Raw genomic sequence first — 55,739 nt, 5'->3', positions numbered from 1 at the left:
GTATTGCACGAGCACGACGGAGTTCGGTTCCGATCGGACGTAGACGAGGTCGGCGCCGGTCTTCGGTTCCTCGGGCTGGAAGTTGATATTCTTCACGAGCAACTGCCGGGCGCCCGAACGGAACAGGAACCATCCGTTGAACGCATGGCCAGCAGCGTCCCAGTCCAAAAATCCTGCGGTGTCTGCGGTGATCGAGTCGTTCTCTCGGGGCGACCTGGTCGGCCGCAGCACGCTGGCGACTGACTCCAACTGCGATGCGAGGGGAGTCGGTGGCGGCGGGGTCCGTACCGGTTCCAAACTCCGCCAAGCAGGGTCGAAGAGTCGCAGTGCGGTTTGGCTCGCGTCGCGTTGAGCGAGTCGGTCCAGCGGAACCTGCCTGCGCCGCGGAAACGGCGGAAGGTTGGCGAAGATCTGGTCGATCCCGGGGACGCTTCGGCGCAGTGCATCAACGATCACCTGAAAACTCTTCGACGGTATAACCCGCGACTCCTCTTCTTCGAACATGCGCTGCACAACATTCCTCATCCTTGACGCCGCCAATTCCACGATGGTGGCCAAGGGCACCGGCTCAGGGAGGGCGATCCGGTCTGTCAGCTTGACTACCGCTGAGCCAGCCCAACCGCGCCGCGTCTGTGTGGTGCAATTGCCGACGCCGACGGCACTCATCTCACCGGCAACGGAAGCAATCAGCAGTACCTGCGCTCGCGTGTGAGAGCGCCAATGGGTGCTGTTGACGTTGAGATACATGGGTGGCCCACCAGCCCGCCGCGCCCGTGCGTCCAGAAGACGATCGAGCCGACCTCCCCGGCGGTCCTGGATCTCGTCTTCCCAGTCAGCGCCTTCGGCGAGCTCCTCTGGGGAGCCCGGCATCGGCCGCCACGACTGGTCTGCGTCGCGGCCAAATCGGACTAGGCGCCCCTCGTGTGCAGAGAGAAATAGCAGTCCCATGCAAGCATTCTGACGTCTGAGGCGCGAAGTGTAGGCGCTTTTCCGTTCAAGGCGGGGGACACGGTCTCCTGCAGAGTGGCAGCATCGAACTGAGAAGGACGTGCTATCCGCCGGTGTCGTCGCTTACCGTGGGCCTCTACGTCGCTCAAGGAAGTTGGTGTTTCTGCCGGCTGACGGGTGCTTGCTGGCCTAGGGTTCGTGGCGGGACCAACTCGGGAGCGAGAAGCAATGCGAATTCGCCGGATCGACATCGAGAACTTCCGCGGCATCAAGTCCGCGTCGTGGCGTTTACCGGCGGACCGTCGGTTCTTCGCGCTCATCGGGCCCGGGGACGCCACCAAGACCACCGTCCTCACTGCCATCGAGCGAGCCCTTCACGACCGCGCTGGCCTCAGCGTCTTGGACACCGACTTCTTCGGTGCGACCGTCGATGAGGCATTGCGAATCCGTGTAGCAGTGGGTGACCTCCCCGACGACCTGCTTGCCATTGATGCCTTCGGTGGGTTCTTGTCTGGTATCGACCAGAATGGCGAGTGGACCCACGACCCGGCCGACGAGTCCGAGCGTTGCATCATCGTGGAGCTCCTCGTTGAGGCCGACTTGGACCCGATCTGGCAGTCCTACCGGCCACCGCTCAAGGGCATGGACGATGAGGACCCGTACCCCATCCGCGCCCGGCACCGGACCAAGATGACCGCATATCGGATCGATGACCGCGTGGACGCTCACCTGCGGTGGTCGAGAACTTCTTCGCTCGGCAAGCTGACCGTGAGCCGCGACGACACTCGCGCCACCCTGACCCACGCCGGCCGCAAGGCACGCGAAGCCGCCGCGGAAGCCGTCACGGACTCCCTGAAGGAGCTCGCACAAGAGGTACAGACCCAGGTCCAGGCGATCGGCACCACGAGGTTTGGCGATCTGCGGCCAGGCCTGGACACGTCGCTGAGCAACACCCAGGGGAACCTGGCGCTCTTCGACGGCGCCGTCCCCCTGACCAACTTCGGGCTTGGGACCAGGCGCCTGACTGGCGCTGCGACCCAGCAGCTCGCGAACCAAGGAACCGCCACCCTGCTGGTCGACGAAGTCGAGCACGGCCTAGAGCCGCACCGGCTCGTCCACCTTCTGCGACACCTGCGAACCAGCGACGCGTTCTCCCAGGTTTTCGTGACCACGCATTCGCCAACAGCGCTGATGCACCTCGAGCCGGAGGACCTGGTCATGGTCCGCTCTTCCGGCGGACTAACCGATCTGAAACCGCTCGACGAACCCGCCGAGCTCCGCCCCCTGCTCAAGGCCTGCCCCGAGGCGTTCCTGGCTCGGCGCGTCGTCATCAACGAGGGCAAGACTGAGTACGGGGTAGTCCTCGAGCACCTGGAGGAGTGGGACGCAGACACGGAGTCGGACGCGGTGCCATCGGCCGCGTTGGGCGTGGTCGCAGTCGAGGGGAACGGCGGAACCGGCTCGGCGAACCGCGCAGCCCAGTTCCTGAATCTCGGCTACGACGTCGTGCTGTTTGTTGATAGCGACGACGAGAATGCCAATAACCTTGCCGACCAAGTCGCAGCTGACGGAGCCTCAGTCATTCGGTGGGAGGGTTGCCACAGTATTGAGACAGCTGTGTGCGCGGAACTGACCGAGGCGGGGCTGACCGCCTTCATCGAGGCCGCGATCGAAGTCGCAGATGACCCTGAATCCGCGCTCACGGTCTACGCGAATGCGCTTGTGGCCAATGGTGCGCCCGACAGCTCAGCGGGTGCCGAAACGCTGGATGTGAGCACCTGGGCCGCGACCGGGCTCGATCTGCACCAGGCGCGCGACATCGTAGGCAAAACCGCCAAGGGGAAGAAGAATGTGAGGGGATGGTTCAAGCGGGTCGACAAGGGCCGTCGGCTGGGCCGGTTCATCCTCGACTCGACGGACCTCGAAGGTGGAGAGGTGGAGTCAAAGATCGGCGCGCTCCGCGGGGCCATCTACGCACCCGCGGAGGCCGCAAAGAAGACAGTTGTTAGCGAGCAGACGACGGCCAGCTTGGAGGAGCCCGCCGGCACCGAAGGACAAGCCGGGGACCAAGCCGCTGGCCCGCCTGACGAAGATTCCGCTACCCAGGAGCCCTAGGTGCCTGACAAACTCCCGGAGGCGCTTCAAACGGACGCCGCCGGGTTCATCGAAGCGCTACCAGCCTCGGTCGTCCTACCGGCCGGGACAGGCAAGACTCATCTTCTCGCGGCTACCGCAAGCAGAATTGCCGCCGCCGACGGGCGCGCTCTCGTGCTCACCCACACCAACGCGGGCGTCTCTGCAATCAACAGCCGCCTGAAGCGGTTCGGCTTGTCCGGAGGCGACGCTCACGTTGCCACCATCACCAGCCTCGCGTTCCGCCTCGCTCGCGCCTACCCGGTACTCGGAGGACTAATGGTTCCGAAGGTGATGGTCCCGGCTGACTCTCCCGTCTACGTCCGCGCGGCCACCAAAGTTGTCGCCGCGGAGCACATTAAGGCAGTCCTCGCCGCCACCTACACGCACGTCCTTATCGACGAGTACCAAGACTGCAACGTCGGCCAGCACCAACTCGTACTCGCTCTCCGCGACGCGGTCGGCCAGGTGGGCGTCCTCGGCGACCACCTCCAGGCAATATTCGGTTTCAGTGACCCTCTCCCTAATTGGGACGACGTCATCGCCGACTTTCCCAAGCACGCCGACATCGACCCGCAACCACACAGGTGGAGGGGATACAACGAGGATCTGGGAGGGTGGCTCCTCCGGGTTCGCGAGCGCCTCAAGCCCGGCGCCACCCTCAACCTGGCTAGCGGCAACTACCCTGACCGAGTCACTTATACCAACATCGCGGGCAACCATGCAGGACTGACCGCCGCCGCTACGTCCCTGCTCAACAAACCCGCGGACGAGACCGTCCTCATCATCGCCGCGAACGACGGCATCGCCCGCTATCTCGCCGGTGAACTCAAAGGTACCTACACGGTCATGGAGGAGATCGAGGGCAAATTCATGGCGAAGTGGCTCGACAAACTCGAGCAGACCGAGCCGGCTGACTACGCGTCCTGGCTGTTCGAGTTCACGAAGAAATGTCACTGCGGCCACGGCGCCTTGGAGCCCAAGCCGGTCGGGAAGAGGTACGTCGATCGGAAGACCGGCGCAGACCTGCTCAGCGCGAAGCGGGAACCAGTTCGCGTCACCATCGAGGCGCTCGACAAGCTCGTGAACAACCCCACCCTGACCGAGCTCGCGGCCGCGATGGATGTCATCCCCACCACTGGTGCGCTTCGGCTCCACTCCCACGAAGCCTGGTACGACGTGAAGACAGCGATTCGCGGGGCGATTGGTCACGGCGACGACAAGAAAGTCCTTCGCGAGGAGCTAGCCAAAGCTCGTGACGTACTGCGCCACACCGGACGACGTGAACGCCGCCGCATCATCTCCCGGACCTTGCTCGTCAAGGGTCTCGAGTACGACCACGTCCTCATCGCCGACATCGGCAAGCACCTCGAGGTCAACGACCTATACGTAGCCCTGACCAGAGCCAGAAGGTCCATCCACATTCTCGGCACAACAGACACCATTACCTTGGTCGAGTCGCCGAGGTAGCGGAAGCGGAGTTGGGTTACGAGGTTGAGACACGCAGCCCTAGGACCCGTCGAAGCCAGTACATCCGTTCCCGCATCTCTCTGGGAGAAGCAACCGGTCCCCGGTCGGGTCGACTCGTCCCGGCGCATCGACTCGCCGGGGCGACCGAACCCTCTCTCGATGCGGGGGTTCGATGCTGCAGGGGAGCGCGTTGCTGAAGCAGCTCAGAACCTCCGCGGTCCCGGGTACGACCCACCGCGGTACCACCTCGCGACAGTTTCCTCTTGGTCCGCGGTCAGCTCGCCCCACGGCACCCGCTCATCTCCGACGACTACCTCGTGCGGCAGCCGCGCCACGGGTACGGCCTCGTACGTCGTGCGCAGCGCCGCGGCCCCAATGACACGCTCGGCCGTTCCGTCGACACACGACCCGATGGAGACGTGCCTGTCAGCCCGACACCGCTCTTCGGCCAGTGCCGCGACCATCTCCGCCGCGGGCCCGAACCAGTTCCACTCTGCCTGCGCCCCGTAGTTCGCTCCGACTCTGTCGTCATCGTCCGCCTCCGGCATGTGGGACAGCTCAGTGCCCGCCAACGGCAGCATCCAGGCGAGGTAGCGGCGTATGAAGTCGTCGGCAGCCGCAGTATCGGAGCCCAGGTTGCGCAACGCAGGGACGAGGAGCTCGCGGCGAATGAGCGGTCGGCTGTCCGCCGCCCACAGCGTCATCACCAGCCGGGCCGCGGGGTCGTCGAGCTCCGCGGGGTCGAATGGTGCGGGGCGTTGACCGAAGGGTGAGAGAGCCGCCGTCATCGCCCCCGCCCACGGCTCGAGGAAGTCGAGCGCCGCGGCCTGCAGGACCGGATCTATCGGCGAGTCGACGCTGCTGACCGCGAGGAGCAGGACTCGTGCTCGCCGGCGATCGTCCGCCCATCCGCCGTCGCCAGGCACAGCCGCGGTCGTCGAGGTAAGGCCCGCTGCAAGCCGATCGAGGTCGGCCGCCGACCACCTGGACTCGCTCAGTAGATCGCGCACGCGGTCCACCTCGCCTGGCGCTGAGGCCTCATCGATCTCCGTCGGCCACCACACCCCGGCAGGGTCGTCGGCGAGTGCAGCAATGACGGTCTCGCTCGGTCCACGCTCCTCGCCGCGCAGCACAACCGCGAGGATGCCCGCGACTGCGACGAGGACGGTCACGACGACCGCACCCCGCCGCAACGCCGTCACGACGGGTTCCGCCGTTCCATCGCCTCGACCTCTGCCGACACCAGCCGGTCGGCCATCGCAGCCCAGTCAGGCGACCCCATGCTGGCGTGCGCACGCCAGACGTCGAACTGCTCCTGCGTCATCTCCACCATCGGGACTCGAACACCACCGTCCCGGAGCTCCTCCGGAATCCGCTCCAGCGGCAGGCTCTCGTACACCGCGTTGTTGATGACCAGCGCGTTCTGCATTCCCAGCGCGGCGCCGTACGACCGGCTGTCCCACGCCGTCTGCGCCGAGGTGTCGATGGGCGCGGGCCCCTCGAACACCTCGGCCACCGACCAGTCCACTCCGGCGTTGACGACGTCACCGAGCACGCCGGACAGGGGGCCCGCCAGCCCGTAGCGCTCCGTCGCGACGCCGACCGCCTCGCCAGCAGCCACCGTGAGCGCGTAGCCCGTGCCGTACTCCAACGCCTCGAAGAAGCTACGGTCGTTGGCTGCGGCGTCGCTGGCCTCCTGCTCCGAGACGGCCGCGTCGACGTACCCGCTCGCGAGGTTCCCGCGGATGAGCCCGAGCTGGTCCACGTACGTGCCGCGGGCCTGTTCGATCCGGTTGCTCCACTCCAGCGCGTCCAGGCGCTCGGCGCCGTCGAGCGTGGTCAGGAGGCCGGTCTCTGCGTAGGACCGCGCCTGCTGGTCCAGCAGCGCCCCTGCATCTGGCTCCGCCCCGATCGCCGGCAGCAGGTTGTCGAGCGCGTCGGCGGCGAGGTCGGCGCGGCCCCACGGCGGGTCGTACCACCCCGGGTAGGCCTGCGCGCTGGCCACGTCGGCCGACGCGCCGTACGCCCCGAACACGTCGTTGACGTGCGTCGCCAGCACCGCGGCGTACCCCTCCGCCAACGGCGCCGTCAGCGACCCCACGTGGTCGACGTCGCTGCCCGCGACGCCGACGATCGCCTCGGCGGCGCGGGTGCCGGGGGAGCGGGGGTCGTCGCCAGGGCCGGGCGCGTAACCGGCGTCGGGCGTGACCGCCGCAGCCAACGTGTCGCGCAGCGCCTCGTGGCCCACCAGCGAGCCGCTGCTCTCGTCGGGCCACGCGCGGTCCTTGAGGAGGTAGGCGAGCTCGGAGGAGTCGTACGTCGCGAAGTCCCTTCCCGCGCCCTCCGGCGGCGCCAGGTCGAGGACGAACGTCGCCGCCGCCTCCGGCGTGTGGGCCATCCCGTCGAGCACGCCGACCAGGGGATCGGCGCCGGTACCGCGGCCGTCGCCGTAGTCCGTCCGCCACGTGCTGCCGTCCGCGGACCACGGGTGCGGCTCGCCGCCGTTGGCCGCGAGCACCGCGCGCTCGTGGTCGAGGATCGCGCCCCCGGCCGCGGTGAGCAGGTGCGGCGCGTGGCCCTCCCCGGCGAGCAGCGGGCCGAGCACCTGGAGCCCGTTCACGCCGGCGCTGCCGTCGGGTGCGCCGTAGGTCGTCGCCCCGGCGTGCGCGACCAAGCGGTCGGCCCAGGCAGGATCGAGCGCGTCGCCGCGGGCCAGCAGCGCGCGCATGGCGCTCTGGTGCGCGACCACCGGGTCGCCGGCGGTGACGTCGCCGAGGCTGGTGCTCCACGGCTGGGCGGTGAGCTGCGCGTCGAGGAAGCCCTCGGGCCCCAGCTGCTCGAGCACGCCGGCGGCGATGCCCGGGTCGGCGGCGAAGGCGGCGGTCGCGCCCGCGATCCGCAGCACGCGCTCGCCGTCGGCCTCGGTCACCGGCTCGGCGCCGAGCTGGGCGACCGCCAGGTTCTCGCTCGCCAGCCGGGCCGTGATTGCCTCGCGTTGGGGGGTGGTGAGGAACTCGGCGTACGGCGCGACCGCACCCGGGTCGGCCAGGGCCAGCTCCAGCAGCTCGGGCGTGGTGAGCGCGCGCAGCTCGGGCGGCAGGGCGGCGCGCGGTGCGGACTGGGCGGTCGTGTCGACCTCGCCGCTGGCCACCGTCGAGAGCGCGGCGGCCAGGGCGGCGTCGGCGTCCCGGGCCGCCGCGATCGCGTCGGTGATCTGCGTGGTCAGCTCGGTGATCGCCGGGCGCTCGAGCGGCGCGAGGAGGTCACCGTCGCTCGTGGGCGGCGGTGTGCAGGTCACGGCGTCCCCGAGGATGACGACGCTCCATCCGCGGCCGCGGACCGCGGCGAGGGCGGTGTCGATGTCCCGTAGCGCGCGCTGGATCGTGGCGGCGGCTTCGTCGAGCGCCGCGACCACGACGGTCACCTCGGCGACGTGGTCGAGGTAGTCGGCGTCGAGCACCCGGAACTGCGCCCGCGCGGCCTCCGCCGCCGCGCCCTGCCAGTTCCGCGGTGGCCGCGCCGCCTCGACGTCGCTGTCAAGCGCGGCGAGCTGAGTCCGCGCGGCGGCCAGGGCGTCGGCCGCGGCAGCCAGCACGTCAGGGCGCCAGCCCAGCACGGCGCTCACAGCGGTGTCCGCGCGTCGTAGCGACCGACCTGCACCAGGTCGGTCTCCTGCACCGTCACCGAGGCCTCCACCAGGCCGGCGCCGTAGGTCGTCATGCCGGTCGCCAGCGCCGTACGCGTCGCCTCCCAGCGCGCCGCGACCGCGGCGACGGCGGCCGGGGTCTGGCCGAGACCGAGCGCCCCCGCGACCCCGACGAGGGCGTCGGGCGTGGTGATGGTGGCGAGGCGCTCGCCGGTCGTGGCGGCGCACGCGCCGGCCGTGGTGACGGCGTCGACGTCGAGCTCGAGCATGTCGGTGTCCCCCCGAGAGTGTGTGTCGTGGACGTACGGCGTCAGCGCAGGACCGCGGGCCCGCTGGGCTGGTCGTCAAGCCAGTCGCCGTCGCCGGGGTAGTGCACGCGGTCGGTGTCGCGGTCGCGGTCGGTGCGGCGGCCGCGTCGTCCGCCGGCGGCGTTGCTCGCGGAGTGCCCGGCCGCGAGCGGTCCCGAGCCACGCGTTCCGCCGGTGCCCGCCGGCCGGGCCGCGCTGTTGGCCGTCCGGCTCGCGTTGGACGTCGCCGTCGCCGGGGCGCCGAGGACGCCCGGTCGAGGAGTGGACCGGTCGGTGGTGCGGGTGGCCGAGCTCGCCGAGCCGACCGGTCCGGTGGCTCCTCGCGCCGCCAGGCCGCCGAGGGCCCGGCGCGCGGCGACGACGGCACCGGCGCCGAGCGCCGCGGCACCCGCAGCGGCGCCGATGCCCGTCGCGAGGCCACCGCCGAGAGGGAAGTCGGCTCCGGCCGCAGCCCCGGCGTCACCGTCGCTGACAGGCGCTGGGCTTGCGAGCACGAGGCCGTGCGGCTGGCTCGCTGCCGGATCTCCTGGGTGCGGCAACGCGTCCCGCGACCCCTCGACGTGAGCAGCCGCAGGAACGACCGCCCCCGCACCGCCGGCCGGCACCGTTCTGCCTCCGGAGCCGGGGGCGTCGTGTTGCGACGTACCTCCGTCACCTCCGCCGTCCCGGCCCGACTCGGCATTGATCGCCGCGAACGTGTCCCGCGAGGCGGCCAGCTCGGCGGTCAGCGTGGCGAGGATCTGTGCCATCCGGGCCTCGCGAGCGGCGAGCGCCTGCTCGTGCGCCTGCCGCGCTTGGCTGTCGGCCAAAGCCGTCGCGATGCGCTCCTCCGGCGGCGTACCGGCGGGGACGGGCGTCGCGCGGGGAGCGGGGGCGGGCTCGCCTTCACCGCGGTACGCCGCCCGGGCCGCGAACAGCGCCCAGCCAGCGGTGGCCTCGGCGTCAGCGCCCGTGGTGAGCGCCTCGACGCGTGCCGCGAGGTCGGCGGCGGCACGCTCGATGGAGGCCACCATGGCGCTGGCGGGGGTGGCGCCGAGGACGGTGCCGCCGCGCACGTCGCTGACGACGGGACCCAGCTCGGTGCGGGTGTCGTCGACCTCCTGCCCGACCCCCGACCAGTGGGTGTCGCGCACGGCGGCGAGACCTCCCAGCGCGGCGAACGGCCCCGCGGCAGCGAGCGCGGTCGGGTCGGTGTCGTCCGCGCCCTGCAAGGCCTCGAGCAGGGCGCGCTCGTTCGGGCCCATCAGAAGACCTCGCGGGCGCTCCGCCCGACCCGGTCGGCCACGGTGCTCAGGGTGATCAGCACCTCGTGCAGCAGGTCGCTGGCGTGCTCGTCGGTCGTGCGTACGTCGTCGGCCGCGGCGTCGAAGGCGGCCAGGACCTCGTCGAGGTACTGCACCACCGACCGCAGCTTCGCCTCCTGCGTGCGCAGGGCACCCGATCGCTGTGCCGCTGCCTCGATGCCGACCGCGGAGCTGCCGAAGCTGCGGCCGGGTATGGCGGCGATGCCGTCGGCGCACTGGGCCAGCCGCTCCGTGAGCCGGCCGATGGCGGCGCGGACGAGTGCAGCACGCTCGTCGTCGAGAACTACCTCTGTCATGGAACTCCCCCCGGAACCCCGGGCTCCCCCCGATGAGAGCCCTGCCGTCGTCCTCTCCGCGGGGACGACACGTCAAACATATGTGTGGTAACAATTTTCTGGCAATGCTCGTCAGGGAGGTGGGGGCGCATGCGGGGTACGACGCGGGCCGCGACCGTCGCACTCGTCGCGCTGCTCGGGGCGGGCGGCTGCAGCGACGACCCTCCGGGGGACTCCCGCACCGTCGGACCCGGGGCATCGTCCGAGGCGCCGAAGGAGTCCTCGACAGCGCCGACGGAGCTGCCCACCATCGACCCGATCTCCGTCGAGATGGGACCGGCCTGTCGCCAGGAGGCGGTGGTGGAAGGGGCCCAGCCCTATCCGGGCGACGTCGAGCAGCTGCAGGCGTTCATGGCGATCGAGGACCTGGAGGTGCCCGACCAGGCGCCGGAGCTCCGCGGGTTCTACACGCCGATCGGCCTCGACCGACCCTGGGCGCTGCCGTCCGACGTCACCGAGTGGGACGACCTCAACGCGCTGATCTGCGTCGACGTGGTGCCGGGGTCGGAGTACGTGCGGCTCGAGTGCGCCGACCAGATCGAGGGCCGCGCCACCACGTGGGAGGTCTGGGGCTCGCAGCTGCAGATCCGCGTCATCGACCCCACGACGGCCGAGCTGGTCGCGGAGGACGAGCCGTTCGACTCCGACACCCTGCTGCCGCACCTGCCGTGCGGTGACCCGCCGTTCGACATCGAGCCGGGCGGCCACGGCTACATGGCCGACCTGCCGCCCGGCTTCGTCATCACGCGCGAGCGCGTCGACGGGTTCATCCGCACGCTCTCGTAGGGGCTCCGTTCACGGTCGAGGACCGCTCGACGTCGTCCGATCATCCTGCTTCTGCTCCTGCGCCGGACCGGTGGCCGAGGTACGCGTAGTGCAGGACGGCGACCGCGATGACCGCGACCACTCCCACGGTGGTCGCCCCTAGGGATGGACCCGAAGCTGGCAGAGGGAACGAGGGCTGCAGGGCTTGCGCGAAGAGGGCGGCGAAGTAGGTCGCCGCGGCGGTGATGCTGCCCGTGGTCCTTCCGAAGAAGGTGACGCCGGTATGCGCCGCTGCACCGAAGACCGCGGTCGAGACGGCGGCGCCTTGCATCACGCCGAGCTCGACGGTGTCGTGCACCCGGTGGGCCAGTAGGCACAGGCAACCCAGGATCGCGAGCGGCACCACCGCGGACACGGCGGCCACCAAGCGCACCAGTGGCCGCTGCGACCGTTGCTCCCACGAGTGCAGACGGGGGAACGCCAGTGCCGGAACGACGCACGCGGACATCACGCAGAGAACCTCGGGAACGGTGACGAGTCTCGGTTCGAGACCGGTCGCCACGCGCAGCAGGTAGGCCACGTCTCCCCAGGCCACGACTGCGACGGCAACCCCGGCCAGCCATGCCGCGACCGTCCCGTATGCCCGCGATCGCAGCGTGGTGATCACGGGCCGGGCCGCCGCGGGTGGCGCCTCAGTGCCGGCCAAACGACGTTCCTCGGCATCCGCGAAGAGCCGAGAGGTCCCGCTCGATCGCCGACGCCGGGTCGGGCGTGCGGCGAAGCGCGTCGTACTCCTCGGAGGCGTCAGGCACCTGCAGCAACGGCTGGGGGTCGAAACCGGCCTCCTCCATCATCCAGGCGGCGGCCGCACTGCTGGTCGCGAAGCCCTGGGACTCGTAGTCCCCGAGCCCGATGCACGTCCCGAGCCCGGACGCGTCGGTGGCGAGGTCGCCGATCGCGGTCTGCAGCCAATCGGTCTCCTGTGCCTGGAGGTGGAGGACGTAGTCGGCCTCGCCCGCGGGAACTGTGACGGAGGCGTCGTAGACGACGCCCGGCGGCAGGATCTGCGGGCCGACCCCCGTTGCCAGGGCGTCGACCGCGCCAGCCAAGGGGGCCAGCATGACGTCGCGCGCGGGGTGGACGCACACCTCTGGTCCAACGGTGTCGGCGCAGACAGGCGCGGCAGTGTCCCCTTCGACCAGGGCGCCGCCGTACGAGCGCCCCAGCAGGAAGACGAGGGCCACGGGCAGGACGGCGACGACCACAGCCGCCGCCGGGGCCCGCAGGTCCGAGACGGTCCGCATGCGGAGCCAGGCGGAGGTGGCGATCCCGAGACTGACGGCCGCGCCGAGGAAGAACGCGGTGCGGCCCAGGGAGAGGTCGGTCGGAACCACCAAGCCGCTGACGACGTCGAACTGGAAGACAGGGGCGAAGGCTCCGGTCGAGAAGAGGAGAACGTACGCCGCCGCTGCGGCAACCGGCACTGCGGCGTACGTGGGCAGCACGCAGCCCAGGAGGACACCCAGCGCCGCGTAGGCGAGGAGCGCCGCGTAGCCGGACGCGATGGCCGCCGCGTCCAGCGATCCCCACGTGGCGCTCGAGATCGTGCTCCAGACTGCCGGAAGCAGACCGAGCGTCAGGCCCACGGCGCTCGTCGCCGCGACGAAACCGATGGTCGCGACCGCGAGCTGGGTCCCACGTCGCGGCGAACCGAGGGGTGCGTGCACCTCGCGGGGTCCGGCGAACGTCGAGGGCGCGAAGGCGGCGACAGCGGCGACGAGGATGCCCACGGTCAGCATCGACTGCCGGAACTCGGCAGACACCGCAGCGAGATCGCCGTAGGCCCAGTCGGCGAGCGGTCGGCTGTGCACGAAGGAGAGGGCGGCGGACCCCACCATCCCGACCACCCCCACCTGCCAGCGTGCCGGCGGGAAGAGTGGCGATGCCTGCTCAGCCATCACTGCCCTCGACCAGGCGCCGGTAGCCGCTCTCGAGGTCGGACTCCAGGTCGCGACGTCCGGCCTCCCCGTGGGCCGCCAGCTCGCTGGTCGTCCCGTCGAAGGCGACCCGTCCCGCCGCCAGGATGACGACACGCCCGGCCGTCACGCGCACGTCCTCCAGCAGGTGGGTGGCCAGGATGACGCACCGGTCACGGGCAACACGGGCGAGGTAGTCGCGGAGGTTTGCTCGCTGCGAGGGGTCGAGGCCGACCGTCGGCTCGTCGAGCAGCAGGGTCGACGGCTGGTGGGCAATGGCGCAGGCCAACCCCAGTCGCTGCCTCTCGCCTCCCGAGAGGGTCCGGACCTTGGAGTTCCTCTTCTCAGCCAGGTCCACCGTGTGCAGGGCTTCGACGCTCGCAGAACGTGCCGCCTTGCGTCCGAGTCCGTTGCACCACGCGGCGTACGTCGCGACCTCGTCGACCGACAGGGTCGATGCCGTGCTGAAGGTCTGGGGGAGGTAGCCGACCTTGCTGACGCCGTGGTTCCAGTCCAGCGGCCGCACGGGACGAATCTCCCGACCGCCGACCTCGATGCGGCCGTCGAACCGCTTGACGCCGACGATGCTGTTGAGCAGCGTCGTCTTTCCCGCGCCGTTCGGACCCAGGAGGGCGCAGACGCCGGCGCCCACGCTGAACGAGACGCCGGACAATGCGAGGGTCGACCCGTAGCCCGCGCTGACGCCCTCGATGCTGATCAGGGCCGCACCGCGCATGTTGTCCCCCTGGGAGTGGCCGGGTGACCAGATTCCATCTGGCTTCTGCACTTGTCAATATGGTCTTTCTCTAGCGAGATCGCCGGCTACTGGCTGGCCGGTAGCGTGCCGAGATGGCCCACTTCGTGCTCGACGTCAACGAGACGCTCTCCGACATGACGCCCCTCGGGACGGTGCTGAGCGAGCACGGCGCGCCCGCCGAGCTGGCGCGCACGTGGTTCGCCTCGGTGCTGCGCGACGGTTTCGCGCTCTCGATCCGCGGCCGCGCGCCGGGCTTCCTCGCGCTCGGTAGGGAGGTGCTCACGCACCTCCTCGCCGACGTCGACGGTCTCGACGCTCCGCCGTCGGCGGTCGTCGACGACGTCCTCGGTGCCCTGGGCAGTCTCGCGGTGCACCCCGACGTCGCGCCCGGCATCACCGCCCTGACCGACGCCGGGCACACGGTCAGCCTCTTCACGAACGGCGCCGCCGCCTCGGCCTCGGGGCTCGTGGAGCGGGCCGGGATCCGCGACCGCATCAGCCACGTCCTGAGCGTGGAGGACCTGTCGGTGTGGAAGCCGCACCCCGCGGCTTACGCCCACGCCGTCGACCGGATCGGCACACTGGCGGGGGAGCTGACGATGGTGGCGGTGCATCCGTGGGACCTCGACGGTGCTGCGTCGGCGGGCATGCGGACGGTGTGGATCGATCGGGGCGGGCGCGCCTGGCCCTCGTCGTTCCGGGCGCCCGACGCGCGCGCCACGAGCTTCACGGCGCTGGCGGCGGGCGGGTAGCGGACGCCTCGAGGGCGCACGGGCGTGGGGCAAGGTTGACTGTGTCGTTGACGTTCTGATCCGACGATCGCCATGATGCTTGCGGGCTGGATCAACGAGCGACGGGGGAGTCGGCAGTGATCTCGGTGGAGGACCTGACGGTCGCGTACGGCGACGTCACGCCGCTCGACGGCCTGACCGTCGAGCTCGGGCCGGATCCGACGGCCGTCGTGGGGCCGAGCGGAAGCGGCAAGTCCACGCTCCTGCGGGTCATCGCCGGGCTGCAGCGACCGTCATCGGGTCTCGTCGAGATCGACGGCACGCCACCGCGGCAGGCGTCGTGGCGCAGCGGCGGGGATCCCCGGGTCGCGCTCGTCCACCAGGACTACCGGCTGGTCCCCTTCCTCACCGTCGAGGAGAACCTCCGGCTCGCCGCTGAGGTGCGCGGGGAGGACCTCGGCGATGACGAGGTGGGGGAGCGGCTCGCCGCCGTCCGTCTCGAGCACCTCGACCGCGACCGCCTGCCGGGGACGCTGTCGGGCGGGGAGGAGCAGCGTCTCGCCATCGCGCGGGCGCTCGGGCCGGGCGTCAGCGTGTTGCTCGCCGACGAGCCGACAGGAGCGCTCGACGCCGAGAACACCGCGGTCGTCGCCGACCTCTTGGTCAGTCTCGGCGCCACACGGGGCGTCCAGGTCATCCTCGCGACCCACGACGCGAGCGTCGCCGAGCGCGCCGCCGTGGTCTTCCGGGTCGACCAGGGCCGGCTGGTCCGCGGGTGAGGCGCAGCCCGCGTCGCACGCCGCTCACACGCTGGCGGACCGCTCGCCGGCTCGTCGCGTTCCGGTGGCGCACGCTCCTCCTACTTTTCCTCACCGCCGGCGTTCTCACGTTCGCGGCGGTCGGGGTGCTCGCCGTACGCGACTCCTCGGCGCGGGCGGCGACGGACGCGGCGCTGGCCGACCAGGGGAATCGTGCGTATGCCCTGCAGGCGTCGAGCGACGAGGCGTCCGCGCGGCTGGCCGCCGACGACCGCGTCGCGGGTGTGGCCGAGCAGCGCGCGCAGGTCCGTCATGCCGGGGCAGAGGTGAGTGCGGACCTCCGCGTGACGACCGGTTCGTCGCTGCATCTCGGCGTGCTGACGGACGGCCGGTTCCCGACCGATTCCTCGGGGCTCACCCTGTCGACGTACGCCGCGGAGCTCCTGGACGCGGAACCGGGCGACGTCGTGCGGGTCGTCGACCCGACCGAGCCGACGGCGTTCGAGGACCTCGTGCTCACCGGGATCACGATCGACCCGTCCGACCGCGAGGACCTCACGGTGACGCGGGTCGACCCCGACCTGCCAGCGTCCGAGGTGGCGGCGTGGTTCACCGACACGGATCCGTACGGTGCCCTCGGCCTCGGCGCGCAGATCGATGCGGGCAAGATCGGCTACCGGTCGACCGCGAGCGTGGCGGAGGAGGCGGCGGCGTCCACCCCGGTGGCCTTCGCGGACGCGGCCTATGCGGAACCCGGTCTGGCGCTGCTCGTTCTCGTCGTGCTGGGCGGCATCGTCGTCGCCGCGGTGCCGACGACGCGTGCGGACCGCGAGGGGTTGCGCGCGGCCGGATGGTCGGCCGGGCGGGTGTGGCGGCTCTACCGGGGTGTCCTGGTGATGACGACCCTCTCCGGGGTCGCCGTCGGAACCGCGGCCGTCAGCCTGCTCCTCCTGGTGGCGCGGGAGCCGGTGTCGGCCGTCCTCGGCGAGCAGTGGCAGGGGATCGACGTGCCGTGGGTCTGGGTCGTCGTGCTCGCGGGTCTCTGCGTCGTGGCGGTCTGGAGCGGCCGCCTGCTGGGCGGTGCGGCGCGGTCGTTGGGCTCTCTCGCCGGCAGCTCGACCCCGACGCCCCGACGCGTCACCGGTTTCTCGCTGCTCCTGCTCCTCGGCGGCACGACAGTCCTCGCCGTTGCCGGGATCGCGAGCCGCAGCGATCCCCCGGGACAGCTCACCCTCCTCGCTCCGCTCGGCGCGGCGGTGGTGGCAGCAGCCCTGCCCGGGATCGTCCTCCCGCTGGTGCTCGCGCGGGTGCCACCCGCCACCCGCACTCTCTCGCGGCGGGTCACTGGCGGGTTGCACGTCGTCACCGCGGTGGTCGGTGTCGTCTGCGTCCTCGTTGGGTCACGCACTGCGCAGACCACGCACGACACCGTCGTGTTCGAGACGACCTCGTCCGCGCCCCAACCTGCCGGATCCCTCGTCGTGTCGCCGGTCCCGCAGGGCGCCGCGGACGAGCTGGCGAGCGCGTACGCCGCGGCCGGCGGCCGCACGCTCGAGCGCTTCCGGCTGGTCGAGGAGTCTCCGACGTCGATGGTGCGGGTGACCGGGCCGGCTCTCCTGGCCTGCATGGAGGAGGCGGGCACCAGGGACCCCGACGCCGTCGACCCGCTCTGCTTCCGCCAGGACACCTACGCGCCGGTCAACACGGTCGCGATCGGATCGGCCGACCTCGAACGACCGGCCGCCGACCCCGGGCTGCTCGACGACGTGTCCGAGGTCGGGCTGCTGCGCTTCGCCGGTGCCGAGGCCACGCCGGCGGGGACGGTCGAGGCCGATCCCGAGGACGGTCTCGGCGGCAACCTGCCGGGACTGGTGCTCCCGCCGGACGATCCACTGCTCGGTGAGCTGGGCCTCCGCGCGGCCGATGCCGAGATGGTGGGTGCTCGTGGACCACGGCACCCTGTCGCCGGAGAGCCGGGCGGAGCTCCGGGCGACCGTCTCCCGGCTCGCACCGACGGCGCAGGTGATCGACGCGTCGGGCAGCAGTGACTACGAGCGCAGTCGTGGCGTCGCTGCGGCGACGAGCCTCGTGGCCGGCGCGCTGGCCCTCGGTCTCGTGCTGCTCGTGGGCCTGTCGGTCGCCACCAGCAACGGCCTGGCCCGCGGTCAGCTCGTCGCCCTTGGCGCGAGCGGGCGCCGCCGCTGGGCTCTCGCCGTCCTGTGGGTCACCGGGACCGGAGCCTGCCTCCTCCTGACCCTGCCGCTCGCATTCCTCGCGGCTTGGCTGACGAGCATCGACGTGGACGCGTCGTACGGCGCGGCGTGGGCCCTGACCGCGCCGCTGGCCGCGCTCGCGTTGCCTGCGGTCGTGGTCGCGCTGGTGCGGGTGCCGGCGGGGAGCGGGGAGTGAGTCGGTGACGGTTGCCCGCCCCCTAACGTCGATGGACGGCGTCCTCAGATCGCGCATCGTGAGTGGCGGCGACGACCGGATCCAAGAGTTGGGACCGCCCGCATGAGGCGCGAGTTCAACCTCCTCTGGACGGCGACCGGCCTCTCGAACCTCGGCGACGGCGTACGCGCGGTCGTCATGCCGCTGCTCGCTGCGTCGCTGACGTCGAACCCGCTCCTCATCGCAATGGTGGCCGTCGTGGAGCGGGTCGCGTGGCTGGCCGCGGCGCTACCCGGCGGTGACCTGGCCGATCGGGTGGACCGGCGGACGGTCCGGGTCGTCCTGGACGTCGTGCGCGGCGTCGTCGTGGCGGTGCTCGTGCTGCTCCTGGCCATCGACCAGCTGTCGCTCGCGCTCCTCGTCGCGATCGCTGCGATCCTGGCGGCTGCCGAGTCGGTGGTGGACTCGTCGTCGATGGCGATCATCCCCGCGACGGTGGATCAGTCCGACCTGGAACGCGCCGGTTCGAGGCTGATGGGCACCGAGCTGGTCGTCGGTTCGATGCTGGGACCTGCCCTGGGAGGACTGCTCTTCGGAGTCGCCGTCACGGCCGCCTTCGGGATCAATGCCGTGACCTTCCTCGCCGCCGCGCTCGTCATGGCACTCAACCCGGGCGCGAGCAACCGCCCGGTGCGCGACCCCGGATCTCCCGGCATGCCCCAACGGGTCCGCGAAGGCATGGCGTGGTTGCTCCGCACGGGCGAGCTCCGCGCCCTCGCCCTGATGTCGACGGCGCTCGGTGCCGCATCGATGGTGTGGACCGCGGTCTTCGTGCTCTACGCGACCGACACCCTCGGGCTCTCGGCACTCGGCTTCAGTGTCCTCGCGATCGTCGCCTCGCTCGGCGGTGTCGCCGGATCGCTCGTAGCGCCTGCACTCGCGAAGCTGCCCCTGCGCTGGACGCTCTTCGCAGCGGTGATGATCTCTGCTGCTGCCCTCGGCGGTTTGGCCGTGACCCGCTCGCCCTGGGTGGCGGCCGTCCTGGTCGCGGTCAGCAACGGAGGCGTGCTCGTCTGGAACGTGTTGACCGTGGCCAAGCGTCAACGACTGGTGCCCGACGCAGTGCTCGGTCGGGTCTCTGCCGGCTACCGGTTCCTGGTCCAGCTCGGCATGCCGCTCGGGGCACTGGCCGGCGGCGGGGTCGCGAAGGCGTACGGACTGCCTGCCGCGTTCGTCGTCGCCGGCGTCATGACGGCGGTCGCCGGAGCCGCTGTTCCGTTCGTCCTGCGCAACGGGGCTGAGGTCGCGTCCGAGGCCCCTCAGTAGTAGTCCCGCACGTGCACCTGCCGCCCGCCGAACCACGCGTCGAGCACCCCGTCGTGCTCGCGCGGCCCCTCCAGCACACCCAGCATCCGCAGGTTCGCGCACGACTGCGCCCCGGCCTGCAGCAGCGACAACCCGTTGACGGTCAACCGCGGCGCCTCGACCCCGGACACGCGCCGTACCGTCGCGACCCCGGACGAGACCGCCAGCTCCCACGTCCCGTCCACCAGCCCCAGCACGTCCCCGGCCACCTCGAACACGGCCGTCCCGTCCACGGGATAGGTCCGCGGCAGCAGCGCCCCGGGCACGTCGAGCACCCGCACCATGTAGGGGTGCGACTTCACGCGCTGCCACGCCAGTGACGGCAGCACGAGGCGCGCCGCGTCCGGGTCGGACGTCTCCAGCCGCACCGACCCGTTGACCGACGAGAACGACGCGACCACCTTCCACAGCGCGCGGGCGGCGTCGCCCGTGAGCGCGACCAGGTCGTCGACCTGGAGGGACTTGTCCGCGCCGTACCCGGCCTCCCGCTCCCACGCGACGTACCCGACCACCCGCCACCCCCCGTCCGGGGCCCGCTCCTCGGCGAGCGTCACGCCCTCGGCGGGGCCGCGCTCCTTGGGCTTCGCGAAGAGCGGGCCGCGGCGGGTGAGAGGGCCGTTCTGCTCGCGGGCCCAGAGGTCGTACGTCGCGGCGATCGCCGGCTCGTCGGCGGGGGTCGCGCGGCGGACGCGCACGGACGGCGCCGGCCGCACCCCGGCCAGGTCGGCGAGCGGCACCTGCACGGTGTCGAGCGCGGTCACGACCTCGTAGCCGAACTTGCGGTAGATGCCCGGCGCCGTCGGGAACAGCCCCGACATCGCGTCACCCCGGTCGGCCGCCTCGCGCAGCGACGACGCGAAGAGCTCCGTCAGCAGCCCGGCGCCGCGGTGCTCGGCGGCCACGACCACGCCGCCGAAGCCGCAGGTCGGGATCGCGGCGCCGCCCCACCACGAGGCGTAGGCGTGGGTGCGCACGCGGGCGACCATCCGGGGGTCACCGGCGTCCTCGGCCGCGTCCTCGAACGTCGCCCACACCGACACCCCGTCGGGCCACGCGCCCGGCTCGGGCATCGGTGGCCGGGGGAGGTGCGCCGGGTAGGGCCCGAACGCCTCGACCCCCAGGGCGAGCGACTGGTCGAGCACCGCCTGCGAGTCGTCGGGACCGAGCCGGCGGGTGTGGAGGGCCATGGGAGGAACCTACGGCTGGTGCACGTCCTCGATCGACTCGGTTTCGGTCGCGACGTCGGGGGTGACGGCCTCCTCCTCGAGGCGCGTGAGCACGTGGTCGACGTAGTCGCGCGCCGCCAGGAAGATGTCGACCTCGTGGCCGGCCTGCTCGGAGAGGTACCACCGGTGCTCCAGCACCTCGTGGAACACCTCCGCCGGCTCGCGCTTGCCACGGCTGTCCGGCGGGATCATGGCCGAGAGCGGCTCGTAGACCTCGGTCATCCACCGGTGCGCCACCAGCGAGCGGTCGGCACCGCCGAGGCCGTGGTGGGCCGTGAAGGCTGCGATGTCGTTGAGCAGGCGCCGCGCCTGGGCGTCCTCCACGTTGAGCCCCGTCAGGGCGCGCAGCTCGCGGCAGTGGTGGCCGGCCTCGACGACCCGGGGCTGGATCTGCACCCGGTCGCCGTCGTAGTCCGTCACGATGTCGAGCTCCTCGACGTCGAAGCCGAGCTCGTTGAGCCGGTCGATGCGCCGCTCGATCCGCCACATCTCGTCGGTCGAGAACTCCTCGGTGCCGGTGAGCTCGGCCCAGAGGGCCTCGTACCGCTCCTGCACCATCCGCACGACCCCGTGGATGTCGACGTCGGCGGCGAGCGACCCGGCCGCCTGCAGGTCGAGCAGCTCGGCGAACACGTTCTGGCAGCCCACCTCGACGTCGTACGCCCGCAGGTTGTCCGAGAGGGGATTGCGCCACTCGCCGGTCTCGGCGTCGACGAGGTACGCCGCGAACCCGCCCGCCGCGCGCCGGAAGAGCACGTTGGAGAGCGACACGTCGCCCCAGTAGAAGTCCGCGAGGTGCAGCCGCGCCAGCAGCACGACCAGCGCGTCGACGAGCGACGGCACGTAGTCCGTGCCGGAGGCGCGCGCGAACAGGCTGCGGTAGGGGAGCGAGAAGCGGAGGTGCTCCGTGAGCAGGGCGGCCGGCAGCTCTTCCCCGTCGGCGGTGGTGCGCCCGGTGACCACCCCCTGCGGTACGACGGCGGGGAGCCCCGCGCGCTGCAGGTCGCGCAGCGTGCGGTGCTCGCGGAACGCCATCGGCTCGACGGTCTCCTTGACCGCCACGATCGGCCCCGGGCCGCGCTTGCCGGGCAGCTGCACGATGCGGACCACGTGGCGCGACAGGCCGCGGGGGAGCGGGACCACGTGCTCGGTCCACTCCTCGAGCGGGGTCGTCCAGGGCAGGGCGAGGAGCGCCGGGTCGGGCCGGCTCGCGACGATGCGAAGTGCCATGGGTTCCTCCGCGCCCGACCCTAGAACATCCGGGGCCGATCAGCCCTCTACGATGCCCGTGCTGCTCGCTCGCCGACGCGGCATGCCGCCTTGGCGCAACTGGTAGCGCAGCGCCCTTGTAATGCGAAGGTTGCGGGTTCGAGTCCCGCAGGCGGCCCTCCTCCTCGTCGTGCCGGCCCTCGGTCGGGCCTCCGCGTCAGCGGATCTCGCCCTGGACCTCGCTGTGCGGCACCGTCGGGATCGTGCCGAGCCGACCCTTGCTGAAGTCCTCGTACGCCTGCAGCACCTCGGCGCGCGTGTTCATGACGAACGGGCCCATCCAGGCGATCGGCTCGCGGATCGGCTGCCCGCCGAGCACGACGACCTCGAGCGCCTCGTGGCGCGACTCCTGCGCGCGGTCGGCGCCGACGGTGACCGTCTCGCCGTGACCGAGCACGGCGAGCTGACCGGTGCGGAGCGGGCGGCGCTTGCTCCCGACGTACCCGTTGCCCGACATCACGTAGACCAGCGCGTTGAAGTCCGTGCGCCAGGGGAGCACGAGCTCGGCGCCCGGCGTGACGGTCGCGTGCACCATCGCCATGGGGGTGTGGGTGCTGCCCGGGCCGCGGATGCCGTCGACCTCGCCGGCGATGACGCGGATGAGCGCGCCGGCGTCGGGGGAGGTGCCGAGGCCGACCTCGCTGGAGCGGAGGTCCTGGTAGTGCGGCGGCAGCCACTTGGCGGCCTTGGGCAGGTTCACCCACAGCTGCAGGCCGTGGAAGACGCCGCCCTGGGTGACGAGCCACTCCGGCGGGGCCTCGATGTGGAGCAGGCCGGAGCCCGCGGTCATCCACTGCGTGTCGCCGTCGGTGATGGAACCGCCGCCGCCGTGGCTGTCCTGGTGGTCCATGACGCCGTCGATCATGTAGGTCACGGTCTCGAAGCCGCGGTGCGGGTGCCAGGGGGTGCCCTTCGGCTCGCCCGGTGCGTACTCCACCTCGCCCATCTGGTCGAGGTGGATGAACGGGTCGAGCTGGCGGGCGTCGACGCCGGCGAAGGCGCGGCGCACGGGGAAGCCCTCGCCCTCGTAGCCCTGCGGGGCGGTGGTCACGCTGACGACCGCGCGGTCCTCGGCTCCGGGGAGCGCCGCGACGGTGCGGGGGAGGACGGTCCAGTCGGGCACGTTCACAGCAGGCATCGGGGGCTCCTCGGCTCGGGTGATCTAGTTGAACATTGAACTAGATGCGAGCGCAAGATGTTCCCGGCTCCGAGTCGTGGCCCCAGAGGGCTGTTTTTCGGAGCGCTGGGGCCACGACTCGGGAGGGGTGCGGGGTGCCTCAGCGCAGCTGACGCGCCTGGAACCGCTCGGGCGGGTTGGCGATCGAGGCCTGGGCGCCGATGAGCTGGATCTCCCGCGTACCGGCCGCGATCGTCGCCTCCAGCACGCTGAAGACGCTCGACGTGGTGCGCTCGAGGGCCACCTGGGGCGAGCGCGTCGTGAGCAGGTGCGCCAGGTAGAGCGCCGAGGTGAGGTCGCCGCAGCCGTTGGGCGCGATGGGGAGCTGGGGGGTCTGCACGGCCCACGCGCCGTCGTCGGAGACGGCGAGCACCTCGAGGGTGCCGGCCGGGGTCTCGTCCGTGATGACGCTGGTGACCAGCACGTCGCGGGGCCCGCGGTCGCGGACGGCGTCGACGGCGTCGAGCACCTCGGCCTCGGTACGCGTGGTGCGGTCCGCGAGGAAGTCGAGCTCGAAGTGGTTCGGCGTCAGGATGTCGGCGTGGGGCACGACGTGGTCGCGCATGTACTCCGGGATGCCGGGCCGCACGAACATCCCGCGGCCGACGTCGCCCATGACGGGGTCGCAGCAGTAGACCGCGGCCGGGTTGAGCTCCTTGACGCGGGCGACGGCGTCGAGGACGACGGCGCCGACGTCCTCCGCGCCCTGGTAACCCGAGAGCACGGCGTCGGCGGTCGCCAGCACGCTGACCGGCTTCCCGTCGGTGCCCGTGACCTCCCGCTCACCGATGCCGGTGATGACGTCCGCGACGTCGCTCGGGGCGAGGAGGGGACCCCGCCACGCGCCGTACCCCGTGTGGTTGGAGAAGTGCACCGTCACCACGGGCCACACCTCGTGACCGAGGCGCTGGAGGGGGAACGTGGCGGCGGAGTTGCCGACGTGGCCGTAGGCGACCGACGACTGGATCGACAGGATCTTCACGGCGAATCATCCTGCCACGCCCGGTCGCCGGGCACCCACGGGTGAGGGGTCAGGCCACCTGGAGGGAGCGCTTGGAGAGGCCCATCCAGAAGCCGTCGATGCGCTGGTCGCCCGGCTCGTCCGCCTTCAGCGCGGCGCCGAGGGTGATGAAGAGGGGCGTGTAGTGCTCGACGGTCGGGTGGGCGTAGGGCATGCCGGGGGCCTTGGAGCGGTACGCCGCGAGCTCGTCCACGTCGCCGCGGGAGAGCGCGTCGGCGGCCCAGAGGTCGAAGTCGACCGACCAGCCCGGCGCCGTCGCGTCGATGCGGAACTCGCGGAGGAACGGCAGGCCGTGGGTGAGGAATCCGGAGCCGATCACGAGCACGCCCTCGTCGCGCAGCGGGCGGAGGCGCTCGCCGAGGGCGAGGAGGCGGTAGGGGTCGTCGGTGGGCAGCGACATCTGCAGGACGGGGATGTCGGCCTCGGGGTACATGATCTTCAGCGGCACCCAGGCGCCGTGGTCGAGGCCCCGTGACGTGTGCTGGTGGACCGGCTCGCCGTCCGGCATCATCGCCGCCACGCGGGCGGCGAGGGCGGAGGCGTCGGGGGTGGCGTACTGCATCTGGTAGTAGTGCGCAGGGAACCCGCCGAAGTCGTAGACGAGCGGCACGCCCGGGCCCGAGGCGCTCAGGCTGACCGGCGCCGACTCCCAGTGCGCGGAGACGATGAGCACGGCCTTCGGTCGCGGCAGGTCCTTCGCCCAGGCCGCCAGCTGGCCCGACCACACCGGGTCGTCGAGGAGCGGCGGCGCGCCGTGGCCGATGTAGAGGGCCGGCATGCGGTCCGACTGCGTGCTCATGGTGGGTCTCCTTGTCGTCGAGAGGATGCTAGGACAACAAGGTTGAAGTTTCAAGCATTCCTGTTCGATCGCACCCGATCGGTACGCCGCGGCCATGGCCTAGGGTGCGCAACGTGTCGGACGCACCCTGGCTCGACGACGACGAGATGGACGCGTGGCTCGCCCTCGTGGGAGTGCTGCTGCGCCTCGGTCCGGCCCTCGACTCCCAGGCCCAGCGCGACGCCGGCATGACCCACTTCGACTACCAGGTGCTCGCGATGCTGTCCGAGGCCCCGGAACGCACGCTGGCGATGAGCGAGCTCGCGCACCGGGTGAACGCCTCCCTCTCGCGGCTCTCCCACGTCGTCAAGAAGCTCGAGCTGCGCGGCTGGATCGTGCGCCGCCCGTCGCCGACCAGCCGCCGGGTCACGGAGTGCACGCTGACGCCGTCGGGCTACGACGTGCTCGTCGACGCCGCCCCGGGCCACGTGCGCGCCGTGCGGCAGCTCGTCTTCGACGGGCTCACCCCGGAACAGGTCCGCCAGCTGACCGCGATCGCGTCGACGATGCGGAGCAACCTCGACGAGTCCGACCTGGGCACGCTCGACGGCTGAGGTCGGGTGGGCGCGGGGGCGCCGTGGGGGAAAGAAAACGCGGACCCGGGGCGCGGCGGGGGGAGCGGTACGGGAAAGAAAACGCGTACCCGGAAAAAGAAAGTGCGCAGCCGGCACGGACGGGTCGAGAAGAGTGCGGGATCCGACCGGCGACACGCCGAGGCCGAGCCGGTCCTCGTCCGCGTTTTCTTTCGCCGCCTCCGGGCGTCGCCGGGCCCGGTCCGCGTTTTCTTTCGCCCGCGGCGGTCCCTCCCCGGGGCGGCCGAGCCCAGCCCGACCCCTCAGTCCGGCAACGCCCAGTCGACCGGCTGGCCGCCCTGCTCCTCGAGCAGCGCGTTGACCTTGGAGAACGGTCGCGACCCGAAGAACCCGCGGCTGGCCGACAACGGGGACGGGTGCACCGACGCGACGGAGGGCACGTCGCCGAGGTGCGGTGCGAGGCCCTGCGCGTCGCGGCCCCAGAGGAGGGCGACGCGGGGTCCACCGCGTCGTACCCACGCCGTGATCGCCGTCGCCGTCACGTGCTCCCAGCCCTGGCCGCGGTGCGATCCGGAGGCGCCGGGGCGCACCGTGAGGCAGCGGTTCAGGAGCATGACGCCCTGGTCGGCCCACGCGGTGAGGTCGCCGTGCGGCGGGGGCGTGAGGCCGAGGTCGTCGTGGAGCTCGCGGTAGATGTTGGCGAGGCTGCGGGGGATCGGTCGCACGTCGCGGGCGACCGCGAAGCTGAGGCCGATGGGGTGGCCCGGGGTGGGGTAGGGATCCTGGCCCACGACGAGCACCCGCACGTCGGCCAGCGGCCGTGCGAACGCCCGGAACACGTGCTCGCCCGCGGGCAGGTAGGGCCGGCCGGCCGCGATCTCCGCGCGGAGGAACTGCCCGAGGGCGGCGACCCGGTCGTCGATCGTCGGGTCGACCTCGCGCATCGCCTCCGCCCAGTCCGCGGCGACGAGGCCCTTCTCCACCAGTCCGTGCAGGCTCACGCCCCGATCATGCCCCGATGCGACCGACCAGCGTCGAGGGGTCCGCGCCGTCGGCGAGGGGCTGCGACGCGAGCACCTCGCGAGCGGCGTCCCGACGCTCCTCGACGTCCCACAGGAGCACGCCGACGACCGCGCGGCCGTCCTCGTCGAGGTAGTAGGCCACCGCCCGCTCGTCGTCGAGGTGGTCCTCGATGATCGGCAGGGACGCGTCGAGCGTGCCGACGGCCTCGAAGCGGGTGCCGAAGACGGCGGAGTAGAAGTACGGCGTGTGGTCGTAGGTCTCGTCACTGCCGGCGAGGATCCGGCCGGCCACGGTGCCCATGGTGGTCGCGTTGTCGACGTGCTCGACGCGGGTGCGGCCGAGGATGCGGTCGGTGTACGTCGCGACGTCACCCGCCGCGTGCACGTCGGCCACGTTGGTGGCCAGGTGGCGGTCGACCTCGATGCTGCCGTCGTCGGCGAGCACGATGCCGGCGTCGCCCGCCAGCTCGCCCGCGGGCTCGATGCCGAGGCCCACCACGACGACGTCCGCGGTCAGCGTCGATCCGTCGTCGAGGACGAGCTCGGCGCCCGTCTCGTCGGCGGTGCCCGAGCTGACCTTCGTGCCGGGGCGGAGCGTGACGCCGCCGTCGACGAAGAGCGTCTCGTAGCGGTGGGCCAGCGTCGGCGGCAGCATCGAGCCGCCCAGCACGTCGTCGGGGTGCACGAGGGTCACCGTGCAGCCGTTCTGCACGAGCGCGGCGGCGATCTCGGAGCCGATGTAGCCGCCGCCCACGACCGCGACGTGCGGGTGGCCCTCCGACAGCCGACGCAGGTGGTGGTAGTCGGTGAGCGTGCGGAAGTAGAGCACCCGCTCGCCCGGGTCGAGCCCGTCGATCTGCCGCGGGCGCCCACCGGTGGCGAACAGCAGCTTCCCGTAGCCGTAGACCTCGCCCGTCCGCGTGCGCACCTCCCGCGCCTCGGGGTCGAGCGCGACGACGGCGTCGTCGAGGCGCAGGGTCGCGCCCGTCTGCTCCTCGGTGTCGAGCGCGGCGTCGTCGAACGTGAAGTCGGGGTCGGTCCACAGCTTCTTCGACAGCGCCGGGCGCGGGAACGGCGCCGTCGGCTCCTCGCCGAGGATCGCGATCGAGGCGTCAGCGTCGAGCTCGCGGATGCCCTTGGCGGCGGCGTCGGCCGCCATCCCGCCGCCGACGATGACGTGGTCGAAGACCCGAGGTGCGTTCATGCCCCTCACGGTGACAGGGGCCCCCAACCCGGCGGCTCGCGTTTGCGCGGACGGCCGTCGGGTACGTCGCGGGCCAGCCCGTCGCCGTACCCAGGAGCCCGCATGGTCGTCTGCCTCAGCAAGCCCCGCCGCATCACCGCCGTCAGCTACCGGCTCGACGACGCCCCGGACTTCGAGACCAGCAAGGGCGGCTACCTCGTGCGCCCGCACAGCTGCGAGGTGAAGTGGTTCAACGGCGCCATCGGGAAGGTCGAGGTCACCGGCAACGTCGTCTCCCGCAAGACCGGGCAGATCGGCAACCGCCTCGCCAGCGAGACCTTCATGATCATCCCCGCCGCGGAGGGCGAAGAGGTGCCGGAGGGCAACCGGTTCGACGGGCCCGACTTCGTCATCGAGATCTACGAGGTGGCCAACGCCCTCGGGGAGACGCCGAGCAGGGACGCCTGAGCCACCGGAGGATCCGACCCACCCCGTGCGTCAGATCGTCCGCACCGGCCGCGCCAGCCGGTCGAGGAACGCCGTCAGCAGCGCCTCGCGCAGCCGCGGGCTCCCGACGTCGAGCAGCGCGTTGATCTCGCCCATCCGCTCGGGCAGGCCCGGACCTTCCTCGCCGCCGACCATGCCGACCGCGGCCAGCAGGCCGTCGAAGTCGGCGTCGGAGAGCGCCGCGGGGTCGAGCGCCTGCACGAACTCCACGATGCCCGGGTCCACCGCGACCGGCCCGCGCTCGACCGCGACGGCCACCGCGGAGCGCAGCGCCGCCAGGAACGCCCCGACGTCCGTCGCCGCGCTCAGCGACAGGTGCAGCGTCGGCGGCTGGCCGGCGAAGGTCAGCTGCGGCTGCGCCAGCCACCCCGCGGCGGCGAGCTCGTCGGCGATGGTGAAGACGTCGCAGGTGCCGTCGGTCGCGACCGTCACCAGGCTCGAGTCCGGCTCGGCGACGAGGTGGAGCCCGTCGATCGCGCGGACCCCCGCGACCAGCGCGTCGACGCCCTCCAGCAGCGTGCGCGTCAGCTCGAGGTAGCCCTCGTCCCCGATCGTGCGCAGCACCGCCCAGGCGCCCGCGAGCGGTCCGCCCGACTTCGTCGACTGCAGCGTCGTGTTGAGCATCGTGTAGCCCGGCCAGTCGGCCGACGCGAAGAACTGCGGGCGCCGCAGCTCCGGCGTCCGGTGCAGCAGCACCGACGTCCCCTTGGGCGCGTACGCGTACTTGTGCAGGTCCACCGAGATGCTCGTGACCCCGGGCACCGCGAACGTCCACGGCGGTACGTCGCGGCCCAGGCGCGCGGCGTACGGCAGCACCCACCCCCCGATGCAGGCGTCGACGTGGCAGCGGGTGCCGTGCTCCGCGGCGATCGCCGCGAGGTCGGTCACGGGGTCGACGACGCCGTGGGCGTACGACGGGGCGCTGGCCACCACGAGCACCGTGCGCTCCGGGTCCGCCTCCACCGCCGCCCGGGTCGCGGCCACGTCGGCCCGGTGGTCCGGTCCGACGGGCACGACGACGGCCTCGACGCCGAAGTAGTGCGCCGCCTTGAGGAACGCGGCGTGCACCGTCGAGGGCAGCACCATCCGGGGCGCCGCCACGTCGGGCCGCGCGTCCCGCGCCCCCTGCACCGCGAGCAGCACCGACTCCGTGCCGCCGGAGGTGACCGTGCCGACCACCGTCTCCGGTGCGCCGAGGAGGTCCGCGGTGAGCCCGACGACCTCGTTCTCCATCGTCAGCGTGCTGGGGAAGGCCGTCGGGTCGAGGCCGTTCGTCGCGGCGTACGCGGCCACCGCCTCCCGCCCGACGCGATCGACCTCGGCGAGGCCGGAGTCGTAGACGTAGGCCAGCGTGCGACCGCCGTGCGTCGGCAGGTCGCCCTGCTGCAGCTCGGCCAGCCGGGCGAGCACCTCGTCGCCGTTCATGCGGGACTCCCTTCGGGGGCGGCCACGGTGGCCGCGTCGAGGCGGTAGCGGCGCAGCCACAGCAGGCTCACGAGCGTGAGCGCCGCGGGCAGGAGCGAGAAGCCGAGCACGATGGCCGTGACGGCGGAGCCGGGCTGGCTGGTGCCGCCGTCCGTGCCCGAGACGTAGCCGCCGAGGGCCAGCACGACGGCGAAGACGCCGGGTCCGAGCGCGAGGCCGAGCGTCTCGCCGGCGGTCCACACGCCCGTGTAGACCCCGGCGCGGTTCTCACCGGTACGCCGCGCGTCGACCGCGGCGGCGTCGGGGAGCATCGCGAGCGGGAAGACCTGGCAGCCGGCGTACCCCACGCCGACGAGCGCGACCGCGCCGTACACGGCCGCTCCCGGCAGCACCTCCGCGCCCACGAGCACGACGGCGCCCGCGGCGAGCAGCAGCGACGCCAGCGTGTAGCCGCGGCGCTTGCCCACCCGCTCGCCGTACGCCGTCCACGCCGGCGTCAGCACGAGCGCCGGTCCGACGAAGCACACGAAGAGCAGCGTCGCCGCGCCCGCGTTCCCGAGCACGTGGCGCGCGACGTAGTCGACCCCCGCCAGCATCGTGCCCGTCGCGAGGGCCTGCAGCAGGAACGTCGTGAGCAGCAGCCGGAAGTCGCGCGCCCGGGCCACGACCCGCAGCTGCTCGCGCAGGCTCCCGACCCCGGCGGCGGGGGCGCGGACGGGCGCGCGCCGCGTGCCGACGTACGCCGCGAGCACGCCCACGGCGATGAGGAGGGCCATCGCGACACCCATGACGCGGTAGCCGTCCCGTCCGCCGACGGCGTCCCGGATCGCGGGTGCGCTCGCCCCGGCCAGCAGGATCGTCAGCGCGAGGAGCGCGACGCGCCACGTCATGAGCCGGGTGCGCTCGTCGTAGGAGTCGGTGATCTCGGCGGGCATGGCGACGTAGGGCACCTGGAAGAAGGCGTACGCCGTCGCGCACGCCAGGAACGCGACGAGCACCCAGACCGCCTCGAGGGCGCGGGAGTCGAAGCCGGGCGAGGCGAAGATGACCGCGAACAGGACGGCGAGCGGGAGACCGGCGCGCAGCAGCCACGGCCGGCGCGGCCCGCGCGGGTCGGTGCTCCGGTCGGTGATGCGGCCGGCGACCGGGTTGAGCACGACGTCCCAGGCCTTGGGGGCGACCACGATGGCGCCGGCCAGCAGCGCCGCGATGCCGAGCTGGTCGGTGAGGTAGGGCAGCAGCATCAGCCCCGGCACCGTGCCGAAGGCGCCCGTCGCGACCGAGCCGCTGCCGTAGCCGATGCGGACCGAGCGGGGGAGCGCCCCGGACACCCCCGCGGGGGAGACCTCAGCCGAAGGCACGCGACGACGCCGATCCGTAGCGGCGGGCGCGGTTGGAGCCGATGCGGTCGGCCCGGGGAGCGCTCGGGGACGAGGGGGCGCCACCCTCGGGACCGGGCCCGTCCACCGGGGTCGGCGTCGACCAGCGGTCGACCCACTCGTCCAGCGCGGTCCACGTGGTCGTGCGGGCCGCGCGACCCGTCAGCATCCCGAGGTGCCCGCCGGGCACGACCTCGAACTGCACCTCGGACGCGTTCGGCAGCAGCGTCGTCAGCGGCTTGACCGCGCTGATCGGCGCGATCCCGTCGTTCGCTCCGGCGAACACGAGCACGGGGCACGTGATCGCGTCGAGCGAGACCTCCGTCGAGCCGTCGGGGGTGTCGAGCTCGAAGACGCCGGAGAGGAGCGCGTTGCCGCGGTACATGCGGTGGTAGAGCTGCCCGAACGACCGGCCCGGGTAGGCGATCATCCCGGCGGTGAACCGGTCCACGGCCTCGATCTGGGCGAGGAACTCCGGGTCGTCGAGGTTCTGCAGGAGCGCCAGCGGCTTGGTGACGAGCTTCTGGAACGCCGAGAGCTGGAACGCCCACCGCACGAGCGGCCGGGGTGCGCCGCCGAAGGCCTGGTAGGCCCGCGTCACGGCCCGCAGCTGCGGGGGCAGCAGGTCGAGGTTGAGCAGCGGGCGCAGCGGCGCGATGAGAGGGACCCGGCTGAGGTCGAAGGGCGACCCGACGACCGACAGGGAGGCGACCGGCAGGTCGGGGTCGTTGGCGACCGTCAGCACGGAGAAGATGCCGCCGAGGCTCCAGCCGACGACGTGCACGGGACGTCCGCCCGCGTGCTCCGACACCTCGCGGATCGCCGTGGGCACGACCTCCGAGATCCAGTGCTCCATCCCGAGGTTGCGGTCGCGGAAGGACACCTGGCCGTACTCCACCAGGTAGGTCGGCCGACCGCCCCGCACCAGGTGCTCGACCAGGGAGCAGCCGCGCCGCAGGTCGAAGCACGTCGCTGGCGCGGCCAGCGGCGTGACGAGCAGGACCGGGTCGCCCGTCTCCGGGGCGGACGGGTCGGGCCGGTAGTGGTAGACCTCGCGCAGCTGCCCGTCGTCGATGAGCACGCGGGGCATCGGACGGAGGTCCGCCAGCCCGCCGTACAGCACCTTGTGGGCCACGTTGCCGGTGGCCGCGACGACCTGGTCGGGCTTCGGGAGGAGGTCCATGGCCCGAAAGGTACTCGCGAGTCACCCGCCGCGGGGAGGGTCCCGCAGGCTGTTCCTCAGGACTTGCGCGCGGGTCGCAGCGGCTTGCCGTGCTCGGGCCGGGTCGCGGAGAGCTCCTCCAGGAAGTGGTCGGCCCAGAAGGCGACGTCCTTCTCCCGCACCGTGCGCCGCATCGCCTTCATGCGGCGGTTGAGGTCCTTGGGGTCGGCCTCGTACGCCGCGAGCAGCGCCTGCTTCATCCCGTTGATGTCGTAGGGGTTGACGAGCCAGGCCTGGCGGAGCTCCTCCGCCGCGCCGGCGAACTCGGAGAGCACGAGCGCCCCGTCGTTGCCGAAGCGGCACGCGACGTACTCCTTGGCCACGAGGTTCATGCCGTCGCGGTAGGGGGTGACGACCATGACGTCGGCCGCGCGGTAGAGCGCGGCCATCTCCTCGCGCGGGTAGGAGGAGTGGAGGTAGGAGATCGCCGGGCGGCCGATGCGGCCGAGGTCGCCGTTGATGCGGCCGACGAGCCGGTCGATCTCGTCGCGGAGGATCCGGTACTGCTCCACCCGCTCGCGCGAGGGCGTGGCGACCTGCACGAAGACAGCGTCCTCGACGCCGAAGTGGCCGTCGGCGATGAGCTCCGAGAAGGCGCGGAGCCGGGCGTAGATGCCCTTCGTGTAGTCGAGCCGGTCGATGCCGAGGAAGATCTTCGCCGGGTTGCCGAGGGCCTCGCGGATGGCGCGGGCGCGGCGCTCCACGCTCTCCGAGCGGGCCAGCTCCTCGAAGCCGGCCGTGTCGATGCTGATGGGGAACGCGGCGGCCTTCACGGTGCGCCCGTCGGGCAGGTAGACGGTGTCGCGGTGCGTCTTGTGGCCGACGCGCTGGCGCACGAGCCGGATGAAGTTCTGCGCCGCGGCCGGCAGCTGGAAGCCGACGAGGTCGGCGCCGAGCAGGCCCTCGAGCACCTGGCGGCGCCACGGGAGCTGCTGGAACAGCTCGCTCGGGGGGAACGGGATGTGCAGGTAGAAGCCGATGCGGAGGTCGGGCCGCAGGTCGCGCAGCATCCGGGGCACGAGCTGCAGCTGGTAGTCCTGCACCCAGACGGTCGCGTTCTCGGAGGCCACCTCGGCCGCCGCCGCCGCGAAGCGCTCGTTGACCTTCACGTAGGAGTCGAACCACTCGCGGTGGAACTCCGGTTTGGCGACCACGTCGTGGTAGAGCGGCCAGAGGGTCGAGTTGGAGAAGCCCTCGTAGAACTCCTCGACCTCCTCGGCGCTGAGGCCCACGGGGACGAGCTGCATCCCGTCCTCGACGAAGGGCTCGAGGTCGTCGTGGCCCGCGACGCCGGGCCACCCGATCCACGCGCCGTCCCCCGCCCGCATCACCGGTTCGAGGGCGCTGACCAGCCCGCCGGGGGAGCGACGCCAGCCGCGGCTGCCGTCGGGATTGGTCGTGCGGTCGACGGGAAGTCGGTTCGCGACGATGACCAGGTCTGCCGTGCCGGTGCGAGCCACGACGTCCACCCTAGTGCGTCGCGGGAGACACGGCGCCACGCCGCGCAGCGAATGACACCGCTGTGATTCGGCGCGTACGATCGAGGGCGATGTCACCCGCCGGGGCGTCCGGAAGCCGCTGGCGGGACCGTATCCTCCGAGGGAGTCCTGACCATGGATGCCGCGAACGCCGTCGCCGCCGCTGCGCGGAACACCCCCGGGAGCACTGCCTTGTCCGAGCGCGACCTCGACATCCTCGAGTTCGAGCGGCACTGGTGGAAGTACGCGGGGGCCAAGGAGCAGGCGATCCGCGAGAAGTTCGCGATGAGCTCGACGCGCTACTACCAGGTGCTCAACGCGCTCATCGACTCTCCCGACGCCCTGGCCGCCGACCCGCTGCTCGTCCGTCGCCTGCGCCGCCTCCGGGCCGCGCGGCAGCGGCAGCGCTCGGCCCGCCGCCTCGGGTTCGACGCGTGAGGCCCCCGATGTCGCAGCGCGCGGGCGCGCGCCGTACCGGGGACCAGCGGGGCGCCGCCTACCCGGCCCCCCTCGTCGCGCTGAGCGTCGTCGCGGTGGTGATGGCCGGACTGGCGTTCGCCTTCACCGGGGGCGACGACGGCGACGAGGAGATCCGTTCGGCCGCGGCGCCCGCCGCGACCTCGACCACCGAGCCCCCCGCGACGGAGGAGCCCGAGCCCACGGCGCCGCCGACGACGGAGGAGCCCGAGATCGACAAGTCCCAGACGGTCGTGGAGGTCTACAACAACTCCGGCATCAGCGGCCTGGCGTCGCGCACGGGGGAGACCGCCTCGGCGGCCGGCTGGCAGGTCGTCGGCTCCGACAACTGGGTGGGCACGATCCCGAGCTCGACGGTCTACTACCCCGAGCGCCTCGAGGCGCAGGCCCAGCTGCTCGCCGAGGACCTCGGCATCGCGCGCCTCATGCCCGCCGTCGACCCGATGCGGGGCGACCGCCTGACCGTGATCCTCACGTCGGACTACTCCGCCTCCTGAGACCTGGCTCACCGCTGAGCCGTCACCCTGACCGTCCGTGCGGCGGATGGGCGCCGCGCGTGCTTCGATAGGCGTCATGCAGTTCACCTCGGCGGAGGCAGCGCGCCGCTACGACGAGCTCGTGCACGTGGCCGCGCGGTCCGTGATCGCGCTCGACTTCGACGGCACCCTGTCGCCGATCGTCGACGACCCCGCCGCCGCGCACATCCACGACGAGGCCCCCGGGGTGCTCGTCGACCTCGCCGTCCACGTGCGTGCGCTCGCGGTCGTGACCGGCCGTCCCGCGCGCCAGGTGCTGGCCCTCGGCGGCCTCGACGAGGTGGGCGAGCTGGTGCACGACGCGGGCAGCGACCTCTACGTCTTCGGTCAGTACGGCAACGAGCGCTGGGACACCCAGGACCGCCGCGTGCGCTCCCCGCGCCCGCCGCAGGGGCTGTCGTCGTTCCTCCTGGGTCTGCCGAAGGTGCTGCGCACCGCCAAGGCCGAGGACGCGTACGTCGAGGAGAAGGGCCTCGCGATCGCCGTGCACACCCGGCGGCTGGAGGACCCGCAGGCCGCGTACGACCGGTTGCTGCCCCTCGTCACCGAGCTGGCCGCCGCCCACGACCTCGGCGTCGAGCCGGGCCGCAACGTCATCGAGGTGCGCTCGCCCGGCATGCACAAGGGGGAGGCCGTGAAGGTCCTCGTGCGCGAGACGCGGGCCGGTGGCTTCCTCTTCGGCGGTGACGACCTCGGCGACGTCGAGGCCTTCCACGCCGTCGCCGAGCTCCGCCGCCAGGGCCTCCCGACGCTCCTGGTGGCCTCGGCCTCCGAGGAGGAGAGCGCGCTCGCCGACCTGGCGGACGTCGTCGTCGAGGGCCCCGACGGGGTGCTCGACCTGCTGCGCCGCCTCACAGCCGACGCCGCCTCCGTGCGCACCTGACACGCGGCGTACCCGCTCCTCCCCGCTCCGCCGGGGCGGAGCCTGCCCATCGCGTGTCTCATGATGTGGCGCATCGTCCTACATCGTGGGACTGCGATTAGGACCCCGCGGCGGCGTCCTCCTAACCTGCTGCACAGCTCATCGAGAGGGACTGAGGGAACGGCCCGACGACGTCCCGGCAACCGCCACGAACTCCCCGTCGCACCACTGCGGCGGTCGTGGAAACGGTGCCAAATCCGCCCACGGCGACCGTCGCCGCGGGGAAGATGAGGAGGAGGACTCATGAGCACGTCTGTCGTCGAGACCAGCCCCGCCCCCGCCGAGGACGCCGGGGCCACGCCTGGCCACGGTCTCCGGGAGGGCGCGTTCGGCAACGCCACGGCCCTCGCCTGCCGCGAGTGCGGCCACCAGGTGGACCTCGGTCCCTTCTACGCCTGTCCCGAGTGCTTCGGTCCCCTCGAGGTCGCCTACGAGTTCCCCGCGGTGACCCGCGCCGAGATCGAGGCCGGCCCGCGCAACATCTGGCGCTACAAGGCGCTGCTGCCGGTGCCCGCCGACATCGAGACCAGCCCCAACACCGAGCCCGGGTTCACCCGGCTGCTCGAGGCGACGAACCTCGCCGCCACGCTCGGCCTCGAGAAGCTGTGGGTGAAGGACGACTCGACCAACCCCACGAACTCCTTCAAGGACCGCGTCGTCGCCTGCGCGCTGAGCGCCGCCCGCGAGCTCGGCAGCCGCGTCTTCGCCTGCCCCTCGACCGGCAACCTGGCCAACGCCGTCGCCGCCGCCGGTGCGCGCGCCGGCATCAAGACCGTGGTCTTCATCCCGAGCAACCTCGAGACGCCGAAGGTCGTCAACTCGGCCGTCTTCACCGACTCGCTCGTCGCGGTCGAGGGCAACTACGACGACGTCAACAAGCTCGCCTCCGAGATCGCGGGGGAGGAGGACGGCTGGGCGTTCGTCAACGTCAACGTGCGGCCGTTCTACGCCGAGGGCTCCAAGACGCTCGGCTACGAGATCGCCGAGCAGCTCGGCTGGCGCCTGCCCGACCAGGTCGTCATCCCCGTCGCCTCGGGCTCGCAGCTCACCAAGGTCGACAAGGCGTTCCAGGAGCTCATCAAGCTGGGTCTCGTCGAGGACAAGCCCTACAAGATCTTCGGCGCGCAGGCCACGGGCTGCTCGCCCGTGTCGGCCGCGTTCAAGGACGGCAAGAAGGTCGTCCGCCCGGTCAAGCCCGACACCATCGCGAAGTCGCTCGCCATCGGCAACCCGGCGGACGGCCCCTACGTGCTCGACGTCTGCCGCCGCACCGGCGGTGTCGTCGAGGACATCAGCGACGACGAGGTGCGCGAGGCGATCGTGCTGCTCGCCCGCACCGAGGGCATCTTCACGGAGACCGCGGGCGGCACCACCGTCGGCGTCCTCAAGAAGCTCGTCGAGACCGGCCAGCTCGACACGTCCCTCGAGACCGTCGTCATCAACACCGGCCACGGCCTCAAGACGCTCGACGCCGTCGCCGACCGCGTCGCTCCCGCCGCGACCATCGCGCCGACGTACGCCGCGTTCGCCGCCACCGGTCTCGCCTGACCGTCCCCCTCCCGCCGAAGCCGAGGAACTCCCGTGTCGATCTCCGTCCGCATCCCGACCATCCTGCGCACCTACACGGGCGGCGCGTCCGAGGTCGAGGCCTCCGGGGCCACCCTGGCCCAGGTCATCGACGACCTCGAGGCCAGCCACCCCGGCATCAAGGCACGCGTGCTCGACGACGACGGCGACCTGCGCCGCTTCGTCAACGTGTACGTCGGCAACGAGGACGTGCGGTTCCTCGACGACCTCGCGACCCCGACCGCCCCCGGCACCCAGGTCTCGATCATCCCGGCCGTCGCCGGGGGCTGATCCGGGCCGACACTTTCCCCGGTCGACCGGGGAATGTGTCGCTCAGACCATCAATATTGATGCGCTAAGTGGCGTGTTCCCCGGTCGACCGGGGAATTTGCGAGTCTCGGCCCCCCGCCACCAACCGTCGCGGCGAGGGCGGCCGGGGTTGGGGCGCTGTTCACCTGGTGCTCGTGCTGGTCGGGCATCCAGGACCCCATGTCTGCAACGTCGAAGGCGCGCGCGGCCCTGGCCGTCGCGACCGCTGCTGGTGGGGTCGGTGTCGCTGTCGGGTACGGCGGGAGGTCGATCCTCAAGCGCCAGGCCGCGACGGCGCGGCGCCTCATCGGCAAGCCCTTGGGCGAGGAGGCGCTCGACGCCGACAAGCTCTACAGGAAGCGGTACGGCGGCCGCCCGGTCGAGCTCCTCGTCCTGGGCGACTCGATCGCGGCGGGCCTCGGCGCGGAGGTGCCGGGCGACACGTTCGGCGCCCGCCTCGCCAAGCACGTCGCGCGGAGCACCGAGCGCCCGGTCCGGCTCCGCACGGGGGCCCGCGTGGGGGCCGAGTCGAGCATGCTGGCCGAGCAGGTGGGGGCGCTCCCGGCGACGTACGCCGCGGACGTGGCCGTCATCGTCGTCGGCGGCAACGACGTGACCCACCGCGTGCCCCTCGCCGAGTCGGCGCGGCACCTGCGCGAGACGATCGAGGCGCTGACGGCCCGCGGCACGCGGGTGGTGGTCGGCACGTGCCCCGACCTCGGCGCCCTGCGGCCGGTGCCGCAGCCGTTGCGGTCGCTGGGGTCGCGGGCCTCGCGGCAGCTCGCCGCCGCGCAGCGCGAGGCCGCCCTGCGTGCGGGTGCCTGGGCGGTGTCGCTCGCGGACGTCGTCGGCCCGTTCTTCATCACCAACCCCGACGAGATGTTCAGCCTCGACCGGTTCCACCCCAGCGCTGCCGGCTACAAGAGGACGGCCAAAGCGGTGCTGCCCTCCGTGCTCGCCGCGCTGGGCGAGGTCGACGCCGTCCCGTTCGGCCACCACGCGCCGGAGGTCCCCGAGGTCCCCGACGTTCCCGAGGTCCCCGAGGTCGTGCCCGAGACGCGGCCCCACCTGCGCGCGATGCCCGACGTCGACCACGACGACTGGGGCATCGACGACCAGGTCGACGGCGGCGGGTTCGACCGCCGGGAGGCCTGATCCCGCGCCCCCGGCCCGCCCCCTAACCTCGGCGGGGTGACCTCCTCCGCGCGCCCCGACGCCTCCGCCCGCCCGCGGGTCCTCCTCGCCACCTTCCAGCTCGCGCCGACCGGCGAGGACGGCGGCGACCTCCTCCTCGCGGCCCTCGACGAGCGCGGGATCGACGCGGCCTGGGCGGTCTGGGACGACGCCCAGGTCGACTGGTCGGCCGCCGACCTGGTCGCCGTGCGCTCGACGTGGGACTACCACCGGCGGCTCCCGGAGTTCCTGGCGTGGGCGCGGCGTACGGCGTCCCTCACCCGCGTGCTCAACGGCCCGGACACGTTCGCGTGGAACGCGGACAAGTCCTACCTGGTGGAGCTCGGCCAGCGCGTGCCGACCGTGCCGACGCGCACGCTCGGCGACGGCACCCTGCTGCGCGTGGTCGGGGAGGCGACGGGCGGAGTGGGGCTCGGTCGTCGTCAAGCCGGCGACGAGCGCCGGTGGCCTCGGGGTCGTGCTGGCGGACGCCCCCGACGACCCGCGCCTCGCCGGGCTCGGTCCCGCCCCGTGGGTCGTGCAGCCGCTGGTGGCCTCGGTCCGCACCGACGGCGAGATCTCGGTGTTCGTGCTCGACGGCGCTCCCGTCCTCCAGGTCGACAAGGTGCCGGCCGGTGACGAGATCCGGGTCCACGAGCACTTCGGGGGCTCGTCGCGCGCCGTACCCCTGGACCCCGACCTGGCCGCGACGGCGCTCGCCGCCGTGCGCGCCGCCGAGGAGCTCGGCGGGGAGCGGTTGGACTACGCCCGGATCGACCTCCTGCGTCACGACGACCGCTGGGCGGTGAGCGAGGTGGAGGCGATCGAACCGGGCCTCTACCTCGACGTGGCGCCCGCGATGGCGGGGCACTTCGCGGACCTGGTGGCCGCACGCCTGGGGTGACGAGCTGCTTGCACTCGCAGGGGCCGAGTGCTAAACATGACGCTGGCACTCTCGGGTAGAGAGTGACAACGAACGTGCAGCACCCCGGCTCGGTGGGTCGAGGTCAGCAGCGACGGCGGGAAGGGTCCGCCGGGCGGCCTGATCGTCCGTCGCGGGCGACCACCCGGGCCTTGTCCACTCTCCAGCAGACAAGGAATCGCAGGAGAACATGTCGAAGCTCATTGCTTTCAACGAGGAGGCCCGGCGCGGTCTCGAGCGCGGGATGAACACCCTCGCCGACGCCGTCAAGGTCACCCTGGGTCCCAAGGGCCGCAACGTCGTGCTCGAGAAGAAGTGGGGCGCCCCCACGATCACCAACGACGGCGTGAGCATCGCCAAGGAGATCGAGCTCGAGGACCCCTACGAGAAGATCGGCGCCGAGCTGGTCAAGGAGGTCGCGAAGAAGACCGACGACGTCGCCGGTGACGGCACGACGACGGCGACCGTCCTCGCCCAGGCGCTGGTCCGCGAGGGCCTCCGCAACGTGGCCGCCGGCTCGAACCCGATCGCGCTGAAGCGCGGCATCGAGGCCGCCGTGGCGTCCGTCTCCGAGCAGCTGCTGCAGCTCGCGAAGGACGTCGAGACCAAGGAGCAGATCGCCTCCACCGCCTCCATCTCCGCCGCGGACACCACGGTCGGCGAGATCATCGCCGAGGCGATGGACAAGGTCGGCAAGGAAGGCGTCATCACCGTCGAGGAGTCGAACACCTTCGGCATCGACCTCGAGCTCACCGAGGGCATGCGGTTCGACAAGGGCTACATCTCGGCGTACTTCGCCACCGACATGGAGCGCATGGAGGCCGTCCTCGAGGACGCCTACCTGCTCCTCGTCGAGGGCAAGATCTCCAACGTCAAGGACCTGCTGCCGCTGCTGGAGAAGGTCATCCAGACCGGCAAGCCGCTGCTGATCATCGCCGAGGACGTCGACGGCGAGGCGCTGTCGACCCTGGTGGTCAACAAGATCCGTGGCACCTTCAAGTCGGTCGCCGTCAAGGCCCCCGGCTTCGGCGACCGCCGCAAGGCCATGCTGCAGGACATCGCGATCCTCACGGGTGGTCAGGTCATCTCGGAGACGGTCGGCCTCTCGCTCGAGACCGCCGGCATCGAGCTCCTCGGCCAGGCCCGCAAGGTCGTCGTCACGAAGGACGAGACCACGATCGTCGAGGGCGCCGGCGACGGCGACCAGATCAACGGTCGCGTGAACCAGATCCGCGCGGAGATCGAGAACTCGGACTCCGACTACGACCGCGAGAAGCTCCAGGAGCGCCTCGCCAAGCTGGCCGGCGGCGTGGCCGTCATCAAGGTCGGCGCGGCCACCGAGGTCGAGCTCAAGGAGCGCAAGCACCGCATCGAGGACGCGGTGCGCAACGCCAAGGCGGCCGTCGAGGAGGGCATCGTCGCCGGTGGCGGCGTCGCGCTCGTCCAGGCCGGCGCGGCGGCGTTCGACAAGCTCGACCTGTCGGGCGACGAGGCCACCGGTGCCAACATCGTGAAGCTCGCGATCGAGGCCCCGCTCAAGCAGATCGCGATCAACGCCGGCCTCGAGGGCGGCGTCGTGGCGGAGAAGGTGCGCAACTTGACCCCCGGTCACGGCCTCAACGCCGCTACGGGCGAGTACGTCGACCTGGTCGCCGAGGGCATCATCGACCCGGCCAAGGTCACGCGCTCCGCGCTGCAGAACGCCGCCTCCATCGCGGCGCTCTTCCTCACCACCGAGGCCGTCGTGGCCGACAAGCCGGAGAAGGCCCCCGCCGGTGGCGGCGACCCGACCGGCGGCATGGGCGGCATGGACTTCTGAGTCCCGCCCCCCGCTGAACGAACGCGAGGCCCCCGCTCCCAGGAGCGGGGGCCTCGTGGCGTCCGTGGGTCGGTCCGGGGGCCGTCCCTCAGGAGCGTCGACGCACGCGGATCGGTCCGCGCGCGCTCGCGAGGTCCACCACCTCGCCGCGCTGGGTCACGTCGACCGCGTCCCGCTCGACCAGGCGGCCGACGGCGGCGCGCACCGGATCCATGAGGTCGCGCCACTCCTGGCCCTCGGCGGCGACGGCGCGCGCCACCTCGGAGGGGCAGATCGTGGCGCCGTCCGCGCGCCGGTCCAACAGGTCGAGGACGGCGCGCTCGAGGTCGTCGGGGTCGGCGTCGGCGTCGGGGGCGCTCACGCCTCCAGCATGCCGCGCGGACGCACGCGCCGCCGCGACGCTCGGATCAGAAGACCCCGGCCGGCCGGAACTGGACCGACAGCCGCGGGCCGGCGTGCGCCACCTTGGGGACGGCGTGCTCCCACGTGCGCTGACAGGACCCGCCCATGACCACGAGGTCGCCGTGGCCCATGGTGACGGCGATCGACGCGCCGCCTCCCCGGGGTCGCAGCGCGAGCCGTCGCGGGTCGCCGACGGAGACGATCGCGACCATCGTGTCGTGCGTCGACCCGCGCCCGATGGTGTCGCCGTGCCAGGCGACCGAGTCGGCACCGTCGCGGTAGAAGCAGCACCCGGCGGTCGTGAAGGGCTCGCCGAGCTCGTCCGCGTAGTGCGCCGACAGCGCGTCCCGCGCCGAGTCGAGCGCAGCGTGCGGGAGGGGCTCGCCCGCGCCGTACGTGTGGAGGAGGCGGGGGACGTCGACCACCCGCTCGTACATCTGACGGCGCTCCGCCCGCCAGGGCACCTGGTGGACGAGCGCCTCCATCACGTCGTCGGAGAGCGCCCCCAGCCAGTCGCGACGCACGTCGATCCAGGCGCCCTGCGTCAACACGCGACGCTCGATGCCCGGCGCGAGCGGAGCCAGCGCACCGGCTCCCGGCGGGGGCGCCGTCGCGAAGAGGGTGCTCTGGAAGTCCATCCCGCCACCGTAGTCGAACACGTGTGCGATCGCCAGGGACCATCCCCAGGGTGGGGATGGGGGACGTCCCCGGTGGTGGGCCGTGGGTGCGGGGTGCCACAGTCGGGGCATGACCGACGACCCTGCCGGCGCCGCCACCGTCCCCGCGGCGGCGAGCGTGCGTGACCTGGTGAAGACGTACGGCGCGGGCCAGGCCCGCGTCCGTGCCCTCGACGGGGTGAGCCTCGACCTCGGCCAGGGCGAGTTCACGGCCGTGATGGGCCCCAGCGGCTCCGGCAAGTCGACGCTGATGCACTGCTGCGCGGGGCTCGACACGGCGGACAGCGGCTCGGTGCGGATCGGCGAGACCGAGCTGTCGCGGTTGAGGGACAAGGAGCTGACGCGCCTGCGGCGGGACCGCATCGGCTTCGTGTTCCAGTCGTTCAACCTCGTGCCGACGCTCACCGCGGAGGAGAACATCCGGCTGCCGCTCTCCATCGCGGGGCGCCGGGCCGAGCCGGGCGTCTTCGAGTCGGTCGTCGAGACGGTCGGACTGGGGCCGCGGCTGTCCCACCGGCCCCACGAGCTCTCGGGCGGCCAGCAGCAACGCGTCGCGGTCGCACGGGCCCTCGTGAGCCGCCCCGACATCGTGTTCGCCGACGAGCCCACGGGCAACCTCGACTCCCGGTCGGGTGCCGAGGTGCTCACCCTGCTGCGCCGCAGCGTCGACGACATCGGCCAGACCGTCGTGATGGTCACGCACGACCCGGTCGCCGCGGCCTACACCGACCGCGTCGTGTTCCTCGCCGACGGGCGCGTGGTGGACGAGCTGCGCCGGCCCGACCGCGAGCAGGTGCTCGCGGTCATGACACGCATGACGGCGGCCGCGCTCCCGGACGGCACGGCCTGATGCTGCGGGCCACCTGGAAGAGCCTGCTGGGGCGCAAGGTGCGCCTCGTCATGAGCACGTTCGCGATCGTGCTGGGGGTCGCCTTCGTGTGCGGCTCGCTCATGTTCTCCGACACCCTCGAGCGCTCCTTCACCTCGCTCTTCTCCGCGACGGTCGGGGACGTCGTCGTGCGGCCGGAGGTCGGCACCTCCTTCGGCGCGGCCGAGGGCTCGTCGCGCACCGTGCCCGCCTCGCTCGTCGACGAGCTGGCAGCCCTGCCCGAGGCGGCGCGGGCGGACGGCAACGTGAGCGCCCCGGGCGTGTTCGTCGTCGGCGACGACGGCAAGGTCGTGGGGGGCCAGGGGGCGCCGGGCCTGCTGCAGGGGTTCAACGACGCACCGGCCGCGGGCGGCGCCGAGGGCCTCCACGTCGTCGAGGGCCGGGCGCCCTCCGGTGTCACCGAGGTGGCGCTGGACGAGGCGACGGCCGAGCGGGCGGGCTACGGCATCGGTGACGCCGTCCGGCTCGTCAGCCCCGTCGCGGAGGGCGAGCTGACGCCGACGCTCGTCGGGCTCGTCGCCCTGGGCGGGGACGCCTCGCTCAACGGCGCCACCCTGACCGTGGTCGACATGGCGACGGCGCAGCAGGTGTTCCTCCGGGGCGAGGACGCCTACACCGACGTCTGGGTGCGCGCCGCCGACGGGGTGTCGCAGGAGGAGCTGCGCGACGCCGTCGCGCCGCTGCTGCCCGACGGGGTCGAGGCGGTGACGGGCGGACGACGCGGCCGACGAGTCGGCGTCGCTGCTGCTGGAGGCCATCTCCTTCCTCACCACCTTCCTCCTCATCTTCGCGGGCATCGCGCTCGTGGTGGGCGGGTTCCTCATCGTCAACACGTTCTCGATGCTCGTCGCCCAGCGCAGCCGGGAGCTGGCGCTGCTGCGCGCCCTGGGCGCCTCGCGCCGCCAGGTCGTGCGCTCGGTGCAGCTCGAGGCCTTCGTGGTCGGTCTCGTCGGGTCGGTCCTGGGTCTCGGGCTCGGCGTCCTGCTCGCCCTCGGCATCCGGGCCGTCTTCGCGCGCGTGGGCCTCGACCTCGGCTCGCAGCCGCTCGTGCTCGAGCCGCGCACGGTCGTCGCGGCCCTCGCGGTGGGGATCGTGGTCACGATGGTCGCGGCGTGGGGGCCGGCCCGCCGCACGACCCGCATCGCGCCCGTCGAGGCGCTGCGCGACGACGTGGCGCTGCCGGAGACCACGATCCGCCGGCGCATGCTCGTCGGTGCCGCGCTCGTCGTGGGGGGTGGGGGTGCCGTCCTGGCCGGGCTCGCCGGCAGCGTCCCACGGGCCGGGTGGTGGGTGGGGCTGGGCGTCCTCGCGGTCCTGCTCGGTGTCGCGGCGGCCAGCCCCGTCATCGGCCGACCGGTCCTCGTGGGCGCGCACGCGGCGTACCGGCGTCTCTTCGGCACCGTCGGCAACCTCGCCGGGCTCAACGCGCTGCGCAACCCGCGGCGCACGGCGGCGACCGCGTCCGCGCTGATGATCGGTCTGACGCTCGCGACGACGATGGCGATCCTGGGCGACTCGGCGAAGGCGTCGGTGGACCGCACCATCGCCCAGACCTTCCCGGGCGACTTCGTGGTGAGCAATCAGGTGGGGGAGGGCTTCTCGACCGCCATCGGCGACGCGATGGGCGAGGTCGAGGGCGTGGCGTCCGTGGTGCGGGTCCGCTACGGGCTCGCCGAGACGGGGGACCGCCCGCGCCGCCTCGGCGGCGTCGAGCCGTCGACGTTCCGCGACCTCGGCGTCGGGACGGTCTCCGGCGACCTCGCCGACCTCGTGGACGGCACGGCGGTCGTCGACGAGGACTACGCCGACGACGCGGGCATCGGCGTCGGGGACGACCTCGTCGTCGCGACGGTCGCGGGGGAGCGGCGTCTGCCGGTGGTGGCCGTCGTCGACCCGGGGTCGGTGCTGCCGTCCATCGCCACGACGACGGCCACCCTGCTCGACGCCGGCTACCGCGACCTCGACAACACGCTGGTCGTCGAGGCCGAGGCGGACCCGCCCGGCGGGCTCGCGGGGCTGCAGGACCGGCTCGAGCAGGCGGCGGGCGACAACCCGCTCGTCACGGTGAAGGACCAGGCCGAGTACGCCGCGGAGCAACGCGCCCCCATCGACCGGCTGGTGCTCGTCGTGTTCGCGCTGCTGGGCCTGGCGCTGGTCATCGCCGTGCTCGGCATCGTCAACACGCTCGCGCTGTCCGTCGTCGAGCGCACGCGGGAGGTCGGCCTGCTGCGGGCGGTCGGGCTCGGGCGGGGCCAGCTGCGGTGGATGATCACGCTGGAGTCGGTCGTCATCGCGGCGCTCGGCGCGGTGCTCGGTCTCGTGCTCGGCACCACCTTCGGGCTCGCGCTCATGCGGATGCTGCGCGACGAGGGCCTCGAGGTCATCAGCGTGCCGATCGGTCAGCTGGCCGGGTTCGCCGCCGCCGCGCTCGTCGTCGGGGTGCTCGCCGCCACCCTGCCCGCGCGTCGCGCGGCCCGGCTCGACGTGCTCGCCGCGGTCAGCACGGAGTGACACGGCACTGGTCTGGTCCGCCGACCCGGTCGGTGGTCGGGCGTCGTTCCATCTGGTAAGGGAAAGTTCTCCGCAATTGCGAGACAACCACCCACGCATTCCCTACGGTGTGGCTCGTGGAGAACGCCGTCGCGATCGCTCGTGAACCCCTGAAGCACGTGCAGGTGCGGGAGTACGTCCGCGACCTCGTGAGCGACGCGGAGCCGGGCACCCCGGCCCCGTCGGAGCGCGAGCTGGTGCAGGTGTTCGGCGTCGCGCGGATGACCGTCCGCCAGGCGATGGACACCCTCGTCGCTGAGGGCCTGCTCGAGCGCATCCCCGGCCGTGGCACCTTCGTCGCGAAGCCGCGCAACGAGGTCGGCCGGCTCCTCAGCTACACGGGGGAGATGCAGCGCCGCGGCCTGCACGCCGAGTCGCAGACGATCCTCGCCCGCCGTGAGCAGGCGGGTCCGGGTGTCGCCCGCGCCCTCGAGCTCACCGAGGGCGACGCCGTCATCCACTGGAAGCGGCTGCGGCGGGCCGACGGCCAGCCCATGTGCGTCGAGGACGCCTACCTCAACGAGGTGCTGCTGCCCGGCTTCCTGCAGAGCGGCATGCCCACCAGCCTCTACCAGGCGCTGGCGATGCGCGGCCTGCGTCCGACGTGGGCCGAGGACTCGATCACGGCCGACGTCCCCACCGCCGAGGAGGCGCAGTCGCTCGAGATCGCCCTGGGCACCCCCGTGCTGCGCGTCGCCCGCCGGGCCGTCGCCGACGACCGGGTCGTCGAGGTGTCGCGCTCGGTCTACCGCAGCGACCGGTTCACGCTCTACGTGCAGCTCGGCGACAGCTGATCGCTCCGCCTCCCGCTCCCGACGCGGTCCCGGCGGTCGACGGCCTCCTGCTCGCCGCCGGCGCCGGCCGGCGCATGGGACGTCCCAAGGCGCTCGTCGACGACTGGTTGCCCCGCGCGGTGCGCGCGCTCCGCGACGGCGGGTGCGCGCGCCTGACGGTGGTCATCGGCGCGGCGGCCGACGAGGTCCGGCCCCTGGTGCCGCCCGACGCGGCGGTCGTCGTCGCCGACGACTGGGCCGACGGCATGGGTGCCTCCCTGCGTGCCGGGCTCGCCGCTCTCCCCGGCGGCAGCCCCGGGGTGCTGCTCCACCTGGTCGACCTCCCCGACGTGGGTGCCGCGGTGGTACGCCGCGTGCTCGGCGCCTGGGCGGGGTCCGACGACCCTGGCTCGCGCCGCCTACGGCCCTCCGGGCTCGGCCGAGCCCGGGCACCCGGTCCTGCTGGGGGCGGCGCACGTCGCCGGTGTGCGGGCCTCGGCCGTGGGGGACCGGGGTGCTCGGGGCTACCTGGCGGACCGCGACGTACGGCTCGTCGACTGCGCCGACCTGGCGACCGGCCGGGACGTCGACCGGCGCTGACGGAGACGGTGGGCTGTCGGCGGCTGCCGTCGGTAGGTGGCTCGCGTAGGCTTCGAGCATGTCCGCTCCCACGTTCGTCGCCTCTGCCGAACCGGGACGGGTGGTGCTGCACGGCGACGTCGACGCGTTCGACATCGACGACCTGCTCGTCGTTCTCGCCGGCGCGAGCGACGACCACCGTCGCGACCTGCTCCTCGACCTCAGCGAGGTCACCTTCCTGCCCAGCCTCGTCATCGGTGCCCTGGCGCGGGCGCGGGCCGACGCCACCCGCAACGGGACGGCCGTGACCCTCCTCGTGCGCGAGCGCACGGTGCCGCACCGTGTGCTGCACGTCTGTGGCATCCCGTTCGAGACGGCGACCGCAGCGACCACGGTCGAGGGGGCCTCGTGACCGCGGCCGGGGGCACCACGCAGGACCGGGACGCCGGCTGGGCCGACGTGGACCTGCCCCACGGCCCCGAGGCCGGCCCGCAGGCCCGGCACGCGCTGCGCACGGCGTTCGAGGAGGCGGTGGCCGAGTCGCTGGAGACCTGGGACGGTCCGCGCGACGACCAGGGCCAGCCGGACTGCTCCATCGGCATGGGCGCCGCCCAGGATCTTCTCCAGGACGTCCTCATCGTCGCGGGCGAGCTCGTGCTCAACGCCGTCGACCACGGGCGCCCGGGGCTGCTCGGCACCGTCCGCCTGTCGTGGCGCTGGGAGGACGGGCGGGTCTACCTGCGGGTGCTCGACGCCGGTTACGACCCCGAGTTCGCCGACGGCCCGCCCGGACTGGGCGCGCCCGAGTCGATCCGCGGACGCGGTCTCTTCATGGTCGACGCGATCTGCGAGGAGTGGTCGGTCGAGACCGACCCCATCACCGAGACCACGCTGGTCACGGCCTGCCTCGGCATGGCCTGAGGCTTCGCTGTCGAGCTCGCTGCGCTCGGCTGTGCCCGCTGCGCTCCTCTGACGCGGCCGCTCCGCCCTCTGGACACGAGCGCGCCGAGGACGCCGGGGTGGGGGTGGCGCGAGTGCGCGGCGTACCGGCGGGGTGTGAACTGTGCGGCTGGGGCGGGTTGGATGGGGGCGGCGGCGTACCAGCGTCCCAGTTCGGCCCGGCCCCAGGCCCGGCCCCGGCGGACGTCATGCGAAGCGCGGCCCCGGGGCGCCGGGGTGCATGACGTCCCGGGTACGGCGCGGGTTCGGGGCGGGCTCGGGGTCGGCAGGCGGCTTACCGGTTCGTGTTCTGCGGAACGGACGCAATCTGACGGGCGGGCGGGATGCATCCGTTCCGCAGAACAGGCTGCTGTGCTTTCGGGCCTCGCTCCGCTCGGCCGTGCTCGCGGCGCTCCGAGCTCCTGCCCTTCGGTCGATCCCGACCACGCCTCCTCCGCTGCGCTCCTCCGACGCGGCCGCTCCTCTCGCAGGACACGAGCGCGCCGCGGGCGTCGGGGTGAGGCAGGCGAGAGGGCGCTCGGCGTACCGGCGGGGTCGCGAACTGTGCGGCTGGTGCGGGCTGGACGCCGCCGGGGTTGTCCCAGCCGCACATTTCCGACCCCAGGGCGGGCCGGCGGCCCCTAGTTCGACGTGAGCGCCCCGAGCCGCGCGATCGCCTGGCCCGAGGTCTCGCACACCCACACGGGGTCGGGCCCGCCGAGCTCCGGGTCGACCCGCAGCGCGTGCTCCTCCAACGCGGCGCAGGTCGAGCACAGCGGCCAGCGCTGGCCCCGGTCGAAGAGCGCGTCCTGGACGTCGGTGGCGACGAGACCGGCGACGTACGTCGCGCCGGCAGGCCACTGCTCGACCCACCACCGGCGCTCGGAGAGCGCGTGCTCGAGGAGCGACACGCCCTCCGCGTCGGCGCACCCCCGGGCGTCGAGGTCGGCCAGGACGGTCGCGCGGGCGGCGATCAGCGCGGCGTCGGTCATGAGGGCCATTGTTGCGCAGCGCCCCAGACGGCGACCCCGAGCGGGGCCGGGCTCAGGGAGTGGGTGTCGCCGTGACGGTCACCGTCACGGTGGAGGTCGGCTGTGACGTCGGCTGGCTCGTCGCCGGCGAGGTGGGCGCGGAGGTCGGAGCCGACGACGTGGGCGCCGAGGACGTGGGCGCCGTGGTCGGGGCCGTCGTGGTCGGGCTCGCCGTCGGCGACGTCGTCTGCGGGATGCACTGCGGGTTCTGGGCGTGGCCGATGGCCTTCAGCGGCACGTTGCCCAGGGCCCGGGTGTGGCCGACGCTGATGCTGAACGCGCTCGACGTGAAGGTGCCGTACTGGCAGGTGTCGTTGCCGCCGGGACCGAAGGTGATCCAGCCGCCGTCGGGACGGCTGAGCACGACCTTGTAGCCGGTGTCGGTGCGCAGCGGGCCCTCGATGAGGAACCGGCCGGACGGCGTGGTCCAGGCGGAGCCGACCTTGGTGCCGTACTTGTTGAAGAGCTGCACCTGCACGCCCTTGAGGGTGCGGGTCGGCACCCGGGCGTCGACGACGGTGCCGGACACGCTGCCGCCGCGCTGGAGCAGCTCGAAGGCCGTGAAGAGCACGTTGCCCGCGGGCACCTGGCGGCCGCCGGGGACCTTGCCGGTGCGACCGAGGTAGTTGCCGGAGTCGGGGACGGTGAGCTCGTAGGGGCCGGGCATGACGCCGGCGAAGGAGACGTTGCCGTTCTTCGCCTTGGCGACGTACCACTGACCGGTCGCGCTGTTGCGCGCCGTCACGTAGCCGTTGGCGGGCAGCTGCTGCTTGCCGCCGACGATGTTGACGACCAGCGAGCCCGCGCGACGCTTGAGGTTGATGGCGATGTTGGTGTTGGTGCCGACCTTGCGGTTGCGCAGGAAGGTGCTGACGTCCGCCCACTGGCCGCGGGCGTCGTAGGTGAAGACGGAGTAGTTCGCGGTGGGCAGGCCGGCGATCGCGAACTGGCCCTGGCGGTTGGCGATCGTCTCGAACGACTGGCCGTAGGGGTTCGCCGCGACCACGCGGGCGCCGGAGGCGATCGCGCCGTTGGTGCGGACGGTGCCGGTGATGCTGGCGCCCTTGCGCATGGAGGCGTCCCGCTGGACCGTCTGCGCCGACTTGACCGTCGCGGTGAGGTCGGTCGGGGCGAAGCGGTTGACGTCGTACGTCGGGCGGGTGTCGGTGACCTGGATGCGGTAGCTGCCGGGGGCGACCGAGAGCTGGTAGGTCGAGCGCGCCGTCGTGGCTCCCAGCACCTTCCAGTTCATGTCGAAGACCGTCACCTTCACCGTGCCGCCGTAGAGCGAGCCGCCCACGCGGATCGCGCCGACGAGCCGGCCCTTCGCCGCGGCCGCGGTGGCGGCGTCGGCGCGGGGCGTCGTGCTCGTGCCGGTCAGCGCGACGGCGGCACCGGCCAGCACGAGGAGGAGCGCCACGAGGGCGGCGGCGACGTGCCGTCCGCGACGGACGGGGACGGACGAGGTGGGGTGCATGGAGGCTCCGGGAGGGTGGGGGCGGCCGAATCCGCGATAGCGCCAACGCTAGTGCGCAAATCTGCACGCGGCCTCAAGAACGGCCCAACGTCAGGCGGAGATCACCCCAGCGCGGAGCCGGTCGGCCTCCGCGCGGTCCACCGACATCGCCCAGCGGATCGTCGAGGTCGACACCTGCCCCAGCGCCCGCACCACCGTGCCCTCGACGACGGGCAGCCACGGCAGGCGCAGCGGCAGCCGGGTCCAGGCCGGCATGAGCCCGACGGCGGCGGCCGTCAGCGTGCCGTACGGCGCGCGGGCGAGCAGGGGCAGCGGCGGCTTCAGCAGCAGGTAGCGGATCGCCTCGCGGGCCTCGGGCGTGCCCCGCAGCTCGGGCCGGTACGCCGCGAGCACGGCGTCCAGCTCGGCCTTGGTGCGCGGCACGTCGCGCGCCCCCAGCGCCTCCGCGACATGGGCCGTCTGCGCGACGTACGTGTCGGTCTCGGCCGGGGTCAGCGGTCGCGCGCCGTAGGTCTGGTGCGCCAGCAGGAAGCTGTCGATCTCGGCGACGTGGACCCAGCGGAGGAGGTGGGGGTCGGAGGCTGCGTACGGCGTGCCGTCCGGCAGCGTGCCGACCACACGCTCGTGGATGCGGCGGACCGCCGCGATCGAGGCGTCGGCGTGCGCGTCGGTCGCGAACGTGGTCGCGGCGATGAAGGTGGCGGTGCGGTTGAGGCGGCCCCACATGTCGGTGCGGTAGTCCGAGTGCTCCGCGACCCCGGCCATCGCCGCCGGGTGCAGGGCCTGCAGCATGAGGGCCCGGATGCCGCCGACGAACATCGACGCGTCGCCGTGGACCCGCGCGATCGGGTCGTCGAGGCCGAACCGGCGCGGCCCCGGGGTGCCGTGTATCCGCGCCCGCAGCCGCGGACCGTCCGGCCCCGCGACGCGCGCGAAGAGCGCCTCGCCGAGCCGCTGGCGGGCGGTGCTGACCACGGGCAGAGCCATGCTGCCCATGATGCACCGCGACCGGTAGGGGACCGCTGCCATGCTGGGGACATGACGCGCCTGGGCCGGGTCGCCGCAACGGGAACGCTCCTGCTCGTGGGGGCGGCGTGCTCGTCGAGCTCGTCGGACGAGGGCCGGGACGACGGTGCGGGGCCGGCGAGCCCGACCTCGAGCTCCGCCGGAACCGCGGACGGCGACGCGACGGCGAGTGCCGACGTACCGGAGCCGACGACCGAGCCGACGACCGAGCCGACGAGCGAACCCCTGCCGCCCCCGACCTCCGGCCCCGCGGAGCTCGAGCGCTGGTTCGACGCCGACGTCACCGGTGGCGACCTCCGGCTCGGGGAGGTGCGGGAGTCGACCGGCACGTTCATCTCGTACGACGCGAGCTACCGCAGCGAGGGGCTCCTCGTCACCGGCGTGCTCAACGTCCCGGCGGGCGAGGGTCCGTTCCCCGCGGTCGTGCTCGCCCACGGCTACATCGACCCGGCCGTCTACGTCTCCGGCCAGGGCATGACGCGGGAGCGCGGACGCCTCGCGGAGGCGGGGTACGTCGCGTTCCACGTCGACTACCGCAACCACGCCGGCTCCGACGACGACCCGGCGCTCGACGAGACGCAGCGGTTCGGCTACGCGGTCGACGTCATCAACGCCGTCACGGCGCTGCGCGACAGCGCCGACGTGCCCGTCGACGACGACCGGGTCTCGCTGTTCGGGCGCTCGATGGGCGGCGGCGCGGTGCTCGAGGCGCTCGAGATGGCACCCGGCCACGCGCAGGCCGCGGTCATCTACGCCTCCGTCGCCAGCGACGCCGGGGACAACCAGCGGCAGTTCAGCGACGGGGGCGGGTTCTGGGACGAGCTCGCCGCCCGGGTCGGCACCCCCGAGGAGAACCCCGCCTACTACGCGGCCGCCTCGACCGGCCCGCACGTCGACCGCATCACCGAGCCCGTCCTCATCGTCCACGGCACCGCCGACGACACCTGCCCGCCGGCGTGGGCCGAGGAGACCCACGGGCTGCTGCTCGAGGCGGGCGCCGAGGTGCGCCTCGACTGGTACGAGGGCGAGGGCCACGCCTTCGGCCCCCAGTTCGACGCGTCGATGGACAGCATCGCGACGTTCCTGGAGCAGGCGCCGGCCTGACGCCTGCCCCAGGACCGCTCAGTCGCCCTTCACGTTCACCACCTGGCGCAGCACGTGCTGCACCTCGACCAGGTCGGCGGCGTCCTCCATCACCCGGTCGATCGGCTTGTAGGCCGCGGGGATCTCGTCGAGGAACGCGTCGGTGTCGCGGTACTCGATCCCCGCCATCGCCTCCCGCAGCTGCTCACGGGTGAAGGTGCGCCGGGCCGCCGACCGCGAGTACTCCCGCCCCGCACCGTGCGGCGCCGAGTGGAGCGACAGCCGGTTGCCGCGCCCCGTCACCACGTACGACGCCGTGCCCATCGACCCCGGGATGAGGCCCGGCCGGCCCGCCTCCGCGTTGATGGCGCCCTTCCGCGACAGCCACACCTGCCGGCCGAAGTGCCGCTCCTGCTCCGTGTAGTTGTGGTGGCAGTTGATCTCCTCGGCCCGCTCCACGTCGCCCGTCGCCCCGACCCACGCCGCGAACTCGGCCGCGACCCGGTCCATCATCTCCTCGCGGTTGAGCAGCGCGTAGTGCTGCGCCCAGCGCATCTGCGCGACGTACGCGTCGAACTCGTCCGTGCCCTCCACGAGGTAGGCGAGGTCCTTGTGGGGGAGCGGGATCCACCACTGCTCGGCGAGCTGCTGCGCGACCTTGATGTGCGCCTGCGCGATCCGGTTGCCGACGCCCCGCGACCCCGAGTGCAGGAACAGCCACACCCGGTCCTCCTCGTCCACCGTCACCTCGATGAAGTGGTTGCCCGAGCCGAGCGTGCCCAGCTGCAGCTCCCAGCGCGCTGCGTGGTCACCCGGCTCGAACCCGGCCCGCTCCGCCAGCCCGGTCAGCTCCTGCAGCCGCGCTCGCGTGTGCTCCCGCTCGACCGAACGGTTGGCGGCACCCGCCGACAGGGGTACGGCGCGCTCGATCGCCTCCCGCAGCGGGCGCCGGTCGGTCGGCAGCTCGTCCCGGACGTACGTCGTGCGCACCGCGATCATGCCGCAGCCGATGTCGACGCCGACCGCCGCCGGCATGATCGCACCGAGCGTCGGGATGACGGAGCCGACCGTCGCGCCGAGGCCCAGGTGGGCGTCCGGCATCAGGGCGACGTGCGGGAAGACGAACGGCATCGTCGCCGTCGTGCGGGCCTGCTCGCGGGTGGAGTCCTCGAGGATCGACGCCCAGCTGAGGAGCGTCGGGGTGATCGTGTCCATCGTCGTGGAGCCTGTGGGTCCTTTCCGGGGTGCGACCGGCACCGTGCCGGTCGGACGTGGTGACGGTAGGGAGGGGGAAATGGGTTGCGCCAGGTGTTTTGGCCTCGCTCCGCTCGGCCGTGCCCGCGGCGCTGCGGGCTCCTGTCCATCGGTCGATCCCGACCACGTCTCCTCCGCTGCGCTCCTCCGACGCGGCCGCTCCTCCCTCTGGCCACGAGCGCGCCGCGGGCCCGGGGTGGGCCCTGAAATGTGCAGCTGGGGCGGGTCGGATCCGGCCGGGCATGTCCCAGGCGCACATTTCCGGCACCCGCGTGGGGCTGGGCCGAGCCCGCGGCGTGACCGGGGTGACGCCGTACGGGCTGGGGTCGCGCGCCACGGGTGGGCACCATGGACGGCATGTCGACGCCCCGCTCCGACCGGTCCGAGCAGTCCCGCGAGCAGGGCGGTCTCCGGGGCTGGTGGCGCCGGGTCACGCGGCCGTGGCCCGAGGCGGCGTTCACCGAGATCGGTACCCGTGCCGTCGTGCTCGACGCGGTGGGGGAGCAGCCGGTGGCGGTGATCCGGGAGGTACGCCGTGTGACCGGGTGGGACCTGGCGCGCGCCACGCACGCCGTCGAGGCTGCCCCGTCCCAGCCTCCCGCGGGCAGCACCACCCAGGGCGTCGTGCTCGTCGCCGGCCTCTCGGCGACGAGCGCCGCTGCCGCGTGCGAGGCGCTCGCGCGGGCCGGAGCGACCGCGCGGGTCGCCGAGGGCTGGTGACGCGGGAAGGCGTTTGCTCCGGACCTGTGGTCGCCTGAGAGAATCGCCCCGCCGCGTTCCGCAGGCACTGCTGCTACCCCGAGAGAGTGAGCCCCACGATGGCCCTGGCCGACCTCGCCCGCACCGACCTCGCCGCCTTCGCCGACGCCCAGCGCGCGGCGTACGCCGAGCTCAAGGCGAAGGGGCTCAAGCTGGACCTGACGCGGGGCAAGCCGTCGCCGGAGCAGCTCGATCTCTCCGAGGAGCTGCTCCACCTCCCGACGGGCCACACGGCGGCGGACGGCACGGACGTGCGCAACTACGGCGGGCTCGCCGGTCTGCCCGAGCTGCGGGAGATCTTCGCCGAGCTGCTCGGCGTGCCGGTGGCCAACATCGTGGCGGCGGGCTCCGCGAGCCTCACCCTCATGCACGACACGTTGCTGCAGGCGCTGCTCTACGGCCGGCCCAACAGCGTCGAGCCGTGGGGCGTCGAGGACGTCGTGCGGTTCCTCTGCCCGTCGCCGGGCTACGACCGCCACTTCACCCTGGCCGACCGGCTCGGGTTCGAGCTCGTCCCGGTGCCGATGAACGCCGACGGTCCCGACATGGACGTGGTGACCGCGCTCGTCGCCGACGACCCGACCATCAAGGGCATGTGGGTCGTGCCGACCTACGCGAACCCCACCGGGTCGGTCTGCTCCGAGGAGGTGGCCCGCACGCTGGCGTCGATGCCGACCGCGGCGCGCGACTTCACGGTGATGTGGGACAACGCCTACGCGGTGCACCACCTCACCGAGGTCGAGACCACCACCCCCGACATCCTCACGCTCGCCGCGGAGGCCGGGAACCCGGACCGCGTCGTCGTCTTCGCCTCCACCTCCAAGATCACCTTCGCCGGTGCCGGCGTGGCGTTCCTCGCGGGCTCGGAGGCGACGGTCGCGGCCTACCTCGAGGGCCTCTTCTACTACTCGATCGGCCCCGACAAGGTGAACCAGCTGCGCCACGCGCAGTTCTTCGGCGACGCGGCGGGGGTGCGCGCCCACATGGCGAAGCACCGCGAGCTCATCGCGCCGAAGTTCGCCGCGGTCCAGCGCGTGCTCACCGAGCGGCTCGCCGAGCACGGCATCGCGGAGTGGAGCGACCCCGCGGGCGGCTACTTCGTCAACCTCGACGTCCTCGACGGCACGGCGAAGCGCGTCGTCGAGCTGGCCAAGGAGGCGGGCATCGCGCTCACCCCGGCCGGTTCGGCGTTCCCCTACGGCGAGGACCCGCGCGACCGCAACATCCGCCTCGCGCCCACGCTCCCGCCCCTCGCGGAGGTCGAGACCGCGATGGACGGCGTCGCCACGTGCGTGCTGCTCGCCGCCGCCGAGGAGCTGCTCGGCTGAGCCGTCCTCCGCCTCCGCGGCGCCTCAGAGGCCGCGGAGGTGGTCGGTGACCCAGCCGCGCACCCGGGACGTCGGTACGCCGAG

The 55,739-nt window shown here is 72.7% G+C and carries 54 protein-coding genes, 1 tRNA gene, 2 pseudogenes and 1 riboswitch (2 of these 58 cut by a window edge); of the genes and pseudogenes, 30 read left to right on the top strand and 27 right to left on the bottom strand.

All coding sequences use genetic code 11. The features are described from left to right. Nucleotides 1-747, bottom strand: the 5' portion of a protein-coding gene (locus QE405_RS10630) for a hypothetical protein (protein ID WP_307200498.1). The gene continues 483 nt to the left of window position 1, outside the view; only the first 747 of its 1,230 coding nucleotides appear in the window; its start codon is at nt 745-747; the stop codon falls past the left edge of the window. A 429-nt stretch (nt 748-1,176) separates the two neighbouring features. Between QE405_RS10630 and QE405_RS10625 the strand changes: the two genes are divergently transcribed. Together QE405_RS10625 and QE405_RS10620 are read left to right on the top strand one after the other, a co-directional pair. Further along, the gene (locus QE405_RS10625; RefSeq protein WP_307200496.1) at nt 1,177-3,063 is read left to right on the top strand and encodes an ATP-dependent nuclease; all 1,887 of its coding nucleotides are present in this window, start codon (nt 1,177-1,179) and stop codon (nt 3,061-3,063) included. Continuing rightward, entirely contained in the window at nt 3,064-4,551 is a 1,488-nt protein-coding gene (locus QE405_RS10620; protein WP_307200493.1) for a UvrD-helicase domain-containing protein, read from the top strand. Nucleotides 4,552-4,754: 203 nt separating this feature from the next. On the opposite strand, the gene QE405_RS10615 is transcribed toward QE405_RS10620, so the two are convergent. Genes QE405_RS10615 through QE405_RS10595 form a run of 5 tightly spaced genes read right to left on the bottom strand, consistent with a single transcriptional unit; the run spans nt 4,755 to nt 10,105 of the window. Further along, the gene (locus tag QE405_RS10615; RefSeq protein ID WP_307200490.1) at nt 4,755-5,723 is read right to left on the bottom strand and encodes a hypothetical protein; all 969 of its coding nucleotides are present in this window, start codon (nt 5,721-5,723) and stop codon (nt 4,755-4,757) included. Nucleotides 5,724-5,749: 26 nt separating this feature from the next. Beyond that, nucleotides 5,750-8,176 carry a hypothetical protein gene (locus QE405_RS10610; RefSeq protein WP_307200488.1) on the bottom strand — a complete coding sequence of 809 codons (2,427 nt, stop codon included), beginning with the start codon at nt 8,174-8,176 and terminating at the stop codon, nt 5,750-5,752. Next, a complete protein-coding gene (locus QE405_RS10605; protein WP_307200485.1) occupies nt 8,173-8,466 on the bottom strand; it encodes a hypothetical protein in 294 nt (97 codons plus the stop codon). The genes QE405_RS10610 and QE405_RS10605 overlap by 4 nt, the downstream gene beginning before the upstream one ends. Nucleotides 8,467-8,507: 41 nt before the next feature. Continuing rightward, complete coding sequence (locus QE405_RS10600) at nt 8,508-9,749, bottom strand: hypothetical protein (RefSeq protein WP_307200483.1); 1,242 nt, start codon at nt 9,747-9,749, stop codon at nt 8,508-8,510. Further along, complete coding sequence (locus QE405_RS10595) at nt 9,749-10,105, bottom strand: hypothetical protein (protein WP_307200481.1); 357 nt, start codon at nt 10,103-10,105, stop codon at nt 9,749-9,751. Before QE405_RS10595 ends, QE405_RS10600 begins: the two co-directional genes overlap by 1 nt. Nucleotides 10,106-10,234: 129 nt before the next feature. On the opposite strand from QE405_RS10595, the gene QE405_RS10590 reads away from it, so the two are divergent. Further along, nucleotides 10,235-10,930, top strand: a complete 696-nt coding sequence (locus QE405_RS10590) for a hypothetical protein (RefSeq protein WP_307200479.1) — start codon at nt 10,235-10,237, stop codon at nt 10,928-10,930. 40 nt (nt 10,931-10,970) lie between these two features. Here the strand turns inward: QE405_RS10590 and QE405_RS10585 are convergent, their stop codons facing one another. From QE405_RS10585 to QE405_RS10575, 3 genes are read right to left on the bottom strand one after another with little or no spacing between them, the layout of a single operon-like run. Beyond that, nucleotides 10,971-11,576 (bottom strand): hypothetical protein, encoded by a 606-nt coding sequence (locus QE405_RS10585; protein WP_307200477.1) that lies wholly within the window; start codon nt 11,574-11,576, stop codon nt 10,971-10,973. A gap of 25 nt (nt 11,577-11,601) precedes the next feature. Then, on the bottom strand, nt 11,602-12,867 hold the full coding sequence (locus QE405_RS10580; protein WP_307200475.1) for a hypothetical protein: 1,266 nt from the start codon (nt 12,865-12,867) through the stop codon (nt 11,602-11,604). Next, the gene (locus QE405_RS10575; protein ID WP_307200473.1) at nt 12,860-13,621 is read right to left on the bottom strand and encodes an ABC transporter ATP-binding protein; all 762 of its coding nucleotides are present in this window, start codon (nt 13,619-13,621) and stop codon (nt 12,860-12,862) included. Before QE405_RS10575 ends, QE405_RS10580 begins: the two co-directional genes overlap by 8 nt. A gap of 113 nt (nt 13,622-13,734) precedes the next feature. Between QE405_RS10575 and QE405_RS10570 the strand changes: the two genes are divergently transcribed. The 5 genes from QE405_RS10570 to QE405_RS10550 all read left to right on the top strand — a co-directional run bounded on the left by QE405_RS10570 (nt 13,735) and on the right by QE405_RS10550 (nt 18,845). Continuing rightward, nucleotides 13,735-14,394 (top strand): haloacid dehalogenase type II, encoded by a 660-nt coding sequence (locus QE405_RS10570; protein ID WP_307200471.1) that lies wholly within the window; start codon nt 13,735-13,737, stop codon nt 14,392-14,394. 116 nt (nt 14,395-14,510) lie between these two features. After that, nucleotides 14,511-15,152, top strand: a complete 642-nt coding sequence (locus QE405_RS10565; RefSeq protein ID WP_307200468.1) for an ABC transporter ATP-binding protein — start codon at nt 14,511-14,513, stop codon at nt 15,150-15,152. Next, a complete protein-coding gene (locus QE405_RS10560) occupies nt 15,149-17,179 on the top strand; it encodes a hypothetical protein (protein WP_307200466.1) in 2,031 nt (676 codons plus the stop codon). Before QE405_RS10565 ends, QE405_RS10560 begins: the two co-directional genes overlap by 4 nt. Beyond that, nucleotides 17,154-17,540, top strand: a complete 387-nt coding sequence (locus QE405_RS10555) for a hypothetical protein (RefSeq protein ID WP_307200465.1) — start codon at nt 17,154-17,156, stop codon at nt 17,538-17,540. The genes QE405_RS10560 and QE405_RS10555 overlap by 26 nt, the downstream gene beginning before the upstream one ends. Nucleotides 17,541-17,642: 102 nt before the next feature. After that, on the top strand, nt 17,643-18,845 hold the full coding sequence (locus QE405_RS10550; RefSeq protein WP_307200463.1) for an MFS transporter: 1,203 nt from the start codon (nt 17,643-17,645) through the stop codon (nt 18,843-18,845). On the opposite strand, the gene QE405_RS10545 is transcribed toward QE405_RS10550, so the two are convergent. Continuing rightward, nucleotides 18,839-20,071: a GNAT family N-acetyltransferase gene (locus tag QE405_RS10545; RefSeq protein ID WP_307200461.1), complete on the bottom strand. Its 1,233-nt coding sequence runs from the start codon at nt 20,069-20,071 to the stop codon at nt 18,839-18,841. The two genes, QE405_RS10550 and QE405_RS10545, sit on opposite strands and share 7 nt — an antisense overlap. A gap of 9 nt (nt 20,072-20,080) precedes the next feature. Next, complete coding sequence (locus QE405_RS10540) at nt 20,081-21,340, bottom strand: DUF4032 domain-containing protein (RefSeq protein WP_307200459.1); 1,260 nt, start codon at nt 21,338-21,340, stop codon at nt 20,081-20,083. A gap of 84 nt (nt 21,341-21,424) precedes the next feature. Between QE405_RS10540 and QE405_RS10535 the strand changes: the two genes are divergently transcribed. Beyond that, nucleotides 21,425-21,497, top strand: a tRNA-Thr gene (locus QE405_RS10535). Nucleotides 21,498-21,536: 39 nt separating this feature from the next. On the opposite strand, the gene QE405_RS10530 is transcribed toward QE405_RS10535, so the two are convergent. From QE405_RS10530 to QE405_RS10520, 3 genes are all read right to left on the bottom strand, one after another. Then, nucleotides 21,537-22,517 (bottom strand): pirin family protein, encoded by a 981-nt coding sequence (locus QE405_RS10530; protein WP_307200457.1) that lies wholly within the window; start codon nt 22,515-22,517, stop codon nt 21,537-21,539. A gap of 139 nt (nt 22,518-22,656) precedes the next feature. Next, nucleotides 22,657-23,538 (bottom strand): pyridoxal kinase PdxY, encoded by an 882-nt coding sequence (gene pdxY, locus QE405_RS10525; RefSeq protein ID WP_307200455.1) that lies wholly within the window; start codon nt 23,536-23,538, stop codon nt 22,657-22,659. Between the two features lie 49 nt (nt 23,539-23,587). Then, the gene (locus QE405_RS10520; RefSeq protein ID WP_307200453.1) at nt 23,588-24,376 is read right to left on the bottom strand and encodes a dioxygenase family protein; all 789 of its coding nucleotides are present in this window, start codon (nt 24,374-24,376) and stop codon (nt 23,588-23,590) included. Between the two features lie 113 nt (nt 24,377-24,489). On the opposite strand from QE405_RS10520, the gene QE405_RS10515 reads away from it, so the two are divergent. After that, nucleotides 24,490-24,969, top strand: a complete 480-nt coding sequence (locus QE405_RS10515) for a MarR family winged helix-turn-helix transcriptional regulator (RefSeq protein WP_307200450.1) — start codon at nt 24,490-24,492, stop codon at nt 24,967-24,969. A gap of 281 nt (nt 24,970-25,250) precedes the next feature. On the opposite strand, the gene QE405_RS10510 is transcribed toward QE405_RS10515, so the two are convergent. Next, nucleotides 25,251-25,949 carry a uracil-DNA glycosylase gene (locus QE405_RS10510; RefSeq protein WP_307200448.1) on the bottom strand — a complete coding sequence of 233 codons (699 nt, stop codon included), beginning with the start codon at nt 25,947-25,949 and terminating at the stop codon, nt 25,251-25,253. Between the two features lie 7 nt (nt 25,950-25,956). Next, on the bottom strand, nt 25,957-27,174 hold the full coding sequence (locus tag QE405_RS10505) for an NAD(P)/FAD-dependent oxidoreductase (protein ID WP_307200445.1): 1,218 nt from the start codon (nt 27,172-27,174) through the stop codon (nt 25,957-25,959). A 102-nt stretch (nt 27,175-27,276) separates the two neighbouring features. On the opposite strand from QE405_RS10505, the gene QE405_RS10500 reads away from it, so the two are divergent. Further along, nucleotides 27,277-27,621, top strand: a complete 345-nt coding sequence (locus tag QE405_RS10500) for a hypothetical protein (protein WP_307200444.1) — start codon at nt 27,277-27,279, stop codon at nt 27,619-27,621. A gap of 30 nt (nt 27,622-27,651) precedes the next feature. Here the strand turns inward: QE405_RS10500 and QE405_RS10495 are convergent, their stop codons facing one another. Genes QE405_RS10495 through QE405_RS10480 form a run of 4 tightly spaced genes read right to left on the bottom strand, consistent with a single transcriptional unit; the run spans nt 27,652 to nt 33,146 of the window. Further along, the gene (locus QE405_RS10495; RefSeq protein ID WP_307200442.1) at nt 27,652-29,085 is read right to left on the bottom strand and encodes a pyridoxal phosphate-dependent decarboxylase family protein; all 1,434 of its coding nucleotides are present in this window, start codon (nt 29,083-29,085) and stop codon (nt 27,652-27,654) included. After that, a complete protein-coding gene (locus tag QE405_RS10490) occupies nt 29,082-30,446 on the bottom strand; it encodes an MFS transporter (protein WP_307200440.1) in 1,365 nt (454 codons plus the stop codon). Before QE405_RS10490 ends, QE405_RS10495 begins: the two co-directional genes overlap by 4 nt. After that, nucleotides 30,433-31,647, bottom strand: coding sequence for an alpha/beta fold hydrolase (locus tag QE405_RS10485; RefSeq protein WP_307200438.1), 1,215 nt, complete (start codon nt 31,645-31,647; stop codon nt 30,433-30,435). Before QE405_RS10485 ends, QE405_RS10490 begins: the two co-directional genes overlap by 14 nt. Nucleotides 31,648-31,703: 56 nt before the next feature. Beyond that, the gene (locus QE405_RS10480; RefSeq protein ID WP_307200436.1) at nt 31,704-33,146 is read right to left on the bottom strand and encodes an alpha,alpha-trehalose-phosphate synthase (UDP-forming); all 1,443 of its coding nucleotides are present in this window, start codon (nt 33,144-33,146) and stop codon (nt 31,704-31,706) included. A 153-nt stretch (nt 33,147-33,299) separates the two neighbouring features. Here QE405_RS10480 and QE405_RS10475 point away from each other — a divergent pair, with 153 nt between their 5' ends. From QE405_RS10475 to groL, 8 genes are all read left to right on the top strand, one after another. Further along, nucleotides 33,300-33,602 carry a DUF3263 domain-containing protein gene (locus QE405_RS10475; RefSeq protein ID WP_307200434.1) on the top strand — a complete coding sequence of 101 codons (303 nt, stop codon included), beginning with the start codon at nt 33,300-33,302 and terminating at the stop codon, nt 33,600-33,602. After that, nucleotides 33,599-34,138, top strand: a complete 540-nt coding sequence (locus tag QE405_RS10470) for a LytR C-terminal domain-containing protein (protein WP_307200432.1) — start codon at nt 33,599-33,601, stop codon at nt 34,136-34,138. The genes QE405_RS10475 and QE405_RS10470 overlap by 4 nt, the downstream gene beginning before the upstream one ends. Before the next feature lie 76 nt (nt 34,139-34,214). Then, nucleotides 34,215-35,060 carry a trehalose-phosphatase gene (otsB, locus tag QE405_RS10465; protein ID WP_307200430.1) on the top strand — a complete coding sequence of 282 codons (846 nt, stop codon included), beginning with the start codon at nt 34,215-34,217 and terminating at the stop codon, nt 35,058-35,060. A 135-nt stretch (nt 35,061-35,195) separates the two neighbouring features. Then, a riboswitch (SAM riboswitch) is annotated at nt 35,196-35,333 on the top strand. A gap of 9 nt (nt 35,334-35,342) precedes the next feature. Then, nucleotides 35,343-36,647 carry a threonine synthase gene (gene thrC / locus QE405_RS10460; RefSeq protein ID WP_307200427.1) on the top strand — a complete coding sequence of 435 codons (1,305 nt, stop codon included), beginning with the start codon at nt 35,343-35,345 and terminating at the stop codon, nt 36,645-36,647. 33 nt (nt 36,648-36,680) lie between these two features. Next, nucleotides 36,681-36,956, top strand: a complete 276-nt coding sequence (locus QE405_RS10455; protein WP_307200425.1) for a MoaD/ThiS family protein — start codon at nt 36,681-36,683, stop codon at nt 36,954-36,956. Nucleotides 36,957-37,154: 198 nt separating this feature from the next. Continuing rightward, nucleotides 37,155-38,129, top strand: coding sequence for an SGNH/GDSL hydrolase family protein (locus QE405_RS10450; RefSeq protein WP_307200423.1), 975 nt, complete (start codon nt 37,155-37,157; stop codon nt 38,127-38,129). A 496-nt stretch (nt 38,130-38,625) separates the two neighbouring features. Continuing rightward, the gene (locus tag QE405_RS10445) at nt 38,626-39,051 is read left to right on the top strand and encodes a hypothetical protein (RefSeq protein WP_307200421.1); all 426 of its coding nucleotides are present in this window, start codon (nt 38,626-38,628) and stop codon (nt 39,049-39,051) included. 208 nt (nt 39,052-39,259) lie between these two features. Further along, the gene (groL, locus tag QE405_RS10440; protein WP_307200419.1) at nt 39,260-40,888 is read left to right on the top strand and encodes a chaperonin GroEL; all 1,629 of its coding nucleotides are present in this window, start codon (nt 39,260-39,262) and stop codon (nt 40,886-40,888) included. Between the two features lie 88 nt (nt 40,889-40,976). Here groL and QE405_RS10435 read toward each other — a convergent pair whose 3' ends face one another. Beyond that, nucleotides 40,977-41,249 (bottom strand): DUF3253 domain-containing protein, encoded by a 273-nt coding sequence (locus tag QE405_RS10435; protein ID WP_307200417.1) that lies wholly within the window; start codon nt 41,247-41,249, stop codon nt 40,977-40,979. 46 nt (nt 41,250-41,295) lie between these two features. Continuing rightward, complete coding sequence (locus tag QE405_RS10430) at nt 41,296-41,928, bottom strand: alpha-ketoglutarate-dependent dioxygenase AlkB (protein WP_307200415.1); 633 nt, start codon at nt 41,926-41,928, stop codon at nt 41,296-41,298. A 109-nt stretch (nt 41,929-42,037) separates the two neighbouring features. Here QE405_RS10430 and QE405_RS10425 point away from each other — a divergent pair, with 109 nt between their 5' ends. The 8 genes and pseudogenes from QE405_RS10425 (at nt 42,038) to QE405_RS10390 (ending at nt 47,679) form a co-directional block, all read left to right on the top strand. After that, entirely contained in the window at nt 42,038-42,817 is a 780-nt protein-coding gene (locus tag QE405_RS10425) for an ABC transporter ATP-binding protein (protein WP_307200413.1), read from the top strand. Beyond that, nucleotides 42,817-43,473 (top strand): annotated as a pseudogene (locus tag QE405_RS10420) (ABC transporter permease); the annotation flags it as partial. The gene QE405_RS10425 and the pseudogene QE405_RS10420, both read left to right, overlap by 1 nt. 190 nt (nt 43,474-43,663) lie before the next feature. Continuing rightward, nucleotides 43,664-45,367, top strand: a complete 1,704-nt coding sequence (locus tag QE405_RS10415) for an ABC transporter permease (protein ID WP_307200411.1) — start codon at nt 43,664-43,666, stop codon at nt 45,365-45,367. Between the two features lie 116 nt (nt 45,368-45,483). Beyond that, a complete protein-coding gene (locus QE405_RS10410; protein ID WP_307200409.1) occupies nt 45,484-46,200 on the top strand; it encodes a GntR family transcriptional regulator in 717 nt (238 codons plus the stop codon). A gap of 74 nt (nt 46,201-46,274) precedes the next feature. Then, nucleotides 46,275-46,523: pseudogene (locus tag QE405_RS10405) on the top strand (NTP transferase domain-containing protein); the annotation flags it as partial. Further along, nucleotides 46,462-46,779 (top strand): hypothetical protein, encoded by a 318-nt coding sequence (locus QE405_RS10400; protein ID WP_307200408.1) that lies wholly within the window; start codon nt 46,462-46,464, stop codon nt 46,777-46,779. The pseudogene QE405_RS10405 and the gene QE405_RS10400, both read left to right, overlap by 62 nt. A gap of 58 nt (nt 46,780-46,837) precedes the next feature. Continuing rightward, a complete protein-coding gene (locus QE405_RS10395; protein WP_307200406.1) occupies nt 46,838-47,170 on the top strand; it encodes an STAS domain-containing protein in 333 nt (110 codons plus the stop codon). Continuing rightward, nucleotides 47,167-47,679 (top strand): ATP-binding protein, encoded by a 513-nt coding sequence (locus QE405_RS10390; protein WP_307200404.1) that lies wholly within the window; start codon nt 47,167-47,169, stop codon nt 47,677-47,679. The genes QE405_RS10395 and QE405_RS10390 overlap by 4 nt, the downstream gene beginning before the upstream one ends. A 659-nt stretch (nt 47,680-48,338) precedes the next feature. Here QE405_RS10390 and QE405_RS10385 read toward each other — a convergent pair. From QE405_RS10385 to QE405_RS10375, 3 genes are all read right to left on the bottom strand, one after another. After that, complete coding sequence (locus tag QE405_RS10385) at nt 48,339-48,689, bottom strand: hypothetical protein (RefSeq protein ID WP_307200402.1); 351 nt, start codon at nt 48,687-48,689, stop codon at nt 48,339-48,341. Between the two features lie 52 nt (nt 48,690-48,741). Next, the gene (locus tag QE405_RS10380) at nt 48,742-50,205 is read right to left on the bottom strand and encodes a carboxypeptidase-like regulatory domain-containing protein (RefSeq protein WP_307200399.1); all 1,464 of its coding nucleotides are present in this window, start codon (nt 50,203-50,205) and stop codon (nt 48,742-48,744) included. Between the two features lie 90 nt (nt 50,206-50,295). Beyond that, entirely contained in the window at nt 50,296-51,192 is an 897-nt protein-coding gene (locus tag QE405_RS10375; RefSeq protein WP_307200397.1) for an oxygenase MpaB family protein, read from the bottom strand. A gap of 51 nt (nt 51,193-51,243) precedes the next feature. Here QE405_RS10375 and QE405_RS10370 point away from each other — a divergent pair, with 51 nt between their 5' ends. Beyond that, nucleotides 51,244-52,335 carry an alpha/beta hydrolase family protein gene (locus QE405_RS10370; protein WP_307200395.1) on the top strand — a complete coding sequence of 364 codons (1,092 nt, stop codon included), beginning with the start codon at nt 51,244-51,246 and terminating at the stop codon, nt 52,333-52,335. 18 nt (nt 52,336-52,353) lie between these two features. Here QE405_RS10370 and QE405_RS10365 read toward each other — a convergent pair whose 3' ends face one another. Continuing rightward, the gene (locus QE405_RS10365; RefSeq protein ID WP_307200393.1) at nt 52,354-53,529 is read right to left on the bottom strand and encodes an RtcB family protein; all 1,176 of its coding nucleotides are present in this window, start codon (nt 53,527-53,529) and stop codon (nt 52,354-52,356) included. Nucleotides 53,530-53,925: 396 nt separating this feature from the next. Here QE405_RS10365 and QE405_RS10360 point away from each other — a divergent pair, with 396 nt between their 5' ends. Both QE405_RS10360 and QE405_RS10355 read left to right on the top strand, forming a co-directional pair. Beyond that, nucleotides 53,926-54,288 carry a ribosomal protein L7/L12 gene (locus QE405_RS10360; protein WP_307200391.1) on the top strand — a complete coding sequence of 121 codons (363 nt, stop codon included), beginning with the start codon at nt 53,926-53,928 and terminating at the stop codon, nt 54,286-54,288. A 98-nt stretch (nt 54,289-54,386) separates the two neighbouring features. Beyond that, complete coding sequence (locus tag QE405_RS10355; RefSeq protein ID WP_373459489.1) at nt 54,387-55,655, top strand: aminotransferase class I/II-fold pyridoxal phosphate-dependent enzyme; 1,269 nt, start codon at nt 54,387-54,389, stop codon at nt 55,653-55,655. Nucleotides 55,656-55,679: 24 nt separating this feature from the next. Here the strand turns inward: QE405_RS10355 and QE405_RS10350 are convergent, their stop codons facing one another. Continuing rightward, nucleotides 55,680-55,739 carry the 3' end of a right-handed parallel beta-helix repeat-containing protein gene (locus QE405_RS10350; RefSeq protein WP_307200387.1) on the bottom strand. Its footprint extends 2,112 nt past the window's final position, so the window shows 60 of its 2,172 coding nt (coding positions 2,113-2,172); its start codon lies off the right edge, out of view; its stop codon occupies nt 55,680-55,682.

The organism is Nocardioides zeae (assembly GCF_030818655.1).
Classification (GTDB): Bacteria; Actinomycetota; Actinomycetes; order Propionibacteriales; family Nocardioidaceae; genus Nocardioides; species Nocardioides zeae_A.
The sequence above is the reverse complement of the archived record's forward strand: the minus strand, read 5'-3'. Positions and strand labels throughout refer to the sequence as shown.

What these genes read in the sequence shown, in the direction of transcription:
- QE405_RS10505 (WP_307200445.1), bottom strand. Translation starts at nt 27,174, where the DNA reads ATGAACGCACCTCGGGTCTTCGACCACGTCATCGTCGGCGGCGGGATG.
- QE405_RS10370 (WP_307200395.1), top strand. Translation starts at nt 51,244, where the DNA reads ATGACGCGCCTGGGCCGGGTCGCCGCAACGGGAACGCTCCTGCTCGTG.
- QE405_RS10500 (WP_307200444.1), top strand. Translation starts at nt 27,277, where the DNA reads ATGGTCGTCTGCCTCAGCAAGCCCCGCCGCATCACCGCCGTCAGCTAC.
- QE405_RS10375 (WP_307200397.1), bottom strand. Translation starts at nt 51,192, where the DNA reads ATGGCTCTGCCCGTGGTCAGCACCGCCCGCCAGCGGCTCGGCGAGGCG.
- QE405_RS10570 (WP_307200471.1), top strand. Translation starts at nt 13,735, where the DNA reads ATGGCCCACTTCGTGCTCGACGTCAACGAGACGCTCTCCGACATGACG.
- QE405_RS10360 (WP_307200391.1), top strand. Translation starts at nt 53,926, where the DNA reads ATGTCGACGCCCCGCTCCGACCGGTCCGAGCAGTCCCGCGAGCAGGGC.
- QE405_RS10600 (WP_307200483.1), bottom strand. Translation starts at nt 9,749, where the DNA reads ATGGGCCCGAACGAGCGCGCCCTGCTCGAGGCCTTGCAGGGCGCGGAC.
- QE405_RS10530 (WP_307200457.1), bottom strand. Translation starts at nt 22,517, where the DNA reads ATGCCTGCTGTGAACGTGCCCGACTGGACCGTCCTCCCCCGCACCGTC.
- QE405_RS10625 (WP_307200496.1), top strand. Translation starts at nt 1,177, where the DNA reads ATGCGAATTCGCCGGATCGACATCGAGAACTTCCGCGGCATCAAGTCC.
- QE405_RS10395 (WP_307200406.1), top strand. Translation starts at nt 46,838, where the DNA reads ATGTCCGCTCCCACGTTCGTCGCCTCTGCCGAACCGGGACGGGTGGTG.
- QE405_RS10355 (WP_373459489.1), top strand. Translation starts at nt 54,387, where the DNA reads ATGGCCCTGGCCGACCTCGCCCGCACCGACCTCGCCGCCTTCGCCGAC.
- QE405_RS10605 (WP_307200485.1), bottom strand. Translation starts at nt 8,466, where the DNA reads ATGCTCGAGCTCGACGTCGACGCCGTCACCACGGCCGGCGCGTGCGCC.
- QE405_RS10595 (WP_307200481.1), bottom strand. Translation starts at nt 10,105, where the DNA reads ATGACAGAGGTAGTTCTCGACGACGAGCGTGCTGCACTCGTCCGCGCC.
- QE405_RS10545 (WP_307200461.1), bottom strand. Translation starts at nt 20,071, where the DNA reads ATGGCCCTCCACACCCGCCGGCTCGGTCCCGACGACTCGCAGGCGGTG.
- QE405_RS10575 (WP_307200473.1), bottom strand. Translation starts at nt 13,621, where the DNA reads ATGCGCGGTGCGGCCCTGATCAGCATCGAGGGCGTCAGCGCGGGCTAC.
- QE405_RS10580 (WP_307200475.1), bottom strand. Translation starts at nt 12,867, where the DNA reads ATGGCTGAGCAGGCATCGCCACTCTTCCCGCCGGCACGCTGGCAGGTG.
- QE405_RS10485 (WP_307200438.1), bottom strand. Translation starts at nt 31,647, where the DNA reads ATGGACCTCCTCCCGAAGCCCGACCAGGTCGTCGCGGCCACCGGCAAC.
- groL (WP_307200419.1), top strand. Translation starts at nt 39,260, where the DNA reads ATGTCGAAGCTCATTGCTTTCAACGAGGAGGCCCGGCGCGGTCTCGAG.
- QE405_RS10385 (WP_307200402.1), bottom strand. Translation starts at nt 48,689, where the DNA reads ATGACCGACGCCGCGCTGATCGCCGCCCGCGCGACCGTCCTGGCCGAC.
- QE405_RS10590 (WP_307200479.1), top strand. Translation starts at nt 10,235, where the DNA reads ATGCGGGGTACGACGCGGGCCGCGACCGTCGCACTCGTCGCGCTGCTC.
- QE405_RS10450 (WP_307200423.1), top strand. Translation starts at nt 37,155, where the DNA reads ATGTCTGCAACGTCGAAGGCGCGCGCGGCCCTGGCCGTCGCGACCGCT.
- otsB (WP_307200430.1), top strand. Translation starts at nt 34,215, where the DNA reads ATGCAGTTCACCTCGGCGGAGGCAGCGCGCCGCTACGACGAGCTCGTG.
- QE405_RS10520 (WP_307200453.1), bottom strand. Translation starts at nt 24,376, where the DNA reads ATGAGCACGCAGTCGGACCGCATGCCGGCCCTCTACATCGGCCACGGC.
- QE405_RS10430 (WP_307200415.1), bottom strand. Translation starts at nt 41,928, where the DNA reads ATGGACTTCCAGAGCACCCTCTTCGCGACGGCGCCCCCGCCGGGAGCC.
- QE405_RS10550 (WP_307200463.1), top strand. Translation starts at nt 17,643, where the DNA reads ATGAGGCGCGAGTTCAACCTCCTCTGGACGGCGACCGGCCTCTCGAAC.
- QE405_RS10380 (WP_307200399.1), bottom strand. Translation starts at nt 50,205, where the DNA reads ATGCACCCCACCTCGTCCGTCCCCGTCCGTCGCGGACGGCACGTCGCC.
- QE405_RS10425 (WP_307200413.1), top strand. Translation starts at nt 42,038, where the DNA reads ATGACCGACGACCCTGCCGGCGCCGCCACCGTCCCCGCGGCGGCGAGC.
- QE405_RS10365 (WP_307200393.1), bottom strand. Translation starts at nt 53,529, where the DNA reads ATGGACACGATCACCCCGACGCTCCTCAGCTGGGCGTCGATCCTCGAG.
- QE405_RS10495 (WP_307200442.1), bottom strand. Translation starts at nt 29,085, where the DNA reads ATGAACGGCGACGAGGTGCTCGCCCGGCTGGCCGAGCTGCAGCAGGGC.
- QE405_RS10540 (WP_307200459.1), bottom strand. Translation starts at nt 21,340, where the DNA reads ATGGCACTTCGCATCGTCGCGAGCCGGCCCGACCCGGCGCTCCTCGCC.
- thrC (WP_307200427.1), top strand. Translation starts at nt 35,343, where the DNA reads ATGAGCACGTCTGTCGTCGAGACCAGCCCCGCCCCCGCCGAGGACGCC.
- QE405_RS10475 (WP_307200434.1), top strand. Translation starts at nt 33,300, where the DNA reads ATGGATGCCGCGAACGCCGTCGCCGCCGCTGCGCGGAACACCCCCGGG.